The 56,001-nt window shown below is 51.9% G+C and carries 35 protein-coding genes, 1 pseudogene and 1 riboswitch (1 of these 37 cut by a window edge); of the genes and pseudogenes, 28 read left to right on the top strand and 8 right to left on the bottom strand.

Annotation, left to right across the window (positions count from 1 at the left end; all coding sequences use genetic code 11):
- The first annotated feature begins 475 nt into the window (after positions 1-475).
- The 14 genes from PV433_RS14510 (at position 476) to PV433_RS14445 (ending at position 20,220) form a co-directional block, all read left to right on the top strand.
- A complete protein-coding gene (locus tag PV433_RS14510; RefSeq protein WP_332072805.1) occupies positions 476-1,576 on the top strand; it encodes an HD-GYP domain-containing protein in 1,101 nt (366 codons plus the stop codon).
- Between the two features lie 79 nt (positions 1,577-1,655).
- Entirely contained in the window at positions 1,656-2,318 is a 663-nt protein-coding gene (locus tag PV433_RS14505; protein WP_332072804.1) for a DUF1361 domain-containing protein, read from the top strand.
- 234 nt (positions 2,319-2,552) lie between these two features.
- Positions 2,553-4,271 (top strand): arginine--tRNA ligase, encoded by a 1,719-nt coding sequence (argS, locus tag PV433_RS14500; protein WP_332072803.1) that lies wholly within the window; start codon positions 2,553-2,555, stop codon positions 4,269-4,271.
- A gap of 480 nt (positions 4,272-4,751) precedes the next feature.
- Complete coding sequence (locus PV433_RS14495) at positions 4,752-7,052, top strand: ABC transporter transmembrane domain-containing protein (RefSeq protein WP_332072802.1); 2,301 nt, start codon at positions 4,752-4,754, stop codon at positions 7,050-7,052.
- On the top strand, positions 7,049-7,651 hold the full coding sequence (locus PV433_RS14490; RefSeq protein ID WP_332072801.1) for a DUF1854 domain-containing protein: 603 nt from the start codon (positions 7,049-7,051) through the stop codon (positions 7,649-7,651). The genes PV433_RS14495 and PV433_RS14490 overlap by 4 nt, the downstream gene beginning before the upstream one ends.
- A 40-nt stretch (positions 7,652-7,691) precedes the next feature.
- The gene (locus PV433_RS14485) at positions 7,692-9,911 is read left to right on the top strand and encodes an ABC transporter ATP-binding protein (protein WP_332072800.1); all 2,220 of its coding nucleotides are present in this window, start codon (positions 7,692-7,694) and stop codon (positions 9,909-9,911) included.
- Positions 9,912-10,505: 594 nt separating this feature from the next.
- Entirely contained in the window at positions 10,506-11,480 is a 975-nt protein-coding gene (locus PV433_RS14480; protein WP_332072799.1) for a sugar-binding transcriptional regulator, read from the top strand.
- Between the two features lie 58 nt (positions 11,481-11,538).
- On the top strand, positions 11,539-12,489 hold the full coding sequence (locus PV433_RS14475; RefSeq protein ID WP_190932514.1) for a sugar ABC transporter substrate-binding protein: 951 nt from the start codon (positions 11,539-11,541) through the stop codon (positions 12,487-12,489).
- Between the two features lie 17 nt (positions 12,490-12,506).
- Entirely contained in the window at positions 12,507-14,057 is a 1,551-nt protein-coding gene (locus PV433_RS14470) for a sugar ABC transporter ATP-binding protein (RefSeq protein ID WP_332072798.1), read from the top strand.
- Positions 14,044-15,039 carry an ABC transporter permease gene (locus PV433_RS14465; protein ID WP_332072797.1) on the top strand — a complete coding sequence of 332 codons (996 nt, stop codon included), beginning with the start codon at positions 14,044-14,046 and terminating at the stop codon, positions 15,037-15,039. Before PV433_RS14470 ends, PV433_RS14465 begins: the two co-directional genes overlap by 14 nt.
- Complete coding sequence (locus PV433_RS14460; protein ID WP_332072796.1) at positions 15,036-15,863, top strand: tryptophan synthase subunit alpha; 828 nt, start codon at positions 15,036-15,038, stop codon at positions 15,861-15,863. The genes PV433_RS14465 and PV433_RS14460 overlap by 4 nt, the downstream gene beginning before the upstream one ends.
- A gap of 2 nt (positions 15,864-15,865) precedes the next feature.
- Entirely contained in the window at positions 15,866-17,386 is a 1,521-nt protein-coding gene (locus PV433_RS14455) for a xylulokinase (protein WP_332072795.1), read from the top strand.
- 852 nt (positions 17,387-18,238) lie between these two features.
- On the top strand, positions 18,239-19,651 hold the full coding sequence (locus tag PV433_RS14450; protein WP_332072794.1) for an ABC transporter substrate-binding protein: 1,413 nt from the start codon (positions 18,239-18,241) through the stop codon (positions 19,649-19,651).
- 251 nt (positions 19,652-19,902) lie between these two features.
- Positions 19,903-20,220: a YqzE family protein gene (locus PV433_RS14445; protein WP_332072793.1), complete on the top strand. Its 318-nt coding sequence runs from the start codon at positions 19,903-19,905 to the stop codon at positions 20,218-20,220.
- Positions 20,221-20,536: 316 nt separating this feature from the next.
- Here the strand turns inward: PV433_RS14445 and PV433_RS14440 are convergent, their stop codons facing one another.
- The 3 genes from PV433_RS14440 to PV433_RS14430 all read right to left on the bottom strand — a co-directional run bounded on the left by PV433_RS14440 (position 20,537) and on the right by PV433_RS14430 (position 24,523).
- Positions 20,537-21,544, bottom strand: a complete 1,008-nt coding sequence (locus PV433_RS14440) for a hypothetical protein (protein WP_332072792.1) — start codon at positions 21,542-21,544, stop codon at positions 20,537-20,539.
- 187 nt (positions 21,545-21,731) lie between these two features.
- The gene (locus tag PV433_RS14435; protein WP_332072791.1) at positions 21,732-22,733 is read right to left on the bottom strand and encodes a YqhG family protein; all 1,002 of its coding nucleotides are present in this window, start codon (positions 22,731-22,733) and stop codon (positions 21,732-21,734) included.
- On the bottom strand, positions 22,730-24,523 hold the full coding sequence (locus PV433_RS14430; RefSeq protein ID WP_332072790.1) for a DEAD/DEAH box helicase: 1,794 nt from the start codon (positions 24,521-24,523) through the stop codon (positions 22,730-22,732). The genes PV433_RS14435 and PV433_RS14430 overlap by 4 nt, the downstream gene beginning before the upstream one ends.
- Positions 24,524-24,873: 350 nt before the next feature.
- Positions 24,874-25,018: riboswitch (glycine riboswitch) on the top strand.
- 364 nt (positions 25,019-25,382) lie between these two features.
- On the opposite strand from PV433_RS14430, the gene gcvT reads away from it, so the two are divergent.
- From gcvT to PV433_RS14410, 4 genes are all read left to right on the top strand, one after another.
- On the top strand, positions 25,383-26,486 hold the full coding sequence (gene gcvT / locus PV433_RS14425; protein WP_332072789.1) for a glycine cleavage system aminomethyltransferase GcvT: 1,104 nt from the start codon (positions 25,383-25,385) through the stop codon (positions 26,484-26,486).
- Positions 26,487-26,610: 124 nt separating this feature from the next.
- The gene (gene gcvPA / locus PV433_RS14420; RefSeq protein ID WP_332072788.1) at positions 26,611-27,963 is read left to right on the top strand and encodes an aminomethyl-transferring glycine dehydrogenase subunit GcvPA; all 1,353 of its coding nucleotides are present in this window, start codon (positions 26,611-26,613) and stop codon (positions 27,961-27,963) included.
- A complete protein-coding gene (gcvPB, locus tag PV433_RS14415; RefSeq protein ID WP_332072787.1) occupies positions 27,960-29,486 on the top strand; it encodes an aminomethyl-transferring glycine dehydrogenase subunit GcvPB in 1,527 nt (508 codons plus the stop codon). The genes gcvPA and gcvPB overlap by 4 nt, the downstream gene beginning before the upstream one ends.
- A gap of 166 nt (positions 29,487-29,652) precedes the next feature.
- Entirely contained in the window at positions 29,653-30,504 is an 852-nt protein-coding gene (locus PV433_RS14410; RefSeq protein ID WP_332072786.1) for a lipoate--protein ligase family protein, read from the top strand.
- A gap of 392 nt (positions 30,505-30,896) precedes the next feature.
- On the opposite strand, the gene PV433_RS14405 is transcribed toward PV433_RS14410, so the two are convergent.
- Positions 30,897-32,807, bottom strand: coding sequence for a glycoside hydrolase family 36 protein (locus tag PV433_RS14405; RefSeq protein ID WP_332072785.1), 1,911 nt, complete (start codon positions 32,805-32,807; stop codon positions 30,897-30,899).
- Between the two features lie 267 nt (positions 32,808-33,074).
- On the opposite strand from PV433_RS14405, the gene PV433_RS14400 reads away from it, so the two are divergent.
- Positions 33,075-33,950: an AraC family transcriptional regulator gene (locus PV433_RS14400; RefSeq protein WP_332072784.1), complete on the top strand. Its 876-nt coding sequence runs from the start codon at positions 33,075-33,077 to the stop codon at positions 33,948-33,950.
- 560 nt (positions 33,951-34,510) lie between these two features.
- On the opposite strand, the gene PV433_RS14395 is transcribed toward PV433_RS14400, so the two are convergent.
- Positions 34,511-34,873, bottom strand: a complete 363-nt coding sequence (locus PV433_RS14395) for an MmcQ/YjbR family DNA-binding protein (RefSeq protein WP_332072783.1) — start codon at positions 34,871-34,873, stop codon at positions 34,511-34,513.
- Positions 34,874-35,013: 140 nt separating this feature from the next.
- Positions 35,014-35,847: a D-amino-acid transaminase gene (gene dat, locus PV433_RS14390; RefSeq protein WP_332072782.1), complete on the bottom strand. Its 834-nt coding sequence runs from the start codon at positions 35,845-35,847 to the stop codon at positions 35,014-35,016.
- Positions 35,848-36,395: 548 nt separating this feature from the next.
- On the opposite strand from dat, the gene PV433_RS14385 reads away from it, so the two are divergent.
- The 9 genes and pseudogenes from PV433_RS14385 (at position 36,396) to PV433_RS14345 (ending at position 53,030) form a co-directional block, all read left to right on the top strand.
- Positions 36,396-40,061 carry an LAGLIDADG family homing endonuclease gene (locus PV433_RS14385; RefSeq protein ID WP_442951524.1) on the top strand — a complete coding sequence of 1,222 codons (3,666 nt, stop codon included), beginning with the start codon at positions 36,396-36,398 and terminating at the stop codon, positions 40,059-40,061.
- A gap of 566 nt (positions 40,062-40,627) precedes the next feature.
- Positions 40,628-42,760 carry a type I restriction-modification system subunit M gene (locus PV433_RS14380; protein WP_332072780.1) on the top strand — a complete coding sequence of 711 codons (2,133 nt, stop codon included), beginning with the start codon at positions 40,628-40,630 and terminating at the stop codon, positions 42,758-42,760.
- On the top strand, positions 42,757-44,124 hold the full coding sequence (locus PV433_RS14375) for a restriction endonuclease subunit S (protein WP_332072779.1): 1,368 nt from the start codon (positions 42,757-42,759) through the stop codon (positions 44,122-44,124). Before PV433_RS14380 ends, PV433_RS14375 begins: the two co-directional genes overlap by 4 nt.
- Entirely contained in the window at positions 44,125-47,091 is a 2,967-nt protein-coding gene (locus tag PV433_RS14370) for a type I restriction endonuclease subunit R (protein ID WP_332072778.1), read from the top strand. It abuts the gene before it with no gap.
- A gap of 175 nt (positions 47,092-47,266) precedes the next feature.
- A complete protein-coding gene (locus PV433_RS14365; protein WP_332072777.1) occupies positions 47,267-48,511 on the top strand; it encodes a hypothetical protein in 1,245 nt (414 codons plus the stop codon).
- Positions 48,501-49,049, top strand: coding sequence for a hypothetical protein (locus PV433_RS14360; RefSeq protein ID WP_332072776.1), 549 nt, complete (start codon positions 48,501-48,503; stop codon positions 49,047-49,049). The genes PV433_RS14365 and PV433_RS14360 overlap by 11 nt, the downstream gene beginning before the upstream one ends.
- Positions 49,037-50,941: a hypothetical protein gene (locus PV433_RS14355; protein ID WP_332072775.1), complete on the top strand. Its 1,905-nt coding sequence runs from the start codon at positions 49,037-49,039 to the stop codon at positions 50,939-50,941. The genes PV433_RS14360 and PV433_RS14355 overlap by 13 nt, the downstream gene beginning before the upstream one ends.
- A 468-nt stretch (positions 50,942-51,409) precedes the next feature.
- On the top strand, positions 51,410-51,736 hold the full coding sequence (locus PV433_RS14350) for an AAA family ATPase (RefSeq protein ID WP_332072774.1): 327 nt from the start codon (positions 51,410-51,412) through the stop codon (positions 51,734-51,736).
- A gap of 103 nt (positions 51,737-51,839) precedes the next feature.
- Positions 51,840-53,030, top strand: a pseudogene (locus tag PV433_RS14345) (IS256 family transposase).
- 487 nt (positions 53,031-53,517) lie between these two features.
- Here the strand turns inward: PV433_RS14345 and PV433_RS14340 are convergent.
- Both PV433_RS14340 and PV433_RS14335 read right to left on the bottom strand, forming a co-directional pair.
- Positions 53,518-54,498: an alpha/beta hydrolase gene (locus tag PV433_RS14340; RefSeq protein WP_332072773.1), complete on the bottom strand. Its 981-nt coding sequence runs from the start codon at positions 54,496-54,498 to the stop codon at positions 53,518-53,520.
- Positions 54,499-54,683: 185 nt separating this feature from the next.
- Positions 54,684-56,001 carry the 3' portion of a sensor histidine kinase gene (locus PV433_RS14335; RefSeq protein WP_332072772.1) on the bottom strand. 50 nt of this gene lie beyond the right edge of the window, so 1,318 of the gene's 1,368 nt are visible here — the last part of the coding sequence; the start codon falls outside the window, past its right edge; the stop codon is at positions 54,684-54,686.

Genomic DNA, 56,001 nt, shown 5'->3' with positions numbered 1-56,001 from the left:
ACTTCACAGCGCATAAAGATCTTGGCTCAGCTATTCAAGCTTATCTTCGTTGGCGGAATAAAAACAAACGTCATGCGGCTATTCTACGTGAGCAAAACAAGATCAAGGTTATCTGATGGGGCACTAGTATGCTTTGATTTGTCATTTTATCATTGATAATGATTATTATTATTGTTGTGATAGGGAGGATGAACCGAACCGAAAGGATTGAAGCGTAATGTCAAACGAGCAAACGTTAAGCCTTCGCCGGGATCGGGGACGACGAGCATCTCGCAGGGTTGCTGGCAATCGGCTTTCCGGATGACCGGTTCCATTCCCGCGGGCAGGCGGGAGAAGCGGCAGCTAACCCTGAAATTGAAGTTTAGTGATGAGCTGATTTGAATTGAATATTTAATGAAGATTTCAACATGCTTTAATCCCGCTTGCCGGCCGTCTCCGGTACAATGGAGTTGCTCCCGTAAGGAGGAGAACCTTCATGAATCATCGCATGTTATTTATAAATGAATCGCTGCTCGGCAAAAGACTGCGTCAAGATATGTTCTCGCAGGAAGGCGCTCTCGTGCTGCCGGCCGGGACTGTTCTGAATAAACTTCACTTGGAAACGATAACCGGTCACGGACTGAAGCTTCCTGTAGACGAGGTGGAAGAAGTCGGACCGTATGCCGATCTGTCCGCCGGAGGCTCGCATCACGCGGAGATCGAAGAAGCGGTCGGCATCGTCCGCGAAGCGTTCGAGCAGATGCGTCTTTCCAGACAAATCCCGCTCGCCGGCATTCGCAGCCGGGTCATTCCGCTGATCCGTTCGTCAACCGGGCAACTGCACCTGTTCCAGCTGCTGGCCACGCTGCAGGCGAAGGACGATTATTTGTACCGGCACAGCGTGGCGGTCGGGGCGATCTCGATGCTGCTCGGCAAATGGCTGGAGCTCGGCGAGGCGGAACTGCTGCAGTTGACTACTGCCGCGATCCTTCACGACGCCGGCATGACGCAGATAGCGTCCGAACTGCTGATCAAACCGGAGAGACTGACCGAGGACGAGTACGATACGATGAAGCGCCATACGCTGCTCGGGTACGACATGATCAAGAAGACGGTTGGGGCGACACATCGGCAGGCGGCCGTAGCGTTACAGCATCATGAGCGGATCGACGGCAGCGGTTACCCGTTCGGACTGAAAAGCGGCAAAATCGACCTGTTCAGCCGCATCGTAGCCGTCGCCGACGTTTTCCACGCCATGTCGTCGAAGACGGAATACCGCAACCCGTCGCCGGTATACCGGGTGCTCCAGCAGATGGAGAGCCATGCGTACGGGACGTTTGATCCAGCCGTCGTAGCCGTTCTTATCCGGAAATTTATGCAGGCGCTGCTCGGTTACAAGGTTATGCTCACGGACGGAACGGAAGGCAAAATCGTCCTGATTCATCCTCACCACCAGACGCGTCCTCTCGTTCAGACAAACGACGGTTTCATTGATTTAAGCAAAGACTACAACATTCAGATCGAGCAGGTTCTGGCCCGTCACGAGACGGAGGCAGAGTTCAACCTGCAAGCAGCGGCTCCCGGCAGCGGATCTTGATCCGAACCGGGAGTTTTTGCGCTTTACCGGCTAATCCGGTATGATGATAGCAACCATTTTCTAGGAGGGGGGAGAAGAGATGGTGGACGATCGCTTGTCCCGCCCGGTCCTGTGGGCATTAATCGTGTCAAGCGTCCTCTGTGCGGCGATGGTCGGACTGCGTATCGCTTATACGGGCGAGGGGACGTTCAGGTGGCTGATTGTTCCGAATCTGCTGCTGGCCTGGATTCCTCTCGCCGCATCCCGCCTCGCTTGCCGCTCGTTGGCCGGAGGCCGCAAGCCCGGACTGCTTGCTGCAGTGTGGGGGCTTGTCTGGCTCGCTTTTTATCCGAACTCTTCTTATATCGTGACGGATCTGATTCATCTGAGCTGGGCGAGCGGTAAGACGACCTTGTACTTCGACTTGTCGGTTAACATGCTGGCCGCGATGCTGGGCTGGTTTCTCGGGACGATCTCGTTGTACGGACTGCACCTGGAGGCGCTCCGGCGCGTCGGACCGGTTGCGGGTCATCTGTTCGCGGCGGTTGTCTTGCTGCTGGGGGCGGTCGGCGTTTATCTGGGACGCGTGCTGCGCTGGAACAGCTGGGATCTGGTGACGCGCCCCTGGAGGATCGTGGCCGATTCGCTAGAGATCGTGCAGCGGCCGGATGCGCTGCTGTTTATACTCGCATTCGGCTTGTTTACGGGAGCCGTGTACGCCATTTTTTATCATGTGGCGAGACCGCCTCGGACAGGACGATAAGAAGACTGATAGCCTGCCAAAGCGCGCTTTACTTCGCCAAGTCGGTTCTCTATAATGGAAAAAAAGATAGGAAGGCGATTGTTCCAAGCGTCAGCACCCCGTTCGGGGTGTTTTTGCTAGACGAAAGCGAATGGAGGACGGATGACTCCCGAACGGTTTCGCAGGAACAATCGCGGGCGAACCGGAAAGCTGGTTATCGGCACCAGACACTCGTATATAAAGGATGGAGAACAAATGAGAGAGTATAAACAAACAGTGGCGGCTCTGGTTGCTTCGGCGATGGAAGGCTTGGACGCCGCCGCGATCGAGTCGATGCTGGAGGTGCCGCCCAACGCGGAGATGGGCGATCTGTCGCTCCCTTGCTTCAAGCTGAGCAAAGCGCTGCGCCAATCGCCGCAGCAGATCGCGGAGCGGCTCGCAGGTTCGCTGCCGCAGCATCCTTCGATTGCGGAGACGAAAGCCGTATCGGGATACTTCAATATATTTCTGGACAAACGTACGTTTGCCGCAGGTGTGCTCCGTGCGGTAGAGAGTGACGGAGAACGGTTCGGAGCGAGCGAGCTGGGCAAAGGCAAAACGATCGTGATCGATTTCTCCTCGCCGAATATCGCCAAGCCGTTCCACGTCGGCCATTTGAGATCGACGGTGATCGGCAACGCGTTGTACCGGATTCACCGGTTCCTCGGCTATGATTGTGTCGGGATTAACCATCTGGGCGACTGGGGAACGCAGTTCGGCAAATTGATTACCGCCTACAAGCTGTGGGGGGACGAGCGTCAGGTCGAGGAAGGCGAGATCGAAGAGCTGATGCGGCTGTACGTGAAGTTTCACGATGAGGCGGAAGCGAGACCGGAGCTCGAGGACGACGCGCGCGCCTGGTTCGTCAAGCTGGAGCAGGGCGACGAAGAGTCGCTGCGGCTGTGGCGCTGGTTCAAGGAGATTAGCTACAAGGAATTTAACCGGATCTACGGGCTGCTTGGCGTCACGTTCGATTCAGATGCGGGCGAAAGCTTCTATAACGACAAGATGGGCGCGGTCGTCGACGAGCTGAAGGAGAAAGGGCTGCTGGAGGAAGACCAGGGCGCTTATCTCGTCCGGCTCGACGAATATAACATGGCTCCGGCGCTTATTTTGAAAAAAGACGGGGGCACCCTGTATCATACGCGGGATATAGCGGCTGCGCTGTACCGCAAAAAAACGTACGATTTCGACAAGGCGATTTATGTGACCGATTATGCGCAAAATCTGCACTTTGCCCAGTGGTTCAAAGTCATCGAGCTGATGGGCTACGACTGGGCGAACCGGCTCGTGCATGTGGCGTTCGGGCGCGTCAGTCTCGAAGGCGTCCGCTTCGCGACGCGCAAGGGCAACGTTGTGCTGCTGGAAGATTTGCTGCGCCAGTCGATTGACAAGACGCGGGAAATTATCGACAGCAAAAACCCGTCGCTCGAAAATAAAGACGAAGTCGCGCTGCAGGTCGGCGTCGGGGCGGTTATTTTCAACGATTTGAGCAACAACCGGATCAAGGACATCTCGTTCTCCTGGAAAGACGTGCTCAACTTCGAAGGCGAGTCCGGTCCGTACGTGCAATACACATATGCCCGCGCACGCAGCGTTCTTCGCAAGGCGGAAGCGGCCGGCGGTGGTCTAGCGCCTTCGGTCGAAGATATCGACGCGGCGCTGCTGGACAACGCGGAAGCGCAGCAGGTGCTGAAGGAGCTGGCGGCGTTCCCGGATAAAGTGATGCAGGCGATGGAAAAGCTGGAGCCGTCGGTCGTCAGCCGCCATCTGATCGATATCGCGCAAAGCTTCAACCGGTTCTACCACGAATGTCCGATTCTCGTGGACGATCCCGGGCTTCGTGCGGCGCGCCTTGCGCTTGTGCGCTCGATGTGCACGGTGCTGCGCACCGGCATGAGCCTAATCGGCATGCAGTCGCCGGAGCGCATCTAGCTTGCCTTTGCCGCAATGTCTTCCTGAGCAAGAAACGGTGATCACGCAGGCCATTACAGGGGGTAAGCCAGGGTGACTTGCTGAGGCTAAGCATGGCTCTCCTGCTTTATTTTGTACAAACAGCTCCAATGATTGAACAGTCGGCCCCATTTGCGGGGCCTTCTTTTGTTTTTTTCGGACACATTTATTAATAACACGAGGAGCTAAAACTTTTGTTGCTTACAAACGCACGTTCTGGTAATCTTTGTGTGGGAACAAATGTTTGGGATTCTTTTAACTTGCTCCAACGAACCCGGATGTTCCCCGTTTCGCCGTAATCTTTCGTTAAAGTAGGAACGGCGGAGAAGCTTCGACTTAAGTCGTAAAACGACTCGATTACATGTTGTTTATCAAAGATTTTTTCCCTTTTCGGATCGGCGCAGACGTTGTATGATTGGTGTTATGTACCAAAAAAATTCCAATTTGCAGGGATTTGGAGAGATGATGAGGACACTTCCAAACGAAATGGTAACCGTACTTGCGCAGAACCGGAGAACGGCGGACGAGATCGTCTACTGGATGGTCTGCGACCGGACGACGGAAGGCAGCTTCGTGGATACGTACTTGCTGCTCAGCCGGGAATCGTTGACGATTGTGTCGAGCGGCGGGCAGCCGTCCCAAGAGAAAAACTACAAAGGGTTCGTCCGGAAACAAAAGGACAAAGCATCTCTGAAAACGGTCTCATCCGGACCGTGGACGATGGAATCGATCCGGCTCGATCAACTGGATGCCGTGTCGGTCGTCAATCTTGTCGCTTCGGGGATGATCGTTGTCAAGGAGGAGGGGAAGGAAAAGGTTGTCGCCGCTTTTACGAACGAGCATATGAGCCGGGCGGCGAAGCTGACCACGCTGTTCAAAAAGCTGAAGAACAACGAGGAGATCGACAGCCAGGAATTGGCGGAAGAGGAATCGGCCTCTTGTCCGAAGTGCGGGATGATCTACCCGGATAAAGGCCGGAAGGTATGCCCGAAGTGCATCAAGAAACATGCGATCTTTACGAGACTGCTGTCGTTTGCGGGGAAGTACAAGGTTTCGATCTTTTTCATCGTCCTGTTTATGCTGCTGAACTCGGGCACGGGACTTGTCATTCCTTACTTGCAGGGGACGGTCCTGTTCGATCAGGCGCTCGGAGGAGAAGGGACGTTCGCCGGGAAAATCGGTCTGGTCGTCCTGCTCATTGTCGCCTTTCGCACGTTATCGCTGCTGTTCGGCGTATTTTTCGGAATGATTATCGCCAAAACGGCGGCCCTCGTATCGTTTGACCTGAAGTCCAGCGTGTTTTCGTCCATGCAGCGGCTGTCGCTTAACTTTTTCCAGAGAAAGCAGACCGGACAGCTGATGACCAGGGTGAACAACGACGCGACCGAGCTCCAATATTTCTTCGTTGACGGGCTGTCGTATTTTATCGTCAATGCGATGAATATTATCGGGATTACCGCCATATTGCTTGTTATGGACTGGAAGCTTACACTGCTATGTTTCCTGCCGCTGCCGATCGTCTTTTATATCGTCCGCAAAGTGTTTCCGAGGCTGTGGAGGCTGTCGTGGAGAAGGCACCGGAAGGTGAGCGCGCTGAACTCGATCATCAGCGACACGATCCGAGGGACGAGGGTCGTCAAAGCGTTCGGCAAGGAGCAGCAGGAGATAGAGCGCTTCCAAAAAGCGAACCTGTCGTTCTCGCACGCCGAGCAGACGGTTAACAAGATGGGTGGAACCGTATTCCCGGTACTGAACCTATTGACGCAGACAGGCGGAATTCTCATCTGGGCGTTCGGCGGCTGGATGGTGATGAAGGATCAGTTTACGTTCGGTCAAGTGCTGACGTTCGTCAATTATATGTATATGCTGTACGGCCCGATTCAGTTTATGAACAATATCGTCAACTGGTGGTCCCACTGTATGTCGGCGGCCCAGCGCATCTTCGAGATCCAGGACGCGGTTCCGGAAGTGGCGGAGAAAAAGGACGCCGTCGAGCTGACCGAGATGAAGGGCGATATCGTCGTCCAGAACGTCGTTTTCGGCTACGAGCCGAACAAGGCGATTCTGAAAGAGGTGTCCATGCAAGCCAAGCCGGGCCAGATGATCGGAGTCGTCGGCCATTCCGGAGCGGGCAAATCGACGCTCGTCAATCTGATCTCCAGACTGTACGACGTCAATGAAGGCGAGATCCGGATCGACGGCATCAATGTGAAAGATATGACGACTGCATCGCTTCGCAAACATATCGGCATCGTCTCGCAGGACGTCTACGTGTTCTCCGGCAGCATCGCCGAGAATATCGCTTACGCCGATCCAGAATGCACCGTAGACGATATTATTTATGCGGCGAAGATCGCCAACGCCCACGATTACATCGAGAAGCTGCCTGACGGCTACGATACGATTATCGGCACAGGGGGGTACAATTTGTCCGGCGGCGAGAAGCAGCGGCTGTCGATCGCGCGCGCGATCCTTCATAATCCGAAGGTGCTAATACTCGACGAAGCGACGGCTTCGCTGGATACGGAGACGGAGCTGCAAATCCAGGAGGCGCTCGATTCGCTGATCAAGGGCAGAACGACGATCGCGATCGCGCACCGGCTGTCCACGCTGAGAAATGCCGATTACCTGGTCGTGATGGATCACGGCAAAGTCGTTGAAGCCGGGACGCACGATGAGCTGATGGCGAAAGAAGGCACCTATCACGGTCTTGTGAAAAAGCACGATGAGGCATTGAAGATGAAAGAGGTGGTTATCGCATGACGACTACGACTACGGCTGCGGTTACGGAAGCAAGCCCGGAGGAGGAAAAAAAGGAAGAGGTGCCGATAGGCCAGGAGCAGAACGGGAGCAAAGAGTCGGATCTCGCCGATGCGGCCAAGATCCGCTACTTGACGAAAGACAACGCCTCGTTCAAGAAAACGCCCGGCAATATGCTGACGGTAACCGTTGACGGCGAAGAAACGCCTTCCGTGTACGTGCATTGTTCGTTCCCGCATACGAACAAGCGGATCTACATTTCGATCCGGACAATTGAGAATAAAGAAATCGGAATGATCCAATCGCTGGACGACTTTCCGAAGGAGACGGCCGATCTGCTTGAGGAACAGGTGAAAATCCGGTATTTCGCTCCCGAGATTACGAAAGTGGTCAAGATCAAAGAGGAATTCGGCTACTCTTACTGGGAGACGGAAACGACCGCCGGGCTTTGCCGGTTCACCGTACGGGGCGGCGGAGGCAATGTGAAGCTGGTATCGGAAAGCCGGCTGCTCATCTCCGATGTCGACGGCAACCGGTTTATCATCCCCGATCTGGAGAAGCTGACCGATAAGGAATACCGCATGGTCGAGATGTGCATGTAGGCAAACGCAAACGCACTTCCTAAGAAAATCGGAGGCTGAAATGAACTTAAATTATACGCTCTCGCAGCAGGATATGCATGCCGCCCAGCATGCCGTCGGGGAGCCTATCGCCTATTGCGTCCCTGCCGACCTGTCTTTGAGCGGACAGCGAACGCCGGGCTATCTGGTCATCGGGACGGAGAAGTGGGCTTATGTCGAGCAAGGGCAAACTCTCTCCAGCGGCGTAATCTCGTCAGGAACGGAATACAAAATCGTCCCGCTGATCGGCAATGCCGTGCTCGAAACGGTGGAAAACGGCACGAAGCGGATCATCGTCCGGGTGACGATGCAGCATGCCGCCAGATACGGGTATATCGCCAAAGTTTTGAACGACATGTCGGCCAAAAACAAGATCCGCATCTACAATAACGAGGAGGAGGCCATCTGCGTCAAGTGCGGAGGGCCTCTCATCTCCGGCACGAGAGTATGCCCGAAATGCATGAGCAAGGCGGCGGCGTTCAAGCGGCTGCTCGGAGTATCCAAGGCGCACTGGCCTCTGCTCGGCCTCGGTCTGGTCGTCTTGTTCATCTCCGCCGGACTGGCGCTGCTCGGACCGTATTTTCAGAAGGTGCTGATCAACTCGGCTTTGCAGCCTCCGGAAGGACAAACCGGGAGCGTCCCGATGTTTTTCTACGCTCTCGCGGGGATGCTGGCCGTCCTCGTGTTCGGCGAGCTGCTCGGGATTGCCAAAAGCCGGATCATGGCCGGTGTCAGCTCGGGCATCGCAGCGGATCTGCGGAAGATGGTGTACGACAAAATCCAAAACCTGTCGCTCGGGTTTCTCACCTCGCAGCGGGCCGGAGATATGATGAACCGGATCTCGTCCGATACGGACCGGATTCGCCACCTGATTCAGGAGCTGTGTACGACCGCGATCTTCCAGCTGATTATGCTAGCGTCGGCCACGTATCTGCTGTTTCATGCCGACTGGAGACTTGCGCTTGTTGTGCTGCTGCCGGCGCCGATCGTAGCGGTTCTCCATATGTACATTTGGAAATTCGTCATGTGGAAGCTGTTTCACAAGCAGTGGAGAATCTACGACAAATCGAGCACCTTCCTGCATGACGTGCTGAGCGGAATCCGGGTGGTTAAGGCGTTCGGCAAGGAAGAGACCGAGATCCGCAAATTTAAAAAATACAACGGCGATTTTATGCGGGCTTCGATCAAAACCGAAAAAGTGTTCAGCATTTTGTCGCCCGTAACCAACTACTTGATCCAGCTCGGACAATATCTGGTCTTGATGATCGGCTGTACGATGATATTGAATAAGCAGATGTCGCTCGGGGAACTGATCCAGTTTACGATGTATGCCGGGATGATCTTCGGCCCGATCTCGTGGCTGATGTTTATGCCGAGATGGGTGGCAAATGCGGTTATCTCGGTGGACCGCGTGTTCTCGGTGATCGACGAGCAGCCGGAAGTGCTCGATACGGAGTCTTCGGTCAAACATCCGATCCGTGGCTCGATTCAGTTCCAGGACGTCATCTTCGGCTACAAATCGTATGAACCGGTGCTGAAGGACATTAACTTCGAGGTCAAGCAGGGAGAGATGATCGGTCTCGTCGGACATTCCGGCTCAGGCAAATCGACGCTGATCAATCTCGTATCCCGGTTTTACGACGTGACGGAAGGGCGCATTCTGATTGACGGCATCGATATCCGCTCGATTCGTCAGGAAGAGCTGCGCCAGCAGATCGGCGTCGTCCTGCAGGAGACGTTCCTGTTCAGCGGCACGATCTTCGACAATATCCGGTATTCCAAGCCAGACGCGACGTTCGAGGAAGTGATCCAGGCGGCGAGAGTGGCGAATGCCCACGACTTTATTATCCGCCTGCCAGACGGCTACGATACGAAGCTGGATGAGAACGGCAACAATTTGTCCGGCGGAGAACGGCAGCGGCTTGCGATCGCAAGGGCGGTGCTGAACAATCCGCGCATCCTGATCCTGGACGAAGCGACGGCCTCGCTCGATATCGATACGGAGACCGCGATTCAGGAAGCGCTGAAGCGGGTGACCCGGAATCGGACGACGATTGCGATCGCCCACCGGCTTTCCACCCTGCGTAATGCGGACCGGCTGCTCGTGCTCGAGAAAGGGAAAATCGCCGAGATCGGCACGCACCATGAGCTGATGGAAAACAAAAGCATTTACTACAAACTCGTAACGGCGCAAAGAAATATGGCGAAGCCGAAAGCGGGAGCCGAGGAACGAGCGGTGTAGGACGTTTGGTTGGTGTCGACCGACCGCCGTCTCTCGTCTCTCAGGCTGCAACGCAATGCCGCGCTACGGGACGCATGGGGAGCAACTCGCGGTGCGATAGATCGGTCCGGCGTACGGCTACTATCAAGTACAACACAAAATAGAAGCGGAAGAAATGAAGGGTTAGTCCCAAAAGTGTTCGTCTGACCGGGGGTCATCCCCATTTTCAAAACGGAAGGACCTCAAATTCCACTGTAACGTGGAGGCTGAGGTCCTTTTTCCTTGTGGAATCACCTGCAACGGCGGTATGAACTTTTACCTAACCTGATCTTCGATCTGCGCGGAACATGTTCCAGAATGGGGCATTCGTCCTGATCTGGGTCATTCGATAAAGAACTGACACTCGAAAACAAGCTTTTTTTATTTCCAGGGAAATAAATGATAGGCTATTAGTCGCATGATATCGTGTTCCGCACATAATTCGACGTTTTTCTGCAGGATAATAAAATAGTTGTTGCTTTTTTTCGACAAGCCTACTATACTGGCATTGAACATAATTACTTCACTGAACATATGTTCATTCGAATCAAACTATGGCAGGATGGAGGTGAGCGCGTGAGCGATATTGGAGAGGAGAGAACCCGGCTGCTCGTCAAGGTCAGCAACCTGTATTACAACGACGGGTTGAACCAGCAGGAAATCGCAGACCGGTTAGGCATATCGAGACCGCAAGTAAGCCGGATGTTAAGCATGGCGAGAGCCGCAGGCATCGTGCAGATCAAGATCAAGAACCCTTACTCGGAGGAGCAGCAGTACGAACGGGCGATCGCCGAGACGTTCGGCATTCACGATGTAAGCGTTTTGAACGTCCCGGATGCCGATCCGAGAACAATCGAGACCCAACTGGCCCGTGCGGGCAGCGCGCTGCTTGAATCGGCCTTGAAGGATCATGATATCGTTGGTGTAATGGCAGGACGAAGCATTGCCGCTATTGGAAATGAAATCGGTTTCGTTCAGCGCAAAGGACTGCAGTTCGTCCCGCTGGTCGGAGGCTGGGGCTCCGAAGGGGCGCCGTGGCATGCCAACTCCAACGCCCGTTCGCTTGCAGAGAAACTGAAGTCGAAATATCGGCTGCTTAACGCTCCGGCAGTCGTCGCTTCGAAGGAAGCGAGAGACGTGTTCGTCAGCGAACCGGAGATTGCCGACGTTTTCCGGATGGCCGGCAAAACGAATATTGCGCTGGTCGGGATCGGACAAGTTTCGGAGCAGGCGACGATCGTCCAATCCGGATACTTCAGCAAAAGCGACATCGAAAACGTACGCAGTCTGGGAGCGGTGGCGAGTTACTGCACTTCCTTCCTGGACGAAAACGGCAAGCTGGTGCCCTACGACCTCGAACAGCGGATGATCGGGATGACGGCAGGCGAACTTCGCAAGGTGCCTAATGTAATCGCGATTGCAAGCGGCGAGGAGAAAGTGCCGGCGATATGCGCGACGCTGCGCGGCCGCTGGATCGACGTATTGATCACCGATATGGAGACGGCCAAGCTGGTATTGAAGTGGCATAACGAGCATCCGGTTAAACTATGACGGACGGAGAACCCGTCCTAACATTTATTCGAGATCCGAAAAGGGGAGTTGTACGAATATGAAAAAAGTCCGTTTCGTAATGGCAGCCATAATATTGACGCTTATCCTCGGGGCTTGCTCCAAGGGAGGAAGCGAAACCGGCGGCGAAAGCGGTGCGAAGCCGGAAGGGAAACAGAAGACGGTAGCGATCCTGACACCGTACCTCTCTTCGGTAACGACGAATGAAATGGTTGAGAAGCTGAAAAAAGGCATGACGGAGAAAAACTGGAAGGCGAACGTTGTCGATACGAAAGGCGATATGGGCCAACTGGCGAGCCGGATGGAAGATTTGATTACTTCCAAGGTCGATGCGTTTGTTATCGTCAGCACCGATCCGAATCAACTCAAAGCCCAAATCAAAAAAGCGGCTGACGCTAAAATTCCAGTATTCGGAAGCGACTCCGGCTACATTGAAGGCATGACCATGAATGCAACGAGCGACAATAAAGCGATGGCTAAAGCAATTACCGAGCATTTGTTTGCACAGATGGGCAACAAAGGCAACCTGGTCGTGCTGACTCACCGTCCGCATCCGGGCGTTCTGGCAAGAACCCAGCTTCTGGACGAAATGCTGAAGCAAAACCCGAACATTAAAGTTATCACCGAGCAGCAGGTTCAAGTTCCGGGTCCGATCGAAAACGCGCGCAAGCAAATGGAAAGCTTGCTGCTGGCCAATAAAGACGAAGGCTCGATTACAGCCGTATGGACGGGCTGGGACGAAGCCGCAATCGGAGCCGCTCAGGCAATCGAAGCGGCGGGCCGCAAAAATATTATCGTAACCGGAATCGACGGAACGAGCCAGGCGATCGATATGATTCAGAAAGGTTCTCCGATCGTAGCGACGATCAAGCAAAACTTCTCGGGTATGGCGGATATCGTCGTTGAGCAGATCGGCAACGTATTTAGCGGCCAGCCGGTGAAGGACAAAGAAATGTATGCGCCCGCTTCGCTTATTACGAAAGGCAAATAAGTTAGGGGGAGATGCGCGTGGCCTTGCTTGAAGCAAGAGGGATCGATAAACGGTTTGGCGCGCATTACGCGCTGTCGGGCGTATCGCTGGCCATCGAGCCTGGCGAAGTGCACGCGCTCGTAGGCGAGAACGGTGCCGGCAAATCGACGTTTATCAAAATCGTAACAGGCGTATACAAGCCGGACGGCGGCGAGCTGTGGTGGCAAGGGAAGCAGGTAACCGTGCCTGACCCGAAAACCGCACGCGAGCTGGGCATCAATGTCATCCATCAGGACCGTCAGCTCGTTCCGGCTTTTACGGGACTTGAAAATTTATATTTGGGGCTTCCGTATCCGAAGCGGCCTTTCGGTCTCGGGGTACGGTGGGGAGAAATGCGCGAGAGGGCGAGCCAGACGGCCGCCCGGCTCGGCATCGAAGTGCCCCTCGACGTGCCGGCCAGCGATATGTCGCCTCCGGAGCGGACGATGCTCGAAATTTTGCGGGCGATGATGCTCGAATGCCGTTTGTTGATTCTGGACGAACCGACGGCGGCGCTGACCGACCGCGAGGCCGAGCTGCTGTTTTCGCTCATCGGCAGACTGCAGTCGCAAGGAACGGCAATCGTGTACGTCTCGCACCGGATGGATGAAATCTTCCGGTTGTCCGACCGGATTACGGTGCTGCGTAACGGCAAGCTCGCCGGAACGTTAACGAAGCAGGAAGCTACGCGGGACAAGCTGATCGCGCTGATGACGGATGGCAAGGCAAAGCCGGCCGGAGACGGCTCCGTACAGGCGGCTCCTCGCCGGGCATCGGCTGCAACGGCTGGGCCGGTTATTTTGCGGGCGGCCGGCATAGCTACGGCCGACGGCAGAGTGAAACGGGCCAGTCTGGAAGTGCGCGGCGGGGAAGTCGTCGGGCTGTTCGGTCTGGCGGGAGCGGGCCGTACGGAACTGTTGGAAGCGGTTTACGGCTTGCGCCCGCTGGCGGCTGGCGAGCTGGCGGTAGCCGGGGAGCGGGTACAGAAGCCGGCGCCTAAGAAATCGCTTAACCGCGGGATCGTCCTGATCCCGGAAGACCGTCGCGGTCATGCGCTTATTATGGGCATGACGATCCGCGAGAACATGACGCTGCCGGTGCTGAGCTCGTTTTCCGACGGAGTCCGAATCCGTGCCGGAGCGGAGCGGTCAAGCGTCTCACGCTGGATGACTTCGATGAACGTCAAGGCGGCCGGAGCGGAGCAGCCGGTGGGCGAGCTGAGCGGGGGCAATCAACAGAAGGTCGTGTTCGCCAAGGCGCTGATGAGCGAGCCAAAGCTGTTTCTGTGCGACGAGCCGACGCAGGCCGTCGACGTAATGACTCGCGAAGAGATTCATCGTCTGCTGCGCGATCAGGCCGATAACGGACGCGGCGTATTGTTCGTCTCGTCGGATTTGCAGGAAGTGCTGGAGATCGCCGACCGGATCGTCCTTATGCACGGCGGCGAGACGATCGCGGAGCTTCCGAACGACGGAGTCCGTCCCGAAGATGTGCTTAAGCTGATCTACAACCAAGAGAAAGGAAGTGAGTCCAAGCATGGATCAGTCTAATTCCAGCGGGCCCATTGCAGCGGCTGCCGCTAAGCGGAACGCCTTTTCGTTCGGCAAACTGATGCGCACGTACGGCACCGCGATTGCGGGGCTGCTGATCATTATCGTCTTCAGTGTGCTTAGTCCGGACTCGTTTGCTACTTGGGGCAATGCAGTTAATATAAGCAGGCAAATTTCGTTTCTTGTTATTATCGGAATCGGCGCCACCATCGTAATGTCGGTTGGTGAATTCGACCTTTCGGTAGGCGCGATGGCCAGCCTCGGCGGCGTTGTTGCCGCGAAAATGGCGGTTGCCGGCGTTCCGATCTGGGTCGCCCTGATAGCTCCGATGCTGATCGCCTTCGCGATCGGTTATATCAACGGATTTCTCGTTACCCGTTTCCGCGTCCTATCCTTTGTTACTACGCTTGCGATGGGTACGATACTCGGCGGGTTTACGTTCTGGCTTACCGGAGGGGCAACCGTGTTCGAGAACATTCCGGAATCGTTCGGCACCGTCGGCCAGTCGGAGTGGCTCGGACTGCCACTGTTGTCGCTTATCATGCTGCTGATCAGTATTTTGTTCTGGCATGTGATGAATAACAGCGCGTTCGGCCGCAGGCTGTATGCGATCGGCGGCAACGAAGCGGCATCGCGGATTGCCGGGGTAGGCGTTGCCCGCAACAAAAACATCGCGTTTGCGCTGTGCGCGATGCTGGCCGCCCTAACGGGCGTGCTGATGGCTTCGCGTCTCGGCTCGGCTCATCCTACCGGGGGCGCCGGATTGTTTTTGCCCGCTTATGCGGCGGCATTTTTAGGAATGACGGCTTTTAAGGAAGGCGTTCCGAACATATGGGGAACGTTTATCGGAGCTGCGATCATAGGGATTTTGGCGAACGGTCTTACGATACTCGAGGTGCCGACGTTCATGCAGGACGTCATCACGGGATGTATCGTCATCGCTGCGGTGATCGTCCAGCGGTTAGGGCGTGGCGGACGTTGAATCGTTCAGGAGCGGCGTTTATCAACCAGAATAACACCGACGCGTGGCGGAAAGCTTCGTCCGCTGGCGAAGCGTTGCTCATCGGCTATGTGGTCGCCGGAGACCCGGATCTGGATCGTTCCCTCGAGATCGCGGAAGGAATTGTTGCCGCGGGCGTCGATATCCTGGAGATCGGGGTGCCGAGCTCGATGCCGAAGCTGGACGGGGAGATTATCCGCCGCGGGCACCGGCGGGCGCTCGGCAATCCGGATTCGGACGGCGGGATGCTGCCGGAATCGTATTGGACGGAGCTGCGGGAGCGGGTCAGCGCGCCGATCTGGGCGATGGGCTACCGGTCGGAGCTGGTCGGAGCCGGTCTTCACCGGATGCTGGCCGAGCGGCGTCTGATCGACGCGCTGGTGCTCCCTGACTGCAGTCTGGCCGAGCAGCGTGAAGTGAGCGCCGAGCTGGAGTCGCTGGGGAGCGGCATCGATGTGATTCGTTTCGCCCATTCGGGCATGAGCGAGGAGCAGCTGGCGGACGCGACGGACGGAGCGACGGTTGTTTATGCGCAGACGTACCGGGGCTCGACCGGCAATCCGCTGGCGGAGCTCGGCAATCTGAACACGCTGTACGGCAAAGTCCGCCGTCATACGGATGCGCTCATTGTCGCGGGCTTCGGTCTCCGTTCCGTCCAGAAAGTCCGCGAAGCGGTCGAGAGCGGCTTCGACGGTGCCGTCGTAGGAACGGCTCTTGTGGCCAGATGCGAGCAGGGCGAGCTCGATTATTTGTATCGTCTTATCGCCGACATGAAGATGGAGACGAAGCGAAAGGCTGGGATGTAGCGATGCACCTGAACGAATATATCGCTTCCTTCGATATCGGAACGACCGGCTGCAAAGGAACGCTGGTCGGGCGGGACGGCCGGCTCGATTACGAAGCCGAAGTTCCGGTGGAGACGTTGTTCGGCAAAGGCGATCCGGCTGCCCGCGACCAGCGGACGGTCGAGCAGCATCCGGAGCAATGGCTGGAGGCGGTCGCTTCGATCGCCCGAAGCTGGTGGGCCGCGGGCGTCCGCCCCGAACAGGTCAAAATCATCGCCATGAGCGGGCAGATGCAGGATGTCATCCCGGTGGGCGCGGACGGATTACCCGTCCGGCCCGCTATCTTGTATTCAGATGCGCGCGCGGCCGAGCAGGCGGAGCGGATCGCTTGCGAGCTCGGAGAAGAAACGATCCGCGAAGTAACCGGCAACCATATGGACGGTTCGATACCGCTGGCGAAGCTGCTCTGGATGAAGGAGCGGGAGCCCGATCTTATGGCCGCTTCCGACCGGATTTTGTTCAGCTCCAAAGATTATGTGATCCGCCGGCTCACCGGCCGCAACGTCACCGATCCGACCTCGGCGGCGACGGCGGGCTTGATGGAACTGTCAGGCCGGGCGTGGCGAAGCGACTGGCTGGAGCGGCTCGGGCTGGACCCGGTCAAGCTGCCTGACCTGCTGGCGACGGACGACATCGCCGGCGAAGTGCATGCGGAAGCGGCTGCGCTGACCGGGTTCGCTGCCGGGACGCCGGTGCTGTGCGGCATCGGGGATGCGGGCGCATCCACGCTCGGTGCCGGAGTGGCGGAGCGCGGCGATATGTACGTCTACCTCGGGACGACCGGATGGGTTGCCGCTTCGGTGGAGCGGCCCGGCCATCATGCGGACGGGCTGTTTCATCTGGCGCACGCCGAACGCGGACTGCTGATCGCGATAGCGCCGCTGATGAATGCGGGCAACGCCCACAAATGGGCGGTGTCCGTATTCGGGGGCGGTACTGAGGGACAGGACGCGTACGCCGCCTTCGAGAGGGAGGCGGCTTCGTTCGACCGGGCGGCGGGCGAGGTATTGTTCCTGCCGTATCTGAACGGGGAGCGGTGTCCCGTGCAGGATGCGTCGGCCAGCGGCAGCTTCGTCGGACTGCGGACGACGACGACGCGGGCGGAGATGGGCTGCGCCGTGCTCGAAGGAGTCGCTTTGGCGATGCGGCAGGTGATGGAGATTTTGTCTGGCGGCCGTCTGCCGGAGCGGCTTACCTTAATCGGCGGCGGCAGCCGCAGCGATACGTGGTGCCGTATCTTCGCGGATGTATGCGGCGCCGAAGTAACCGTTCCGGGCGACGCGCAATATTTGCCCGCGCTCGGCTGCACCTCCGCCGGGTTTGTACGGCTCGGCTGGGCGGACAGCTATGCGGATTTCACGAGACGTGTGCTGCATACGCGGCCGAACGTGACGTATACCCCGGACGAAGCGAACGCGGCGGCATACGAACGCAAATACGCCAAATACGTCAAGCTGTATCCGGCGCTTGCCGAGTTGTTTTAAGCGCCGGTGTCTGCTGGATCGGCGTTTTGCACACCGCCTCCGGGACTATGCAGTTGTGTGCATCCGAGCATGGGAACGGCACAACCTAAAATTATAGTTGACCGTTAAAGCCCTGCCGGCATCTCTCGATGCTGTCAGGGCTTTTGGGCCGTTAGGGCAGCAGTAAGCTAGCGCCCGCAGCGCGTATAAGAGCGGTTTGAGAGACTGTCGGTTCAATGTGGACAACCAAGTGGAAAGGGAAAAGATGTCCTTCTGGCGAGTTTTGTCTGGAATCCCCTACCTTACAATCCTTATTCAATCAAGGGATTCCGGACAACCTGTTTGAGCAGAAGAAGGTAACTTTTCACTTGGAACGGCCTGCTATCACTTCTACACATTGAATCGACAGCCGCTAGTTGACCGTTAAAGCCCTGCAGGCATCTCCTGATGCTGTCAGGGCTTTTGTGCAGTTAGGGCGACAGCAAGCTAGCACCCGCACAACGTATAAGAGCGATATGTACCTGCTATTTGGACAAGCGTGCGCTTTGACGCAACAATAAGAGCCGTTTACAGCTCGTACTTTGCGCGGCTAGTCGTATTTTCAACCGTTTCAGTGGAAATAAGAGTTGCAAACCGCTCTTAATCCGCAATAACAGACCGTTTCGCGCTGACAATTGACCCGCCAGGATGAATCGGAGCAGTCTTTGACGGTCCTCACCCTTCCCAGCTATTAATCTTCCACCCAAGTAATTTACCATTATATTTGGAAAATAATTGATTTCGAGGTGCAATCTTGATACTCTAAACCTATTCATCTACGAAAACGGAAACATAGATCTGATCCGAAAGGGAAGAAAGGTGGAGGGAAAGGAATTGAAAAGACGACTGGTTAGCGGAATCGCCTCATGGTCCGCAGCGGCGCTCCTGATGGCCGGATGCAACATGGGGGGCGGCGGTGATGCCGAGCCGAAGCTGAAAGCTCTCGGCAAAGACGAGAAGGCGACCATCAAGGTGATGAGCACTTGGGACGAAAGAATGTTCAATCAACAATACGGACTATTATTTTATGCGAAACATCCGAATATCGAAATCCAGGTAGCGTCTACCCAAGGGGCAATTACGTATGGACCGGACACAGATGTTAACGCCGAGTTCGAGAAATTTATCGAGGAACATAACCCGGACGTACTGATGCTGACTCCCGATCTGTATGAGCGTATGGTGGAGAAGGGAAAGCTGTATGAACTCGAATCGGTCATCAAGCAGGACAAATTCGACCTGGCCGGCATCATGCCGGGGGTGCTGGACACGATCAAGACTTACAGCGGCGGCAAGCTGTACGGGTTAGCCCCTAACTTCAACTCGCAGGCGCTGTTTTACAACAAAACGCTGTTCGAGCGTCACGGCGTACCGCTTCCCAAAGACGAGATGAGCTGGGAGGAGCTGCTTGAGCTTGCCAGACGTTTCCCGACGACGGGAGACGATTCCAGCCGGGTATACGGCTTCAGTCTGGGCAATCTGGACAGTGTATTCCGTTTCGCGATGATGATCGGTTCGACCAAGGGACTCAGCTTCGCCGATCCGGACACGCTTACGATGACGATGAATACCGACGGCTGGAAGAAGGCGGCGCAGCTTGCGCTGGACAGCTACAAATCGAACGCGATTTACCGGCCGAATCCGAACCAGCAATTCCGCGGCGGTTCCATGGAGGAATATTACAAGCAGGAGCCGTTTATCGGCGGGAAGGTCGCGATGATGCTCAGCGGGACCTATTATATGGAAAGCTTGAAGCAGGCCAAGACCGCACTTAAGGACGATGCGCCGCAATGGGACCTTGTAACGATTCCGGTAGATCCAAACAACCCGGAAGGAAGCCCGTCTTCCTTTAACATCGGCCAGATTTTTGCAATAAATTCGCAGTCCCCCAACCTGAGGGCCGCATGGGAATTCGTGAAATACATCAACGATGCCGAGTATGCCCGAGTGATGTCCAAATCGTCGTCGATGACAGGGTCCGTCACAACTCGAAGCGAATTTTTTCAAGACCCGGAAGGACGCAACGTCGAAGCTTTTTATAAAATCAAGGGCAATTCGGCCGCTTATAACAGATCGATGGCCAAACTTCCGCAAACGTTCATGAGCCAGCTGTATCCGCACGCCGAGTTGGAGTTTAAGGAAGTGATGGAAGGCAAGAAATCGGTCGACGATGCCATCCAGGCGATTCAGGAGAGAGGACAGACGGAGCTTACGAAGGCGAAGCAGGCGAAGGATCTGCCTAAGTAAAAGGGGCCAGGGTTCAGAGTTCAGGGTTCAGAATGAGCGTGCATAGAACAGTGAAAATATGGAAATAATAAAGAACGGACGTCAGGCGATACGGCAATCCGATCAAGCGGGAGCTGGGAAGGGAGCTGCGTAATCCGCGCAACGGCCCCGGAACCTGTCACGCACCACCATGCGACTCTAAAGCTTTGCCCTGCCTAACCCGCTCTTGGGTCCGGACTCTTCCGGAGACTTGCAGCAGAGGCTTAAGCGAAATGGGGATTCGATGGGTCAGCGTGGCGGTTTTCAGCCCCCCGGCTTGTATCAGCCGCAAAACATCCGCGTCCGGGAGGTGCGAAGCGACTATCGCCAGCAAAACGGAAGATTACATCAAGTATTTGACGGAGCGGGTCGTCGCTTACATGGATACGCCGCCTGAAGTGCGGAAGGAACAGCGAATTTTGCATAAAAGCACGAGGATGCCGTGGCACGTCCGTTGGTTCGGCATGATTCCTCTTTCGATAGCCATATGGTGGAAACGCCGTCGCGAACGCAAGGCGCAGCGGCAGAAGACGACCCCGCACGATTCGTAGCAGGCTTGGAAGGCTTCGGATGGTTAAACGGCTAAACGGCTAAACGGCTAAACGGCTAAACGGCTTAACGCTCAAACGACCATCGGCCGCGCCAGTCTGGCGGCAGCTTTCACAAAGAACAACCCGGCAGACGGCGGCAATATCCGACCCTATACGGCGGCAGATTTGGACTTCTCCCTAAGTCCGGTCTGCCGCTGTTTTTATTTCGGCAGTAGCCCGAATCGTGTTTCCGCGAGAACATAAAAAGAACACCCCGATCCGTAACGGATAGTAAATGGGGTGTTTGATATGGGAAGAGGAGGAGAAATACCGAAAGTTAGGTTGCATCCGCGCCCGGCCGCTGATGAAACGTGCCGTTAGCGATCAGGGCGTCGAACGGGACATAACGGCCGCCTTCCTGCTCGAGCCGGATATAAGCGGAGCCGGAAGCCCATTCCTGGAACCCGGTAACGGCGAACGGAGCGAGCACGGTCCGGCCGTACAGGTTAGCCGAGAAGGTGACGGGCGGATATCCGTCCGTCAGGGAGCCTAGCAGCGGCTGTGCCGATTGCAGTTGAAGAGGCGGTTCCGTCAGCCAGTGGGTGTTATCAAAAGGATCGAACGTTGGGAGCCGGATGGAACGGGATGAGAATCCGGTTGTTTGGCCGATGGCCGTTTCGGCTCCGTACGGAGTAAGCGAAGTAAAGCTTTGTTCGGTTAGCGGCAGCTGTTCGCCGGTTTTCGCATCGATATACATCCATCCGTCCCCGTTAGCGACTTTCCACACTGCATGCAGCGGGCTGTAGTAGATTCGCTCCGGGAGAGACGAAGATTGGTGCCAGGCGGTCATATCCATAGCAGAATCGATAAGTTCAAGCTGCACCATGGAGCGGTACAGCGTTCGCATACTGAAAAGGGGGTTCTCGCCGGCCCCGTATTCGGTCAGCTTCAGTTCGCCGCTCTCGGCAGCGCTGACGATCAGATAACCGACTTCGGTTCCGTCTTTCTCGATCAGCACGAGCCAGCCGTGCATGCCGGCTCCGAGCGGATGCCGGGTCCAGCGGGCAGATTGCCAGCTCTTGAATTCGTCCTGAGCGGACAAAGTGCGAATCCATTGTTCGATCTGAGGATCGAGCTGCGCCGCAAGGTCCGTATCCCCGCTTGTGATCCCGGGCGGAGAAGCGGTTTCGGACTGTGCCTGAACCGGTACGTCTGCCGGGACTTGGGAGGGAGCCTGCGAATGCGTTTCCAATTGCTGCAACGCCGCGCTTTCGAAAGCGCCGCCGAGCAGCATGGCCGCAGCCAGAGTAAGCGCCGCCGCTCCGAGTTTCCACCGGTAGTACATCGTCATCACCTGCCGTATTGGGATTTAGGGGACAAACGGTTTAGGCGAGGGCGGTGTATCGTATTTCTATGTCCCCATTGTAACGAATATGACTAAAAAATGTTGTTGCTTCCTGTCAGCCCCGCCGATTTTTTACGGTTGTTTTTTTGAGAAGTTTTAGCGGGATTCGTCAGTTCGTGCCATTTCCCTACCGCGCGAGATGGAATAATCCGCCGCTGACGACCGACACGGCGATCCGGGGGCGATACTGCCAGTCAATTTCTTCCCGGCGGCGCTTCCACTGCTCCTCCGCTTGCATTCGCGGCTCCTCCTCAAGGCCTTTCAGGGCGTCCTCGTAATACCGGTCGACCCGGGCGAATTCATCGCTCAGCCTGTCGTTCGCATCAGCTGCCCAGCCGTGATCGTACCGTTTCAGCATCTTCTCCAGATGAAGCTCCACGATCGTTCTCGCCCGGGCGACCGTAATTACGGGACGGGCGATGTATACGTTTGGAGGGAGACGGGGAGTCAGCTTGCGGCCGGCGACCTTCTCATAGAAATGATCCGTCAGTTCTCCCGTGGCCAGATCGACGCCGAAGGAGTGAAGCTCGTCTCGCTTCATATCGCAAGCCAGCTCGACCTTCACATTGATGTTCAGATACGAAGCATAACCGGAGGAGCCCGCTCCTCCCCGCAGGGCGGCCCCCGGGTCCTCGAACAGCTGAACGGTCTGGCCGCACGTTTTGACCACGTCGAACAGCTGCATCAATCTCCGGCTGCCGTATGTCACTTCATCTCTCGGGATACGGCCCGGCCCGAACGTTCCGGGGGAAGGGGTGACTCCGAAATAGCGGCCGAGAATCGAGTCCGCGCCCGCTTGACCGGCGAGCGGCTGCCCCGAAGGGCCGAGCACGACGGGGCCGGTTTGCGGCGCAGCCCCTGCTTTGGCGTCCGAGGCGTCCTGCCGGGCTTTCGCCGCTTCGGTCTCGGCCTGAAGTTTCTCCGGATCGAAGACGAACGTGAACGTCATCGTCTCGGGCGGCGCTCCGGTACGTTCGACAAACCCCCAGTAATAGGGGCGGTTGGTCAGCTTTTTGTCCGCTTCGGGAGACAGCTTGACCGTGACGTAGGCCGGATGCTTCTCGATAATGTGACAGCCGGTCGCCTCCAAATACCGGAGCGTAAATTTCTGAATCTGCTTGGTGTTCAATGGCTTGCCTCCGCTTCGGGTGTAACCGTCTGGCCGACCGCGTTCAGGATGGCGCGGATGGGCGCGCGTTCCCCGCGTTCTTGCTCCACTTCGTCCCGGACGGTACGGAACGAGCTGCCCATCTGGTCGAGCTGGCGCCGTATCTCGTCTTCCGTTTTCGCTTCCGCCCACATTTTAAATAAACTCGACTCGAGCGACGTCTTCTTCTCGAATCGTTCGAGAATGGTGTCCAGGCCGCCGATCACCAGCTCGAACATATTGATTTTCTCATGCAGCAACGAGAGGATATGCTCTTCGATCGTACCGATTGTCGACAGATTGAAAATATTTACGTTTTCCTTCTGCCCCAGCCGGTGAACGCGGCCGATCCGCTGTTCGACCCGCATCGGGTTCCATGGCAGATCGAAATTGACGATGTTGTGGCAAAATTGCAGGTTGATCCCTTCGCCGCCGGCTTCCGTCGCCACCATCACTTGAGCGCGGTTGCGGAACAGATCCATCATCCAGTCTTTTTTGCCCCGGTTCATCCCGCCCCGGTAAGGGACGGCTGTAATGTTCCGTTCCTTCAAGTAATTCATCAAATATTCCTGGGAGGCGCGGTATTCGGTAAAAATAATCGCCTTGTCGCCGATGTCCTGAATGAGCTCCAACGTTTTTTCGGCTTTCGTATTCGCCTGGATGCTCTTGATCAGCTCGACCAGCTCCCATATTTTCGGGCGGAGCGGAGAATCTTCCGCCGTTTTCTTGAACAGGTTGACGAGGGTGAGAAATACGGCGTCCCGGCTGCTGCACACTTCCCGCTGCAGGGTGACGAGCGACAGCATGCTGCCGATATCGCCCTGCGCATCCGAATAGCGGCCGCGCACGAAGTCGCAAACTCCGTCGTACAGCGCCTGCTCCTCGGGGGACAGCCGGAGCGGGATGTTTTTGACGATCCTCTTCGTAAATTCGATGTCGCCGTCGCCCCTCCGGTTGCGGATCATCACCTTGGACAGCTCCTCCTGGAGCTTGTCCTCATTTTTCGGCATCCGCTTGTCGACGACGAAGTTGGCGGCGAATTGCCCTTGTCCGCCGAGCTGGCCAGGCTTCAGCAGCGTAATGAGGTTGTATAGCTCGCCGAGATCGTTCTGCACCGGGGTTGCGGTCAGCAGCAGACAATACTTTTTACGCAGTTCGATAACGAATTTATAGTTCGACGTTTTTTTGTTTTTCAGCTTGTGCGCTTCGTCGACGATCAGCATATCGTATTCCTGATTCAGCACGATGTCCCGGTGCGGATCGCGCTTTGCCGTATCCATGGAGGCAACGACGACGTCGTACTGTGTCCACATGTACTCTTTTTTCTGGGCGACGGCCGAGATGCCGAACTTCTGGTTCAGCTCGCGCACCCATTGCAGCACGAGCGAAGCCGGGACGAGAATGAGCACCTTGCGCACGAGCCCGCGGATCAAATATTCTTTAATGATCAGTCCGGCTTCGATCGTCTTGCCGAGCCCGACCTCGTCAGCGAGAATGGCGCGGCCTCTCATCTCGTACAGCACTTTTTTGGCGGTGTCGATCTGGTGAGTCAGCGGCTTCAGCTGCGGGATATGGGCCAGACACTGGAGGTCGTCGAAGCTGGAAATCAGACCGGACTGTTCGGCCTCGTAGGCGAGCTGAAACATCGTCCAGTCGTCCCACGGACCGTTTTTGCGCATCCTCGCTTCCAGATCGTCATACCAGGAACGGTCGAAATGAATATTCAAATGTTCGTTCAGACTGCGGATATGCTCCGTTGATGGCGTATTCATTCGGGTGTCCTCCTTGCTCTGCCGGCCTGTGCCGGATATCAATCTCCGGTTCCCGATCGGGAGCGGGACTTCCCAGGGAATATAGGCTAGTATTAACCAATTTGGGAGGAAACATAACGCAGACGGTGAATTGGCCGGTAGCGAAGCGCGCAGGGATGCGGATCGGCGGCAAGCCGCAAATGCCGGGTTCGTGAACGGCCGCAAGTTCGAAAATAGGTGGCGTTTGGAAACCTAGGAGGCGTGCATGTATCGTTTATTCGGAATATGCCCGAATTTCGGAAAATATCCCCTTCCCCGATCGGCTCGAATCATGTAGAATGATGTAGGTATGAAACAATCGGATATGGCGGATGAAGGTTCAAGGAGAGATTGCCGGGCGCATGCGCCGTCAGGTTCGGACACCCGTCCGGAACCGGCGGGCGGCGGGACGGCGGCGCCGAAGGAGTAAGCCGCGCATGCGGTGAATCTCTCAGGCAAAAGGACTTGACCCGGACGCAACTCTGGAGAGTGTTCGTTCTGTAAGCCTCATGGATAGCAAAGAGTGCTTGGCGACGGAAGCGGACCACCCAAGGGGTAACTTTGCGGCAGCAGGATGGAAGCAGTAGGCCGCATGGGGAACTCTCAGGTACAAGGACAGGGCAAAAGGACGCAGGCTACCTGAAAGCGGTAAGCGTGCTTCGTTTTGCTTTGTCCTTTTTGCGTTGCTTCGACTGAAAGTCGCCGCGAAGTGGAAACCTAGCCAAAACCTTGCCTAGGAGCGGCTGGTCCAGCGGACTGGCGAAGCCGGCGGGCAGCACCCGGGAAACACGCCTACGGCGGTCCGGGGCGGAAACACGATAATGTCGATTGAGGTGAGCGTATGACGACTTTAAAGCAAACCCCGTTATACCCGATTTATACGAAACACGGCGCCAAAACGATCGATTTCGGCGGATGGGACTTGCCGGTGCAATTCGGCGGCATCCAAACCGAGCATGAAGCGGTGCGGCAGCGGGCCGGCTTGTTCGATGTGTCGCACATGGGCGAGTTTTGGGTAACCGGTTCGGACGCCGAAGCGTTTTTGCAGAAGATGACGACGAACGACGTGTCCAAGATGGAGACGAATCAGGCGCTGTACAGCTTGCTGTGCTACCCGAATGGCGGCGTCGTTGACGACTTGATCATTTACAAGCTGGCCGGAGACCGGTTTATGCTTGTCGTGAACGCCTCGAACATCGACAAAGATTTTGCTTGGCTCAGCGAGCATCTGGAAGGGAACGTCAAGCTGGAAAACGTATCGGACGACACGTCGCTCCTTGCCCTGCAAGGTCCACGGTCATCTTCGATTTTATCCAAGCTGACGGACAGTCCCGTGGCGGAGCTCAAAAGCTTCCGTTTTCTGCCGGACGTGAACGTCGGCGGCATCCATGCACTCGTATCCCGTACGGGATATACGGGCGAGGACGGTTTCGAGCTGTATGTCAGCGCCCGCGACGTGATCCGTCTGTGGGAGCAACTGCTGGAAGCCGGGCAGGAGGAAGGGCTCGAGCCGATCGGTCTCGGCGCCCGCGACACGCTGCGGTTTGAAGCGCGTCTGCCGCTATACGGCCAGGAGCTGTCCGCGGACATTAGCCCGCTTGAGGCGGGACTCGGCTTTTTCGTGAAGCTGGACAAAGGCGATTTTATCGGGAGAGAAGCGCTCGCCGCCCAGAAAGAACAAGGCCTGCCGCGCAAATCGGTCGGGATCGAGATGATCGACCGGGGCATTCCGCGGTCGCATTATCCGGTATACTCGGCAGACGGCCGGCAGATCGGCGAAGTGACGACCGGCACCCAGTCTCCGACCTTCAAACGCAACGTCGGACTTGCGCTGATCGAGACGGCGCATGCGGCGATTGACACCGAGCTATTCGTCGAGATTCGCGGCAAAAAGCTGAAGGCGAAAGTGGTGCCGACTCCGTTCTACAAACGGCCGAAACAATAAGGATACAATGAAACGCGCCGCCTGAGCGGACGCGATTCCTTCATTAAATATCATTTCGAAACGGATCAGGCTGCCGGTTCCGAGAGCCGGCCCTGACCAATTCGCTATAAAGGAGCTATCATCCATGAAACATCGATACTTACCGATGACCGAGCAGGACCGCACGGACATGCTGGCGGCTGTCGGCGTCGCAAGCGTCGACGAGTTGTTTGCCGATATCCCGGCCAGCGTGCGCTTCCAAGGAACGCTTAATATTTCCGAGCAATTGAACGAACAGGCAATGCTTCGCCATATGCGCCAATTGTCCGGCAAAAACGCCGATTTCGACCGTTATGCAAGCTTTTTGGGAGCCGGTATGTACGACCATCATCTGCCGGTAGTCGTCAATCACGTCATCTCCCGTTCCGAGTTTTATACGGCGTACACCCCGTATCAGCCGGAAATTTCGCAAGGGGAATTGCAGGCGATCTTCGAATTTCAATCGTATATATGCGAGCTGACCGGCATGAAGGTCGCGAACGCTTCCATGTATGACGGCGCCACGGCGCTGGCGGAAGCAGGAGCTTTGGCTCACGGCGCGACGAAGCGCCGCAAGATCTTGGTCTCCCGCGCGGTTCATCCGGAAGCCCGCAATATTTTGAACACGACCGCACGGGGCCTGAATCTCGAAGTCGTAGAAGTGGGCTTCAAGGACGGATTAACGGACATGGAACAGCTCGCCTCTTCCATCGACAGCGATACGGCAGCCGTTATCGTGCAGTCGCCGAACTTCTTCGGCTGCATTGAAGATATCGCCGCGATCGAGCCGATCATTCATGGCGCGGGCGGCCTGCTCGTCGTCAGCAGCAACCCGTTGACGCTCGGCTTGCTCGAGGCTCCGGGACGTCTCGGCGCGGACATCGTCGTCGGCGACACGCAGCCGTTCGGCATTCCGGCTTCGTTCGGCGGCCCGTCCTGCGGATACTTTGCGGTAGCGGAAGCGTGGATGCGGCGGATGCCGGGCCGGATCGTCGGCCAGACGGTCGACCGCGACGGCAAGCGTGGCTTCGTGCTGACGCTGCAGGCTCGCGAGCAGCATATCCGCCGCGAGAAGGCGACGTCTAACATTTGCTCCAACCAGGCGCTTCTCGCTTTGTGCGCTTCCGTTTATTTGTCGACGATGGGCAAGCAGGGGATTGTCGACGTGGCCCAATTGAACGTGCAAAAAGCGCATTACGCTGCAAATGAAATCGGCTCCCGCCAAGGAATCGGATTGGCGTTCGCCTCGCCCTTCTTTAACGAATTTGTCGTAAACCTGGGCGAGCAGGCCGACCTGACGGCGATTAACTCGAAGCTGCTGGAGCACGGCATGATCGGCGGCTACGATCTCGGCCGCGACTATCCCGAGCTGAAGGGCCACATGCTGATCGCCGTAACGGAACAGCGTACGAAAGAAGAAATCGGACAGTTTGCCGACAGATTGGAGGAGCTGGTATGACAACGACTAGCCAAACGGAAACGACAACACCGGTGAGCGCAGAGCAAAGCGCAAACGCCCAGCCGGTCAAACACGACAAGGCGCTTATTTTCGAACTCAGCAAACCGGGTCGGGTCGGCTATTCGCTGCCGGATTGCGACGTGCCGGAGACGCCGCTGGAGCAGTTGATCCCGCAAAAGCATCTTCGCACGAAGCAGGCCGAGCTGCCGGAAGTGTACGAGGTCGACGTGATCCGTCACTACACCGCGTTGTCCCGCCGGAACTTCGGCATCGACAACGGCTTCTACCCGCTCGGTTCCTGTACGATGAAATATAATCCGAAAATTAACGAGGACGTAGCGCGGTTCCCAGGAATCGCGAAAATCCATCCGTACCAGCCGGAGGAATCGGTGCAGGGCGCTCTCGAGCTGCTCTATACGCTGCAAAACGATCTGGCGGAAATTACCGGCATGGATAAAGTGACGCTGCAGCCGGCCGCCGGCGCGCACGGCGAATGGACCGGCCTGATGATGATCCGCGCTTACCACGAAAGCCGCGGAGAGAAACGGTCCAAGGTCATCGTACCGGACTCCTCGCACGGCACGAACCCGGCCAGCGCTACGGTCGCCGGATTCGAGACGGTTACGATCAAGTCCGACGACCGGGGGCTGGTCGATCTGGATGCGCTCCGCGCAGCGGTAGGAACGGATACGGCGGCGCTTATGCTGACGAATCCGAACACGCTCGGCTTGTTCGAGGAGCAGATCGTCGAGATCGCACGCATCGTTCACGAAGCGGGCGGGCTGTTGTATTACGACGGCGCCAATTCCAACGCGATTCTCGGGATCGCGCGTCCGGGCGACATGGGCTTTGACGTCGTTCACCTGAATTTGCACAAAACGATGAGTACGCCTCACGGCGGCGGCGGTCCCGGCGCAGGTCCGGTCGGCGTGAAGCAGAAGCTGATCCCGTTCCTGCCGGCGCCGAACGTAGCGCGCAGAGCGGACGGCACGTACTTCCTCGAAGCGGGAGATCCATTGTCGATCGGCCGGGTCAAAGCGTTTTACGGCAACTTCGGCATCCTCGTCCGCGCGTATACGTACATTCGCACACTGGGCGGCGAAGGGCTGCGTCAAGTGTCCGAAAATGCGGTGCTAAACGCCAACTATATGATGAAGCGGCTCGCGCCTTATTATGACGTGCCGTTCGACAGAGCATGCAAGCACGAGTTCGTCATGTCCGGCAAACGCCAGAAAAAGCTCGGTGTCCGTACGCTCGATATCGCCAAGCGGCTGCTCGACTTCGGCTATCATCCGCCGACCATCTACTTCCCGCTTAACGTCGAAGAGTGCATCATGATCGAGCCGACGGAAACGGAAAGCAAAGAAACGCTCGACGGGTTCATCGATACGATGATTCAGATTGCCAAGGAAGCCGAGGAAACGCCGGATCTTGTCGTGAATGCGCCATATACGACCGTTGTGAAACGTCTGGACGAAACGCAGGCGGCACGCAAGCCGGTCCTGAACTGCACGTGCGGATAAGAGCTTGATAGCGTTTGAAGGGAATTCCGTTTTGTATTTCCTTTCGAAATGGAGTACGATAAAATCGAACAGCTAGTCATATACAGGGAGTCTCCGCCTCTATGAGCTGCGGGGCTCCTTTTGTTGGTTCGATTGTTGCGATCAAGGTGGAGCAGGGGGAATGACGATGACAGACAACGTATGGAGATTGATCCGGTCCGGACTAAGATCGCCGGCTGATAATATGGCGATTGACGAGGCGATGCTGATCGCGCACAGCGAAGGGAAGGCGCCTCCGACAGTGCGGTTTTACGGCTGGAACCCGGCGACGCTGTCGATCGGATATTTTCAAAAGGCGGAGGACGAGATCGATCTGGCGGAGGTGCAGCGGCAAGGGATCGGTTTCGTCCGGAGACCGACGGGGGGACGCGCCGTCCTGCACGACCGCGAGCTGACGTACAGCATGATTGTCTCCGAGGAATACCCGGACATGCCGACTACGGTTAACGAAGCGTACCGCGTGCTTAGCGAAGGGCTGGTGCAAGGCTTCCGGAGACTGGATCTGCGGGCGGAGATGGTGAACCTCGGCATGCCGGAGGAAAAGGCGAAATATACGTCAACCGCCGGTTCGGCCGCCTGCTTCGATTCGCCTTCCTGGTACGAGCTCGTCGTCGAAGGCCGGAAAATCGCCGGGAGCGCGCAAACGCGATCCAGAGGCGTTATTTTGCAGCACGGCTCGATCCTGCTCGAGATGGACGTGGATCAGCTGTTCTCGCTGCTTCGTTTCTCCAGCGACCGGATCAAGGAACGGCTGAAGACGTCGTTCCATACGAAAGCGGTGGCGATCGGCGACATCTGTCGCGGGATGGGGAGGCAGCCCGTTACGTATGAGGAAGCGGAAGCCGCCTTCCGCGAAGGGATCGCCGAAGGACTCGGCATCCGTCTGGAGGAGGGCGAGCTGACGGAGTACGAGCGGGAGCTGGCTGCGCAGCTTAGCGCCGAGAAATACGGCAGCGACGAGTGGAACCTGCGCCGCTGAGCCGGTTGTCCGGCAGGGCTCGGATGAGTAGGTACGCGCCAAGCCTTATACGGATTTCCTTTAGCGGAAGAATAGCTTCCGCTATTCGTTCGGAAATGCCGTAATAGCGGGGAAAGCGGAAGAAATCATTCCGCTATTTCGAAGAAAAACGCATAAAGCGGCGTCATATGCACAAATAGCGGAAGCGATGCTTCCGCTATTGCCCGTTGGAACGTCCGCTGTCCGCGATAACGGAACTAAAACTTCCGCTAAGACCGCATCGACGACGTGTTCCGAAGTTACTAGCCGGACAGACTGCATTGCGATGTGCAGGCAGGCAGAAACAATAAACTGCAACCGCCGTTCGTGCATGCGCCTATCATAAAAAGAATGAATGGACCTGCGGTTGCCGTCTATTGAGCGCCCGGCTGGACCAGCCAAGCCTTCGCGCTGCGGGGGGCTAGCGGCACGACGCCGCCGGAAGGAAGCGCTTCTTCCCGGCCGCTCCATATTTCCACGCCCGTACCTGAGCGTGGGAACACCGTTTCCGGGACAGACTGCGCCAGATAATCGTCGCTCAGGTTGAACAGGGCGATCAGCTTGCAACCGCCGCTATCTGCGACCACGATCGGCAAGTCGTCTCCGTCCGGACGGAACAGGTTGAGCGGTTGGCCACGGCTGACGGGGACGTCCAGTATACGGCGAAGCAGCGCCGTTCCTTCGGCATTGAGTTTATCGAGCGCGTCGCCCAGCACCAGATCGCCTCCGGTCACCAGGCAGGCGAGCAGCAGCGTTTTCGCCTCTTCCAGATTCATCTCGCGGCCGGTGCCCCAATTGCCCCCGGCTTTCCACGGCTGTAGCTTCTGCCTGCGGTTCAGCAGCGTGTCGTCGGTCGTATCGCCGCAGCGGACGATCGCGAAGTCGGGGTCCGTATTGCCAAGCGTTCCCTGCATCCACCACCGGGCGAACATCGAGCGGATGTTTTGGCGGATATGGCTCCAGTAATTGTGAATATCGCCGGTCGTCCGGTGCGCATCCGCGATGCCGGCCGCTGCTTCGTAAGGCGCGCCGCAGGCGAGCAGGTAGGCGTCGTCTCCGATCGCCTCCCGGATCGTCAGAAACAGTTTGCGCAGCATGCCTGCATGCGAGAGGTCTCCGGTAGCGAACGATGAAGCGCCCAGCAGCATTTGCGTGAAATCGCATTTGAAATACGTAAACCCGTTCGCGCGCAGACGAGTGTACACATCCCGTATGTGCGCCGCAGCGCCGGGGCGGGTTATATCGAGCTGAGCCATCGTGCCGTATCCCATCTGGGTCAAGTAAGGATTGCCCTGCCCGTCCCCGACGAACCAGTCCGGGTGCTGCCGGTACAGCGGCGTATACACGTTGACCATAAGCGGAGCGGTCCAGATGCCGGGCTCGTAGCCGTTTTCCCGGATGTTTGCGCAAAGTCCGTCCAATCCGTCCGGAAACTTCCAGCCGCTTTCCCAGACTCCCCATTGGCACTCATAGCCCTCGTCCACAACGAAATAACGAAGCGCGTCACCGAACTGCGTCCGGGCGGCGGCCGCGTTATCGGTTATGTCGCTTTGCCGGACGGCTCCGGCATAATAATCCCACGTGTTCCATCCGGTGATTCGGGGGAGACCCCGGATCATGCCGGACAGACGGCTGCGGACCAGCTCACCGTACCGCTCAAGCAGCTCCGCTCCGTCCGCGTCTTCCAGCGCGACCAGATGGGCGAGCATTTCTTCCTGTCCGGGAGCGAGCCGCCTCGGGGATTGCAGATGGATGCCGAACCCGAAGCTTCCGTCCCGGTGCGGCTTGTCGTGCAGCAGGGGAAAGTCGGCAAAACAGTCCCCGTAAGGAGGCAGGGCGCCGATCAGCAGCGCGGTTCCGTCTTGCCGCTTCGATAATACCGTGACCATGCCCGAAGCGTCCGCCGGATCGGACCAGTCGTTCGGACGGTGAACGGGACGGACGCCCGATAGTTTGGAAAAGTCCCGCGAGTGGTACAGCTGGATGTAATCCCGGCTGTCCAGCCGGGGGGTAAACTGTCCGGCCGTCCACTCGATACAGACTCGCTGGAGCCGGAACGCCTCGTCCCCGCTATTGGCGATCGAGACGCTGCAGATCCCCTCCTCGTCCTGCTTTAGCGTAACCGTTACCGCCTCCCAGCGCCGGATCGTCGTGCTCCCCGGGCTCCCTGTGCTCCCCAGACTCCCCGTGCTGCGGGTCGTCTTGCTCTCGCTGTAAGTCCGGTCTGCCCCGATCACCATGATGGACGCTTTGCCGAAATCGATCGTTTGCTTAAGTTTCTCCATATCGCCGCTCCCTTTTTTTTACACTTGTCTGTATGGCATTGCTTGGATTCTAGTACGAATCATAGATCAGGCAAGACCTTACGGCCATAGAGAAAGATGACCTTCGCATAGGTTTTTGTAACTTGGTGGACGCGTGCTTCGACATGCGGATGGAGTGAAGTAATGGGAAGGGGAGGTTAGGGGATGGTGCGGTGCGGCCCTGCACGAAAGGAAGCTTCCGTAGTACAATAAAGCCATTAGGGGATAAGCGGACAAGGAGGGCGTTTGATGAGACCGGGACTGCATGGTGTGACGATTAATCCCTTCGCCGGAAACGGGGAAATAACGGTGCTGTTCGCCGGAAACAACCGGACGCCGCCGCTTCACCAGGTCGGGCCCCATGTACTCGGCTATCACCTTGTCCATCTGGTCGTATCGGGGAAAGGGAGCTTGACTTCAAGGGGCAGACGCCGGGAGTTGAAGGCGGGAGACTGCTTTTTCATTTATCCGGGAGAGCTGGCGGGGTATGGATCGGATGAGACGGAGCCATGGAGTTACCGCTGGATCGGGTTTCGGGGAACGGAGGTCGATTATCGGCTAAGAGAGCTTGGCGTCGAGCCGGATTCGCCGGTTTTGGAGGGAGGGGGGACCCGGCGAGTGAACGTTTTGTTCTGGCGGGTTCAGGATGCACTCCGCACAGGCGGACCGGGCTGCGATCTGAAGGCGGGAGCCAACCTGAGACTTGTTTTCGGAGAATGGGCCGATCGCCAGATGGATCAACGGGAGGAGGAAGGAAACAGGGGGAGGCTGGAGGCGGAGACGAGCCGAAGGATGGAACATGCGGCCCGCTATTTGGCGCTTCAGTACCACAGACCGGTTTCGATGGAAGAGCTGGCGAAGGAAACGGGCTACCACCGCGCCTATTTGTCGAGGATGTTCAAAAAAGCGACGGGGCAAAGCCCTGCGCAGTATTTGCTCAAGCTGCGCATGGAGCGGGCCAGGCAGTTGCTGGGCGAACCGCTGACGATCGGTCAGATCGCGGCTTCCGTCGGATTCGCCGACCCGTTCCATTTCTCCAGACAGTTCAAGAAATGGCATGGTTGTTCGCCGTCCGAGCTGAGGGTCCAGAAGCTGGGCATGGAGCATTTTCAGCCTGAGTCGTGACGGCCGGGGAGACAGGAGCGATAGACATCCGTCTGATGGGGGGAGACGGGAGCGGCAGATATCCGTCTGATGGGCGGATAGAAGCGGTTTGTACCTCTTTTTTTCGCAAAAGTGGTGCTGGATGGAGAAATAAGAGCGGTATGAAGTTCCTAATATTCGCGAAAAGGGTGCAGACCCTACCAGTCGGTTGAAATAAGGGATGCAAACCGCCTTTATCCGCTCCTGACTTTCGAATATGCCGAAAATTGAGGGTGCAAACGAGACTGTCGATTCATTAGGAACACTGAAAGTGAAAAGATTGCCTTCTGGCGAGCTTTGTCTGGAATCTCAAACCTTACATTCCATTAAAATAAGGATTCCGGACAACCTGTCTGAGCAGAAGAAGGCAACTTTTCACTTGGAACGGCCAGCGCAAACAACTCTTACTGTCTTCTACAGCCGCACGTTGAACCCACCCTCCGTTCACAAGAAAGCTGCCGTTTATGCAGCGGTATTCAACCTCTGAATACAGGCTGGGCTCCTACGTCTTAGCAGCTTTTTCTGGACAAATCGGTCAGCAGCTAACGAATCAGGCCGAGCTTTTCCTTGTCCGCTTTGGTCAAGGACCGCGCTACGAGAGCGTAGGAGTCGTCGATCATCCCGCGCAGCTCCTCGTCCGGTACCGTCCCGTCGATGACGACGGTATTCCAGTGCTGCTTGTTCAGATGGTAGCCCGGCTTCACGGCGGCATACTGCTGGCGAAGCAAATAAGCAAGTTCCGGATCGCACTTCAGCGAGATGGACGGTTGGCCGCTCTCGCCGACGGACAGGAGGGCGAACATCTTCGGTCCCACCTTCATCACGAGAGGCTCCGGACCGAACGGGTAATCTTCCCGGGCGCCGGGTTGGGTGAGACAGTATGCGGCTAATCCGGATATATTCATGACTTTTGGCACACTCCTTATGTAAGAGAAGCGAATATAGAATCGAGCTGGAAGCGTTACGGATTATGGATAAGTGCAGGATCGTATCGGTGTTTGTGAACGGCAGGAGCGTTCGGATCGGACAGCGTGTCGTCTGTTTCTCAGATCGGGATCGTCTTCTCGAAAGCCGCCTGCAGCTTCCTCGTCACCGGCCCCGGCTGGCCGCCGCCAACGGAGACGCCGTCTATCGTTACGATCGGGAACAGCTCCATCGTCGTTCCGGTCAGGAACACTTCATCCGCCTGACGCAGCGCTTCCAGGGAGAAGGCGGTTTCGTGCGCCGGAATTCCGTTCTCTTCCGCAAGCCGCAGCACGACAGCACGGGTAATCCCATGCAAAATGAGATGATCGGCCGGATGGGTCCAAACCTCGCCGTCCTTGACGATCATCAGGTTGGACGCACTGCACTCGGTTACGATGCCGTCCCGGTGGAGGATGACGTCGTCGGCTCCCGCCTCTGCCGCCTCCTGCTTGGCCAGCACGCTGCCGAGCAGGTTGAGCGTCTTCAGATCGCAGCGAAGCCAGCGCATATCGGGCAGGGTGATGGCGGAGATCCCGCTTTGCATTTTGCCGACCGGGCGCTCCAGCTCGTTGCAGTAGGCCAGAAGAACCGGCTTCGTCTCAGCCGGCGGAAACGCATGCGATCTCGGGGCGACGCCTCGGGTGATCTGGACGTACAAAATGCCATTGCAGACGCCGGAACGTTCCAGCAGCTCGGTCAGCCGGGCATCGATCGTTTCGATGGGGGCCGGAAGACGCATTTTAACTTCGCGGGCGGTTCGGATAAGCCGTTCGTAGTGAGCCGGTTTCTCGTACAGCTGCCCGTTGTATACGCGGAATACTTCATAGATGCCGTCGCCAAAATAATAGCCTCTGTCCATGTAAGAGACGGAAGCTTCGGATTCGGGGAGGAAACGGTCGTCGATCAGGATCAAGGCAGGCCACCTCTCTTTTTGCGGATCTCGTCCGGGAGCCGATCGTCAAAGCCCGGGAAGCATATTCAAGCTATCTGTATATCATACTAAATTCGATGAAATTATAGAAGCGAGAGACGACGGAAAATGCCGTTTTAAGATGCAGATGAAAACGTTTTCCGCAAGATCCGGTGGTCGGAATTTCCAGGAAATTTTATTGCCGGAATAACAAAAAAAATCGGAATTTGTCGACAAATCGAAAGGGTGTCCGATCTGAAAAAAGGAGCTTGACGGAGAAAACCGGAGCTATCGCGATGCTAGTCCGATTAATCTCCGTTAATTCGTCGATTCGTTAATAGATGCACTAGATCTAGTATTGTATAATGAAATTATCACCCATATATTGTGTGGGACATGCAATTGGGGAACGGTTTTACATAGCATGATGAAGAACGGTTTCCGCGCATTTTCGCGCTGATTTCATTTATTCGGGAGGGTTACCATTGGAGACGGTTCAATTGAAACGGCTTGAAGGACTCAGCGAAAAAATATTTCTCGACCGGTACGCAATGAAGGACGCCGACACGGAAAACACGCTTGTCGGGGATCTCGTACTCGTCTTGACGAAGGACGATCCGAAGTTTCCGAGCAAGGAAGTCGGGGAAGTTATTGAACGAAACGGCAGACAAGTCAAGATTCGGCTTCGCAGCGGCGAACTGTTCGAGTCCAGCATAGATAAATTGACCTTGACGAAGGAGAAAACGCCTGAACAGCTGTGGGATCGTCTGGCGGCGGCGATGGCTTCGGTGGAGACGACTACCGAGAAGCAGAAGGAATGGAAGGACAAGTTCCGCTACATCCTCGACGACTGGAGACTCGTTCCGGGCGGACGGATCGCGGCAGGGGCAGGAGCGAGCGATGAGCTGACGCTGTTTAACTGCTATGTCATTCCTTCGCCTCATGACAGCCGGGGTGGCATCATGGCTACGCTGTCGGAGATGACCGAGATTATGTCGCGCGGAGGCGGTGTGGGCATCAATCTGTCCAGCTTGCGCCCCCGCCGTTCGGTGGTACGCGGCGTGAGCGGATCGTCCAGCGGTGCTGTCTCCTGGGGCGGCCTGTTCAGCTATACGACCGGACTGATCGAGCAGGGTGGCAGCCGGCGCGGCGCGCTGATGCTGATGATTAACGACTGGCATCCGGATCTGCTTGACTTCATCACTGTCAAGTCGACGATGGGCCAGATTACGAATGCGAACTTGTCCGTTTGCGTCAGCAACGGGTTCATGAAAGCGGTCAAGGAAGATTTGGATTGGGAGCTCGTCTTCCCGGACACGACCGATCCGGAGTACAACGAAATCTGGGACGGCAATCTCGACAAGTGGAAGTCGCTCGGTAAAAAAGTAAAGCCGTTCCGCACCGTTAAAGCGCGCGAAGTGTGGCATACGATTATCGAATCGGCATGGCGCTCCGCGGAACCGGGCGTCGTGTTCATGGAATATTACAACCAGATGTCGAACAGCTGGTATTTCAACCCGATTATTTGTACGAATCCTTGCTTTCACCCGGAAACTCGCATCTCGACCGAATATGGACTGATCACGATCGAGCAGTTGTATCAAAAGGTCGGCAGCCAGTCGTTCTTGACGGCAACGGACGATCGCCTCATAAGCCAGGCGGCTGTTGTTAACGGGCGTTCTTATGAAGTACCCGGTGTTACGATGAGGAGATCGACGGTATTCCCGACCGGGGTCAGGCAGACGCTGGTCGTTAGCTTGCGAAACGGCATGGAGTTGAAAGTGACGCCGGAGCATCGCATCTATACGGACAAAGGCTGGAAGGAAGCCAGACACGTAACGGCTGACGACAAGGTGTACATTCAGTCGGGAGCGGGCGCTTTTGCCGCCGAGGATCAGTTGGGCGAAGCGTGGGGAACGTTTCTGGGCTGGCTGACCGGAGACGGCTGGTTGTCTTCGCGGGGCGACATCGGCATGGTATTCGGTCGCGACGATCGCGAGGCAATCCCGGCATTGCTCGCCGCAGGGCGGTCGGTGTCCGGCAACGACGCGAAAGTGTTCGAGCGAAGCAACGGCACCTCGCAAATTTTCTGGTGGAAAAAAGAATTGCGCGAACGGTTGGAGGAATTGGGCGTCAAGCGGGTCAAGTCCCACGAGAAAGAAGTTCCGTCAGCGCTGTTCACCGCATCTCGTTCGACCGTAGTCGCCTTCCTGCAAGCTTTGTTCAGTGCGGACGGAACCGTTTATGACAAGGACGAGATGCATCGGAGCGTCAGACTGACGTCGGCTTCCCGCAAGCTGTTGCAGGACGTGCAGCTTCTTTTGCTCAATCTCGGCATACATGGCCATATTTATGCCCGTCCGAAGGCGAATCAGCGTGCGTTCGCCTACACGACCATCCATGGGGAAGAGCGGGAATATGCCGGCCGCATGTTCTATGAACTGATCCTGAGCGGCAACAACATCGTCGCCTTCAAGGAGCAGGTCGGCTTTGGTCTGATTGGACGCAAACAACAGGCGCTGGAGCGCATCTCGCGGGTATCGAGAAAATCGGAGAAGTTTGTGTCCCAGGTAGAAAGCGTGGAGCCAGGCGAGACGGTAACGGTGTACGATATTACCGAGCCGGTCACGCATTCGCTTATAGCAAACGGGGTAGTCGTCCACAACTGCGGCGAACAGGGCCTTCCCGCATGGGGCGTCTGCAACTTGTCGGCAGTTAATCTGTCCAAGTTCTACGACGAGAAGAAGCAGGATGTCGCTTGGGACGATCTGGGCAAAACGGTTCGCTATTCGGTCCGTTTCCTGGACAACGTCATCGACCGGACGCCGTATCATTTCGAGGAAAACGAAAAGAACCAGAAAAGCGAGCGCCGCGTAGGCCTTGGCACGATGGGGCTGGCCGAGCTGATGATCAAGCTGAAGATCCGTTACGGAAGCCCGGAATCGCTCGTGTTCCTGGATAAGCTGTACGGATTTATGGCGAAGGAAGCGTATCTGTCTTCTTCGGAAATCGCCGGGGAGAAAGGCTCGTTCACCGCATTTGACGGAGAGAAGTTCCTTCAGAGCGGCTTCATGAAGCAGATGACGAAGACGTTCCCGGAAGTGGGCAAAGCGATCCGGAGCCAAGGGATGCGCAACGTTACGGTCATTACGCAAGCTCCGACGGGTAGCACCGGAACGATGGTCGGCACATCTACGGGCATCGAGCCGTACTTCGCCTTTGAATATTACCGCCAGAGCCGTCTCGGCTACGACAAGCAATATGTGCCGATCGCTCAGGAGTACAAGGACCAGCATCCGGACGAGGAGCTGCCGGATTACTTCGTTACGGCGATGAGCTTGTCTGCCGAAGACCACATCCGCGCACAAGCGGCCATCCAGACTTGGGTCGACAGCTCGATCTCGAAGACGGCGAACTGCCCGTCCGACTTTACTGTGGAAGAGACGAAGAAGCTGTACGAGCTCGCGTTCGATCTCGGCTGCAAAGGCGTAACGATTTATCGTGACGGCAGCCGCGACGTTCAAGTCCTCTCGACCGAGAATAAGGACGACAAGAAGGAAGAAGCGAAGGCCGAATCCGTCCAGGAGGCAGCTGAACAGCCGTCCGGTTCTTCGGAAGCGAGCGACACGGGGGCGCTGACCCAGCTGTCGTCGACACTGACGACCGGGATCAGTCCGGAGACTCAGCAAGTTTTCGATAAGCAGTACAAAAAACGTCCGCAAATTCTTCGCGGTGCGACTTATAAATTTAACACGCCGTTCGGAATGGCATACATTACGATCAACGATATGAACGGCACGCCGAGCGAAATCTTCATGAACGTCGGCAAAGCGGGATCGGACGTATTTGCGATGTCCGAGGCACTCGGCCGGGTCTGCTCCTTGTTCCTCCGTTACGGCGACCACGGCAACAAGGTGGAGCTGCTTGTCAAGCATCTCAAAGGAATCGGCGGCTCCGGCGCCATCGGCTTCGGCCCGAACCGCGTCGAGTCGATCGCCGACGCCGTCGCCAAGGCGCTCGAGATGCACAGCGGCGACGATTCCGAGCCGTATATTACGGCGACGCAGGAAGTCACCGCCACCGTCGAATCGGTGAAGCCGTATACGCCGTCCGCCAGCACGTCGACCGACCTGTGCCCGTCCTGCGGCTCCGCTTCGCTGGTGAACAGCGAAGGATGCAAAAACTGCGCTAACTGCGGATATAGCAAGTGTTCTTGATTGGTGGGAGGAAGCACGGGGGTATCCCAACTGTGAAATTCCAGAATCATTTAGAATTGTTTCATAATTCGTTAGTGTTGACCGTCACGCAAATTGAGACTGACGTCAAAATGATTGAGACAAAAACTGTGATAAAAACCGTATAAAATCTAGGGGCGTTTCAGAAATATTGAGACAGCCCCTTTTTTGTTGCATTTTCGTCACATATCTTTTTCAATATTATTGAGATAAATTATTTCAAAAAGAATGAAACAGTCAAAAAGATTGAGACAAAGGTTTAAGTGATGTAATGCCTACATTGAAGTATATTTCGAGTCAACCCCACTCGCAGTGGGGCTTTTTTCCTATGGGGAAAGAAGGGGATTGGAAGCAGCCGAGCGAATAAGTAAGGATAATTTGTGTGCAAGATTTGTGGATTATCAGCGTAGTGAAGCAGTGATGTAGGGGGACATATATTTCCTGACAAACAAGTGTCGCTTGAATCCTGTATAATAAAGAGATCCCATTTATATCTCACATGATATCAACTTTCGATTAGGTTCGTGTTTACATAGGAGGACTTGTTAATGGATCACAAATTGCATAACCAGGTAGTTAATTTTATATGGAGCATTGCGGACGACTGTTTGCGTGACGTATATGTTCGAGGTAAATACAGAGACGTAATCTTGCCAATGACTGTCATTCGTCGACTTGATGCGGTTCTTGAGCCGACAAAAGAAGCTGTACTTCAAATGAAAGCTAACTTGGATAGTGCCGGTGTAATAAATCAAACACCAGCACTTTGTAATGTCGCGGGGCAAGCCTTTTGCAACTCATCTCCATTTATGCTTAAAGACCTCAAATCAAGGGCAAAACAGCAACAGCTTAAAGCAGACTTTATTGCATACTTAGATGGTTTCTCCCCGAATGTACAGGAAATACTTGAAAAATTTAAGTTTAGAAATCAAATTGACACAATGATAGAAGCAGATATTTTGGGATCGATAATAGAGAAGTTTGTAAGCCCGACTATTAATCTAAGCTCTGAGCCTGTAATTGATGACAACGGTGAAATTAAACTTCCTGCACTTGATAATCATTCAATGGGAGTGATTTTTGAGGAGCTAATCCGGAAATTCAACGAAGAAAACAATGAGGAAGCAGGGGAACACTTTACTCCCCGCGATGTTGTCGAACTTATGGCAGATATCGCTTTTTTGCCAGTAGCAGATAAAATAAAAGACAGTTCATATCTTGTTTATGACGGAGCTTGTGGTACCGGCGGCATGCTTACAATAGCAGAAGAAAGGCTGCAACAATTGGCGGAAGAGCATAACAAGGAGATCTCCATAAATTTGTTTGGGCAAGAGATTAACCCCGAAACGTATGCCATCACCAAAGCAGACATGCTGCTTAAAGGCGAAGGCTTGCAAGCTGAGAATGTTGCTTACGGGTCAACACTTTCCAACGATGGATTCCCAACGAATAGCTTCGACTTTATGTTATCAAATCCGCCTTATGGGAAGAGTTGGAAAACCGATTTAGAACGCTTAGGTGGCAAGGGAGATATAACAGATACTCGTTTTGTAGTAACGCATAATGGTGAAGTTGATTTTAAAATGATCCCCCGCTCGAGTGATGGACAATTGCTGTTTTTGGCAAATAAAATTAGCAAGATGAAACATAATACAGAGCTTGGCAGCCGGATTGTGGAGGTACACAACGGCTCTTCCTTATTCACTGGTGATGCAGGTCAAGGCGAGAGCAATCTCCGCAGATATGTCATTGAAAATGATTGGCTTGAAGCCATTATTGCACTTCCTGAAAATATGTTCTACAACACCGGTATTGCAACTTATATTTGGGTAGTAACAAATAGAAAAGCACCACACCGTTGTGGGAAGGTTCAACTCATTGATGCAACAAGCTTAAAGAGCCCTTTGAGAAAAAACTTAGGCAATAAAAACTGCGAATTTACACCTGAAATAAGAGCACAAATTACCAATATGCTTATTGAATTTGCTCAAACTGAGCAATCGAAGATATTTGATAATAAAGAATTTGGGTATTGGAAAATTACGGTTGAAAGGCCGCTACGGTTAAGTGTGGATTTAGCAAGGGAAAAGTTAGCTGATTTTAATTCGATTTGTGTAGCCCAAAAAGAAACGGAGATTATGACTGTAATTTCTGAGTTAGCCGAGAAACTTCAATACACAAAAATAAATGACTATAATTTGTTTGTTTCGGAGTTAAGTAAGGTTGCTGATGGAATAAATGTAAAGTTATCCGCTAAACGTTTGAATCTTATTCGAACTAGTCTTGCTCAGACAGATGAGACCGCTGAAAAGGTCATTAAGAAAATACACAAAGTTGGAAAAACAGAAGCAAATGCACTGTATGGTTTATTTAATGATGTCAAAGATGGTAAACCATGCATTGTGGAGTATGAACCAGACGCGAATTTGCGTGATACTGAACAGATTCCGTTATTGTATGTAGGAGGCGTAGGGCAGTTTTTCAAGGATGAAGTCTTATCTTTTGCTCCCGATGCCTGGGTTGATGAAAGCAAAACACAAATAGGTTATGAAATCAACTTTACAAAATATTTTTATAAACCATTACAACTACGATCGCTTGATGAAATTAAAGCAGAGATTTACGAACTTGAGATTGAAACTGAAGGATTATTAGAGGAAGTTATTGGGAGGAGTAAATGATGCTAGATGACCTTTTCCCATATTCAGAGTATAAAGATTCTGGTTTGCCGTATTATGGACAAATCCCAACTCACTGGAAAGTCCTTAGGAATGGTCAAATCTTCTCACAACGTAATCAAACTGGATTTCCTGATTTGCCAATATTGGAAGTATCATTAAAAACGGGAGTTCAGGTGAGAGATTTTGAAAATTCGAAGCGAAAACAAATTATGAACGATCGAGAAAAATATAAACGTGCGGCCAAAGGAGATATAGCATACAACATGATGAGGATGTGGCAGGGAGCTGTCGGAGTTGCTCCTGTCAATGGCTTAATAAGTCCAGCATATGTTGTGGCGAGTCCTTTTCCGGGAGTGGATAGTCGATATTATTCGTACCTTTTCCGAACTCAAAATTACATGAACGAAGTAAATAAGTATTCACGTGGTATTGTTTCGGACCGCAACAGGCTTTACTGGGATCAATTTAAACAAATGCCGTCATTATTCCCACCGAGTATTGAGCAGAAGAAAATCGCTGATTTCCTTGATAATCATGGTAGAAAGGTTTCCCGACTTATTCGGATTAAGAAACGACAGGTTCGGTTATTTAGCGAATTAAAACAAGCAATCATAAAAAAAGCGGTAACACGAGGGATAAATTCTGAAATTCAGCTAAAGTCTTCTGGTATTGATTGGATTGGGGATATTCCAGAACATTGGACGATAAAACGGGTAAAAACAGAATTCATATGTTTAAATTACAAAAGGATTCCCCTGAGCTCTGCTGAACGGGGACTAATGAAAGTAAGAGAATTTGATTATTACGGTGCATCAGGTGTAATTGATAAAGTGGATGAATACATCTTCGATGATGAGTTGATATTGTTGGCGGAAGATGGGGCAAACCTTGTAATGCGAAATCTTAAATTGGCAATTATCGCTAAGGGGAAATTTTGGGTCAATAATCATGCTCACATTTTAAAACCGATAAATGGTAATATAGATTTTCTGGCTCATTTATTAGAATCAATAGACTATAGACCATGGATATCCGGTGCAGCACAACCAAAATTAACAAAAGATAGATTGATGGGTATTAGTATTGCTGTCCCTAGTAAAGACGAACAAGATGCAATTGCCAGTTTTATTGAAAACGAGACAAGAAATCTGGACATTGCAATACAAACAACACTACAAGAAATTGAGTTAATTACGGAATACCGGACTAGACTCATATCTGATGTCGTTACTGGTCAGATTGATGCTCGAAACTTTGAAATCGATTACCTTATTGCGGAAGATACGGGTAATGATGAAGTTGAGGAAAATGACATCGATATCGATAATGATGAAGTTCCAGATTTGGAGGAGTGTGAGGTGTAAATGCCAACCAACACCAAAGAGAGCGGACTAGAAGCCCTTATTGTAAATTATCTTGTTAGTAACAATGGATACGAGCAAGGCGAAAATAACGATTATAACAAAGAATATGCCATTGATGAAACACGATTATTTAAGTTTTTGAAGGATACTCAACCCGAGAAACTTGAGACACTGGGTGTATTCAACAGTGAAATCAATAAGACGAAGTTTCTGAACCGCATGCAGGGTGAGATTGCAAAAAACGGCATCATTGATGTGCTAAGAAGTGGCATCAAGGTTTATCCAGTTACATTGGATTTATACTATCTCACTCCATCCGAACAAAATAACAAAGCGAAACAACTTTATGAAAAAAATATATTCAGTGTCACGCGGCAGCTTATGTATGCAAGAGATAATACAAAGCTTGCCCTTGATTTTGCCATTTTTATAAATGGGCTTCCCATTATTACATGTGAGCTTAAAAACCGATTAACTAAGCAAAATGTTGAAGATGCAGTTTATCAATATAAAACAGATCGTGACCCTCGAGAGCTCTTGTTTAATTTCGGCCGATGCATGGTGCATTTTGCCGTTGATGACAATGAAATCAAAATGTGCACGAAGCTTGATGGTAAAAAGTCGTGGTTTTTACCTTTTAACAAGGGCTTCAATGACGGTGCCGGTAACCCGCCTAATCCCGACGGAATAAAAACGGACTATCTGTGGAAACAAATTTTGAAAAAAGATGAGCTTTCAAACATCATTGAAAACTACGCACAAATCGTTGAGGAGAAAGACGAAGAGACAAAGAAGATTAAACGAACTCAAATCTTCCCACGGTACCATCAACTTTCGGGTGTTAAGGCCATTTTAGCGGACGTGAGCTCTAAAGGTGTTGGGCAAAAATATCTCATTCAGCATAGTGCCGGCAGCGGCAAGTCAAACTCTATTGCTTGGCTTGCTCATCAGCTCGTTTCAGTTACAAATAATGGAAAAAACATATTTGATTCGGTCATTGTTGTTACGGATCGAATCAATCTGGATAAACAAATAAAAAATACGATCAAGAGCTTTATGCAAGTTGCAAATACAGTTGGACATGCTGAAAGCTCTGGCGATCTTAAAAAGCTACTTCAAGACGGTAAAAAGATTATTATTACAATCGTGCATAAGTTTCCTCATATCCTTGAAGACATCGGAAATGAACATCGAAAGAATAACTTTGCTATTATCATTGACGAAGCCCATTCCAGTCAAAGTGGCAATATGTCTGCCAAAATGAATATGGCATTGTCCGATAATTATGAGGACGGCGAAGATGAAACAACAGAGGATAAGATTCTCAAAATATTAGAGGGGCGTAAAATGCTCTCTAATGCAAGTTATTTTGCTTTTACAGCAACTCCAAAGAATAAAACGCTTGAAATGTTCGGTGTCCCCTATCCAGCGGAGGGGAAAACCAAGCACAGACCGTTTCATATCTACACCATGAAGCAGGCGATTCAAGAAGGATTTATTATTGACGTGCTTAAAAACTATACCCCCATCAAAAGTTACTATAAAATTGCGAAAATAATCGAAGATGATCCATTATTTGATAAGAAAAAAGCACAAAAAAAGCTGCGTAAATATGTCGAGTCGAATGAAACTGCCATCGGGTTAAAAGCTGAGATCATGGTGGATCATTTTCACGATCAAGTCATAGCAAAAGGTAAAATTGGCGGTCAAGCTCGTGCAATGGTTATTACGAGCAGCATTGAGCGGGCTATTCAGTATTTCTATGCTATTTCAGATTATTTAGTAAAACGTAAAAGTCAGTATAAGGCTGTTCTGGCGTTCTCCGGTGAGCATGAATATGGAGGCAAGAAGCTTACGGAAAGTAGCGTTAATGGCTTTCCAAGTAATGAAATCGAAAAGAAATTAAAGAAAGATCCGTTTAGAATCTTAGTTGTTGCGAATAAGTTTCAAACCGGTTATGATGAGCCGCTACTTCACACGATGTATGTTGATAAAATGTTATCGGATATTAAAGCGGTTCAGACATTATCAAGGCTAAACAGAGCTCATCCGCAAAAGCATGATACTTTCGTCCTGGACTTTGCTAATGAAACTGAGACAATAAAAGAAGCTTTCTCCAAATACTACACAACTACGATTTTGTCAGATGTAACGGATCCAGATAAGCTCAACGATTTGGAAAGTGATATTAGGAGCTACCATGTATTTACGGATTACCATATTGACACTATTGTTGAGCTTTATTTGAATGGAGCCGACCGGGATAAGCTTGACCCGATACTGGATGTATGTGCAAAAATTTATGAAGATGACCTTGATGAGACAGAACAAGTCGATTTTAAAAGCAAGGCTAAGGCTTTTACAAGAACTTATGGCTTCCTAGCTTCTATCCTGCCATATGGAAATGCAGAATGGGAAAAGCTATCTATATTTCTATCTTTCTTGATCACAAAGTTGCCTGCACCAAAAGAGGAAGACCTGTCCAAAGGTATACTTGAAGCGATTGATTTAGACAGCTATCGAGCTGAAGCACAGGCCACAATGTCGATCATTATGGAGGACTCACCGGCATACGAAATAAATCCTGTACCCACTTCCGCTATTGGTGTAAAGCCGGAACCAGAGCTTGATTTGCTTAGCAATATTTTATCAAACTTCCATGACCTTTTCGGAAATATTCCTTGGAAGGATGAAGATCAGGTTAAGAAGCACATAGCGGGCATCCCAGAAATGGTAGCCAAGGATAAAGATTATCAAAATGCCATGAAAAATTCTGACAAACAAAATGCCAAGATCGAGAGCGAGAAGGCGTTAAACAAAGCGATCATTAACTTGATGACCGACAATATGGAGATCTTCAAGCAGTTTAACGATAATCAATCGTTCAAGAAGTGGCTTTCAGACATGGTGTTTACTGTTACTTATAATAATAAGGGAGAAGTATTTAAAGGTGACACGGCAGTATAAAGCTTAACCCAACTCTAATGTAACGACAAACCTTAAAACAGAAGTCCCGACATTCAGTGGGGACTTTTTTATTTTTATGCAGGTAAACGACAAGATTGGTCGAATATGGAATGTTAATGTCATTTACCGATAAATGACATTGGTTTTGAAATTATTGACCAAGGATGTAGATACAATGTTCGATGAACCAATTGAACGCATAGATAGGGAAGTTGGGGAACAATCAAAGGGATTTCGTCTTCAAAAACTTCGTGCAATATCCCTTCTCCTTAGAAAAATGAAGGAGAAGCGGAATGTTGCTGTCTGTGCTGCCACAGAATTTGAAGATGATGTGTATACATTGGAAGTCAAAGAGGATGGTGTTAGGGAAACGTATACCGAAGGAGATAAGAATTACGATCCTAAGGTCTCTTTTTCTTTTAGTGCGGCTGAAGTTAGGAACTCAATAATAATTTTTCTTGATTGTTGGCTCAGTTATCAAATGTCCGACAGTCATTATTTTGGCTTTTATACAAATGTAAGGTATGGCCGGGAATATAACACAAGGAAAACTAGAAGGCTTGGAATTACTTTGCCTGATAAGCCGATCTTACAATTATTATCTCAACAGGATTATGACTATCCAAACCTTTTGCCTGCAGCAAAGGCAATAATAATAGACGAGTATGAAACTCAGTATGGTATAAATTCTAGAAATGTTGCGATCCTCAAAGCCTGGGATGACACAATGTGGAAAGATTTTTTCAATAGGATCGATTGGCAATTTGAAAAAGATGATGAGAAAAAGTTAGAGGAATTATTATTAAGTGAAATACGTGGTTTTGGGCTGGTTCAGTTATTGCCTGGAAAAGAGGAGCTTGTTCTAAGTTTACTCGAACATGAAATTGAAAAAAGACAAGCAACCAAAGATAATTACGCCCGACTTGTTCCAGCCGAATTAGTCGAAAATATCATGCTGAAGGTCGCGGGGAATGTGGCAAAAAAGTCCGACCCTGTTCATAAAATGTGGAATGAGCTTGATGAGCCTACTGACAAACGAAACTTGTCATTAAAAATTGAAGCTGTTTGCAGTAACTTCCCGCAAAGCAAATTGGGGAAGCTTGCAAGAAGAGTATCGGCTGCTAAAATTGAATTGGATCAAACCCATTATGAATTTAGTGCGGCTTTTCGTTATCGGTTATTTGAGGGATGTGAGGATAAGCTCGAAGAATTGATTCGAGTTCATCGAGATAATCCAATTACACCAGAGGTTATTGATTTTTGGATAGAACAACTTTTTTTACATTGCCGGTCTTTACTACAAGATACAAGTAAAGATTATGCATATGAGCTCCAGAATGAAACCTTGATACGCAATACAATTCTTGAATTATTTGATTCATGCTATATGAATTTTGAGGGTGAAGCTGTTGGAAGTTAAAGGGAAAAACGTTGATGTAAAGAAACGAATCATGTTCCATCTTGAAGATGATTATTATTTTATTACATATCACATTATTTATTTTCTATATACTCTAAGATGTGACAGTGAAAAAAATAGATTTAAGGATTATACAAAGTTGTCTTATATCATTCCGTTTATCTCCAATGAAAATCTACTACACATCCTTGTGCAATACAACAATAAAACTCTGCTTCCGAGCCTTGAAGAAAGGAAAAAGCTTAAGGAAATTTACATCAATAGTCGTATGAGGCAGAAACTGATTTCATCAATTATTGCTGCACTTGAAAGAAAAGAATTTATAACTCTTAGCAGAAATGATAAATCCAACACTATTGATGTGTGGATCAATGTAGAAAAGGTCGGAGATACCTTTTTGAACAATAATTTATTTCAGTATGAGATTGATAATATTATTCTCTTTCGTTCCATTTACCCCAAAATAAGGACTTTAACCTGCGGGACGCTGTTAAAGCAGATTTATGAGAACAAAGGTGTGACGGTATGGGATTTTTGAAAATAGACCAAGTTGTGTACAGTGGGAAAAATTACATCTTTGAGTCTCCAGAATTTGATACTGGTATTAACATAATTGAAGGTAAAAATGGTACAGGAAAGACAACTTTTAGCGATCTGATTTGTTATGGCCTAGGTATTTATGTTAAGCAATTTGATCGTAAAGAGAAAAAGAAGCATATTGAAATTTGTAATGACGAGGATAATTATGTTCTCCTTAGAGTTGAAATATCAAACAAAAAGTATTGTTTCAAACGTTTTTTTGGCGATAATCGAATAATAGTGGAAGACGCAAAAGGAAATGTGTCGGTTTTTTCAATTTTTAGATCTGAATCAAGCCCTGAGATATTTTCTGATTGGTTACTTTCAAAGCTTAATATTGAAGTGGTGGAAATTCAACAAGGATACAAGAAATTTAAAATTAATATTGCTGACTTATTCCGTTTGATCCATTATGACCAAAATACATCTCCCCAGCATATTTATAAGGAGCATCGTACTCCCCATAATTTCATTGCTGATTCGCTTCAAATTCGCAAAGTGATTTTCGAAATGCTTACTGGATATCAATTTAACGATTATTATTCAAAGCTCGGAAAGCTACAGTCATTAGAAAGAGAAAAAGATGCAGCCAAAGCGACTCTCGACAATTATTCTGACGTTATTTCCGAAATGGGCTATCGAACAACAGAATTAAATCCTGACCTCGTGATAGATGAATTAACTAAATTAACAGAGCAACTCAAAAAGGTTACTCTCTATAGAGAAAGTATCAAGAAAAGCCCATCGAATGTAACACATCTTCAGCGGCAGATCCAGGAACTACAAAATAAACTTTTTAATCTAGAGAATCAAATATCGCGGTATAAAAATACATATCATAGTTTATCGAATGAGATTAAAAATTTGGCTTCTCTCAAGGAGGACATGATCCTTGAGGTTACAAGTATTCAAAAAATACTTTCTACCCAAAAACATTTAAATATATTTGCCCATAATACTTGTCCGTGTTGTTTGCGGGCCATTGAAAGAGAAGAAAATCATTGTGTTTGTGGAAAACCATTAGATGATCTAGAATATGAGCGGTTTTTCTATACCCCCAAAGAGTATCTTGATATTTTAAGGTCAAAACAAAGGTCTGTATTGACAGTTGAACAAGCTATTCAATCCTGTGAAGAAGATCTGAAGAGCGTCTTGAACGAAATGAATGCCTTGGAAATTCAACGCAATGCAATAATTGAACAAATTAGAGAGTATGAGCACACTAGTGATTTTTATTCAAACGATTTTGAGTTAACGCAATGTAATGATAAAATTCTTGAACTAAAGGATCAAATTCAAGAATATGAGCAAAAACAAAAAATCTCAGAAAAGTATTCTGAACTCGACAAGGAGTTTAACTCGAAAAAGAATTTGTATGAAGGTTTAAAGCGACAAGTTTCTAGTCTGGAGGATGACTTATCTGAGGTTATCACTGCCACAGTTAGTGAATTCAATGCAATATATAATTTGTTGATGACTGATGTTGCAGACGACGTAACTGAAGCAGAGATTGATATCGATGATTATATGCCCGTAATAAATAATGGTGTGTACACTCAAGCTAGTTCCGAAGTCCAAAAAAGATTAATGTATTTTTTTACTTTGTTTAAGATGTCGCTAAAGATAAAAAACATGCCATTCCCTAAATTTTTACTAATTGATACACCTGAAAATTTGGGGATTGATAAAGAGAATCTTGACAAATGCCTCGAAAAAATTATGGATATTGAAACAAGATGTAAGCACCAAATTTTACTGACTACTGGAGTGGGGAAATACCCCAAAGGCTTTGAGAAATTTATCAAATTAAAACTTTCGGATAATGACAAGCTTTTGAAGAAGAGAAGTTAGTTTAATGAATTGCTGGAATCTATAAAATTCTACAATGAATAAGCCTATACGATGGTATCGGCAGTGATAAACTCTTTTCAGAAGAACAAGAATAATACGACAAGAAAGTATTGCCGCATAAGATAGACAAAAGTTAGTAAAGAAGAAGTGTATCAATTTTTATTTAACAAGTGTTTTTCGTCAGGGGAATATTGGGACTTGATAAGAGTGCTGCACATAAGGCACTTATGAGGATGAAAGTTAGTTAATAATTTCATTTATTAAAAATATCGTCATCCGGTGAAGGGTGGCGAGTTTTTAACTTTAGCAAGAACGTGACTTGATAATGATTTCCACCCTTGTCCTCGCATGGGCTTAGGTGGGAAAGGGGTCCTGACGTAACGTATTAAAAAAATAAAAAAAGTTGTATTCATTGCCTTTTATCCAATTGACGCTACGTTAAAAAATCCACATTATCGGGGGCAGGAAATGAGATTAGATAAAATTAATATAAAAAATTTCAGATCAATTAATAATTGTACTGTTCAAAGTGGGAAAATTTCTGCTCTTGTTGGTGAGAACAACACAGGTAAATCTGGGCTTTTAAAAGCTTTGAATGTGTTTTTTAACTATGAAAAAGAGGAGTATTCTTTACTTGAAGGGATTCATCAATACTCAAATAAAAGCTTAGTAAAAATTGAGCTCACTTTTTCAGAGGTGCCAGAAAATGATCGGTATCGGGATCTTATTAATCACGTTGAACTAACAATTAGGATGACTTATTCTTTTACTACAAAAAAGCGATCTCTGCATTGACGGTGTACAATAGTTTGTGTACCAAGAATTGGAGCCTAGTCAGGCAACAAAAAAGTAGGGTATTCTCGGGATTGCAAAAGTCACCAAGAAAGGAACCCTACACATGGCAACTATACACGAAAATACGCTCTCAGATCTATTTGAAAATCTTGTTACTGACTTTATCCAAGACAACCTGGAACGGATTATGAAAGCCGAAATCACAAGTTTCTTGGAAGGGAAGGACTCTTCCGAGTCTAACAGCCGCAATGGGTACTACAAACGTTCCCTCCACACCAAGTACGGCTATATCGAGGATTTGCAGGTGCCTCGTGATCGGAGTGGCGAGTTTCAAACCCAAGTGTTTCAGCCTTATCAGCGGCGTGACGGCTGGCTGGAGGAGGCCGTCATCCAGATGTACAAAAGCGGGATGGGTACGCGGGATGTTGCCCGTTTCATTGAAAGTATGTTTGGCAGCCACTACTAGCCTACTACCGTCAGCAACATTACATCAACCGTCCTAGAGGATATCCACCAGTGGCAGTCCAGAGCGTTAAAGAAACGTTACTCGGTTATTTACCTGGACGGCCTGTACGTGAAGCTCAAACGCAGCACGGTTAGCGGCGAAGCGATTTACTTTGCCATGGGTATCGTTGAAGATGGACATCGTCAGATTCTTGGTTTCTACGTAGGCGGTCAAGAGAGCGCTAACGGTTGGCGTGATGTCTTGAAAGACCTGTACAAGCGTGGGGCTCAAGAAGTATTGTTAGGCGTGTTTGACGGCCTCCCAGGGCTGGATGATGCATTTCGTGAAGTGTATCCGAAAGCGGATGTACAACATTGCATTGTCCATAAGGTTCGGTCTACATTCCCTAAGATTCGGGTGCAAGATAAGGCAGACTTTATCGACGATCTGAAGACGATCTACAACGCACTAGATCGGGAGCTTGCCATGGCTGCTTTCGATACGGTAAAAGCGAAGTGGGGCAAGAAATACCCGAAGGAAATCCAGTCTTGGGAGGATCAACTGCCCACACTGCTTACCTTCCACAAGTATCCTAGGTTGATCAAAGAGGCTATTTATACCTCAAATCCGATCGAACGCATGAACAAGGAATTCCGAAAGCGGCTCAGACCCATGAACAGCTTAACGAACATTGACGCAGCCGAGAAAGTTATCTATCTAGACGCAATTGACTATAACGAGCGATTCGAGAACCGCGTCATTCGTGGGTTTGGAGATCCAACGGTGAAGAAAGAACTCCTGGAGCTATTTGAAGAACGTTATCCTGTTCCTGTAGTAGAAGAGGAATAAAAATCCAGCTCCCGCGCCTTCGCTTGGGCTTCATCCTGCTCTACGGAGAATATTCAGAATATTCCAATATCTTAAAACGAATTGACTATCCATCGTTCCGATGGATAACCCTACCACCTTACACAAACTTCTTGACGCTACCAACTAATGGTCAAAATAGATGGATAGGCTACTTAACTTACTTTAAAAATCAAAAGAATAATAATATGCTTACCGGCATTGTTAGTATTATTGAACTCAAAAATGGTTTTATTATAGATTTAAACGAGAAACTAGAAATTTCAGCGGAAAGTATTGATAAAGCAATTGAGGTAAGAAATAAACTCGATGTTGGCTTTCTATAACAGTTATGAAATAAGAGAAGTCCTTAAAATCGGGAGATCCTGCAGACCAAGTCCGTATCAATCTATGCAAACAAAGAAAGGTGTGTAATCTCAACGGTACACGATAAAACACCCGTAACTGATTTAATAAGTGATGTGGTGTTTTATTGAATTTGCTCCATATAAGCCTTAAATTCTTCAGCGATTTCTTTAAACTTCGTATGGTGCAGGTAATGTGAACCTTCCATCGGAATCATCTTGCCCTGTGCGGATTGTTTGACTTGCTCCTCATGCAGTGGAACCCACATCTTATTGTTCTCGTTATTCGATTGGACGAATAGTAGCAACGGCAAATCCGAAGGGTAGGTGAGTTGTTCTCCATTTTTGAAATTGGACCCCAGGTGTCTCAACTCATTCATCATCGTTGGATTGCTGGTGACTTGATTCGAAATCAAGAGCATCTGTTCTTTCGTATGCTCATCGAATGCAAGCGACTCATATAGATCTCCGCTCCCTTTTTTGATCAATCTCATCAGACCGGATTTTTGAAGAAACTGCATCGATTTCAAAGGCAATTTAACATCCATGCCGGGTTGATTGGGAACGCTGCTATCGATGCCGACAAAAGCAAGAACTTCATCCGGATAAGTGTTCACATAGGACACTCCGTACAGTCCCGTGATGGAATGCCCCATCAGAACGTAACGATCCAGCCCCGACTGCTCCACAGCTTCGTGAATTTCGCTGACGATATTTTCTGTCGTTCGTTCTTTTTTTGTTTCGTCGCTCCATCCATAACCGAAAGGCTCGATTGCCACGACCTTGTAATGGGGAGACAAATCATCGATCAGCAATTTGAAATCAAGCGCAGGCGCCGGGGTTCCTTGTCCCGGAAGGAGGACGATAGTCGGTTCGCCGTCGCCCTGAATGAGCACATTCATTTTTTTTCCATCCACATTGACGTATTGGCCGTACAATTCGATTTTCTTTTTCTCGACCTCGTTGCTGATGGCATTAACGACAAACACGATGCCCATAAACAGTACGAGCGCACCGACAATACCTCCGATTATTTTCAACCATAAGTTCCGTTTTTTGCGGCTCCTGGTTCCATTCGTTGTTTGTATTTCCGCCGTTTGTGCCACGTTTATCTTCTCCTGCCCTTCTGTTTGTAGAGCCGCCGCAGCGGCATATCCACAGCATAGTCAACCAAGATGTACCCTTCGTGACGACAATATGAACGGAGTATGAACACGCCAAAAAAAGGGAGGCGCAACATCCCAAAGATGCAACAACCTCCCCATTTGTCACCGAGTAACGGTGGAACGCGTTATTCTGCTCGCAAAGTTAGCGGTAATGCAACGGTCATGGCCGTACCTTGGCCAGGTACGCTTTCTACGGAGATGCTGCCCTGATGGAGAGTCACAATTTGCTTGGCGATGGCGAGCCCCATGCCGCTTCCCTCTTGTTTGCGGCTGTGCGAGCGGTCTGCTTTGAAGAAACGTTCGAAAATCCGCTCCTGGTCTTCCGGAAGGATGCCAATCCCCTTATCCGAGATGCAGACGGTCACGTTTGGGGCATCCCGTTTCATGCGAACGGCGATAACCCCGCCATCATTCGAAAATTTGATACTGTTGCCGATGATGTTGGTCCATACCTGATGAAGCAGGTCATAGTCGCCCGTGATGCCGGTTTCCTCCAAATCCATGTCAAAATGGATGTCGCGGGCAGACCACTGCGGTTGGATGGCCACGATGACTCTCCGAATTTGTTCATCCAGTTGGAACGCGGTCATTCGCAATTGCTGCGTCTGCGATTCGAGCTGGCTGAGCTTCAGCAAGCCATCGGTCATGTTGGACATGCGCTTCGCTTCGGTTATGATAATCTCTATATAACGATCCCGATCCTGCTCAGCAACGTTCGCCTGTTTAAGCGCCAAGGCATATCCCGATATGGATGTAAGGGGAGACTGCACCTCATGCGATACATTGGCCACGAATTCCCTGCGCATTTGTTCAAGCTGCTGAAGATCATGCGTCATATCCTCAAAGCTTCGGGCCAGCGTGCCCAACTCCCCGGTCTGCTTAATGTTCAGCCGAACGTCGAAATCCCCGGACGCTATACGCTTGGTCGCTCTCGTCAACTTATTGATCGGTCTCACCAGAAAAATGGAGGCAATGAGGATCAACAAGCTGCCTGTAACGAGGAAGTAGGCCAAAAAAGTAAGCACCCACTGCTTGGCAAATGCAGCCGAAGGCGGAGTGCGAGGTTCTACAAACATCGCCTGGGTCCCCTCGTCCGTCCTCAAAGGCAGTCCCAGCAAAGCGGGGGCTACGCCGCCTATATGGACTTGGACGATGCCTCCATGTCGAACTTGACTTACTTGTTCCACTGTCACCGATATCGGCAATTGTCCGTCAAGCGATCCGTAAGACTGAACGAGACCCGTTCCATCGTAAATGCGGATATGGTAGGAATCGAGCTGCTTCATCCCGCTTATATAGGTATCCGCTTTGTCGGCAGGCATGGTTTCGTACAAACGGACGATATCTTGCCCAAAGTTCATCAGGAGCACTTGCGAATTTTCGTTCAATTTCTCATCGTACAGCCACACGGCAAGTGCATAAGCAGTGACCGAACCTGCAATG

Origin of the sequence: Paenibacillus sp. GYB004 (assembly GCF_036577605.1) — a bacterium.
GTDB classification, from domain to species: Bacteria; Bacillota; Bacilli; order Paenibacillales; family NBRC-103111; genus Paenibacillus_AB; species Paenibacillus_AB oceani.
The sequence above is the reverse complement of the archived record's forward strand: the minus strand, read 5'-3'. Positions and strand labels throughout refer to the sequence as shown.

What these genes read in the sequence shown, in the direction of transcription:
- PV433_RS14510 (WP_332072805.1), top strand. Translation starts at nt 476, where the DNA reads ATGAATCATCGCATGTTATTTATAAATGAATCGCTGCTCGGCAAAAGA.
- PV433_RS14505 (WP_332072804.1), top strand. Translation starts at nt 1,656, where the DNA reads ATGGTGGACGATCGCTTGTCCCGCCCGGTCCTGTGGGCATTAATCGTG.
- argS (WP_332072803.1), top strand. Translation starts at nt 2,553, where the DNA reads ATGAGAGAGTATAAACAAACAGTGGCGGCTCTGGTTGCTTCGGCGATG.
- PV433_RS14495 (WP_332072802.1), top strand. Translation starts at nt 4,752, where the DNA reads ATGATGAGGACACTTCCAAACGAAATGGTAACCGTACTTGCGCAGAAC.
- PV433_RS14490 (WP_332072801.1), top strand. Translation starts at nt 7,049, where the DNA reads ATGACGACTACGACTACGGCTGCGGTTACGGAAGCAAGCCCGGAGGAG.
- PV433_RS14485 (WP_332072800.1), top strand. Translation starts at nt 7,692, where the DNA reads ATGAACTTAAATTATACGCTCTCGCAGCAGGATATGCATGCCGCCCAG.
- PV433_RS14475 (WP_190932514.1), top strand. Translation starts at nt 11,539, where the DNA reads ATGAAAAAAGTCCGTTTCGTAATGGCAGCCATAATATTGACGCTTATC.
- PV433_RS14465 (WP_332072797.1), top strand. Translation starts at nt 14,044, where the DNA reads ATGGATCAGTCTAATTCCAGCGGGCCCATTGCAGCGGCTGCCGCTAAG.
- PV433_RS14455 (WP_332072795.1), top strand. Translation starts at nt 15,866, where the DNA reads ATGCACCTGAACGAATATATCGCTTCCTTCGATATCGGAACGACCGGC.
- PV433_RS14445 (WP_332072793.1), top strand. Translation starts at nt 19,903, where the DNA reads ATGGGGATTCGATGGGTCAGCGTGGCGGTTTTCAGCCCCCCGGCTTGT.
- PV433_RS14440 (WP_332072792.1), bottom strand. Translation starts at nt 21,544, where the DNA reads ATGTACTACCGGTGGAAACTCGGAGCGGCGGCGCTTACTCTGGCTGCG.
- PV433_RS14430 (WP_332072790.1), bottom strand. Translation starts at nt 24,523, where the DNA reads ATGAATACGCCATCAACGGAGCATATCCGCAGTCTGAACGAACATTTG.
- gcvT (WP_332072789.1), top strand. Translation starts at nt 25,383, where the DNA reads ATGACGACTTTAAAGCAAACCCCGTTATACCCGATTTATACGAAACAC.
- gcvPA (WP_332072788.1), top strand. Translation starts at nt 26,611, where the DNA reads ATGAAACATCGATACTTACCGATGACCGAGCAGGACCGCACGGACATG.
- gcvPB (WP_332072787.1), top strand. Translation starts at nt 27,960, where the DNA reads ATGACAACGACTAGCCAAACGGAAACGACAACACCGGTGAGCGCAGAG.
- PV433_RS14410 (WP_332072786.1), top strand. Translation starts at nt 29,653, where the DNA reads ATGACAGACAACGTATGGAGATTGATCCGGTCCGGACTAAGATCGCCG.
- PV433_RS14405 (WP_332072785.1), bottom strand. Translation starts at nt 32,807, where the DNA reads ATGGAGAAACTTAAGCAAACGATCGATTTCGGCAAAGCGTCCATCATG.
- PV433_RS14400 (WP_332072784.1), top strand. Translation starts at nt 33,075, where the DNA reads ATGAGACCGGGACTGCATGGTGTGACGATTAATCCCTTCGCCGGAAAC.
- PV433_RS14395 (WP_332072783.1), bottom strand. Translation starts at nt 34,873, where the DNA reads ATGAATATATCCGGATTAGCCGCATACTGTCTCACCCAACCCGGCGCC.
- PV433_RS14385 (WP_442951524.1), top strand. Translation starts at nt 36,396, where the DNA reads ATGAAGGACGCCGACACGGAAAACACGCTTGTCGGGGATCTCGTACTC.
- PV433_RS14380 (WP_332072780.1), top strand. Translation starts at nt 40,628, where the DNA reads ATGGATCACAAATTGCATAACCAGGTAGTTAATTTTATATGGAGCATT.
- PV433_RS14375 (WP_332072779.1), top strand. Translation starts at nt 42,757, where the DNA reads ATGATGCTAGATGACCTTTTCCCATATTCAGAGTATAAAGATTCTGGT.
- PV433_RS14370 (WP_332072778.1), top strand. Translation starts at nt 44,125, where the DNA reads ATGCCAACCAACACCAAAGAGAGCGGACTAGAAGCCCTTATTGTAAAT.
- PV433_RS14365 (WP_332072777.1), top strand. Translation starts at nt 47,267, where the DNA reads ATGTTCGATGAACCAATTGAACGCATAGATAGGGAAGTTGGGGAACAA.
- PV433_RS14355 (WP_332072775.1), top strand. Translation starts at nt 49,037, where the DNA reads ATGGGATTTTTGAAAATAGACCAAGTTGTGTACAGTGGGAAAAATTAC.
- PV433_RS14350 (WP_332072774.1), top strand. Translation starts at nt 51,410, where the DNA reads ATGAGATTAGATAAAATTAATATAAAAAATTTCAGATCAATTAATAAT.